At 67.8% G+C, this 56,283-nt stretch carries 50 protein-coding genes; 34 read left to right on the top strand and 16 right to left on the bottom strand.

Annotation, left to right across the window (positions count from 1 at the left end):
- Positions 1-526: 526 nt before the first annotated feature.
- The 5 genes from AC1RMD_RS20225 to AC1RMD_RS20245 all read right to left on the bottom strand — a co-directional run bounded on the left by AC1RMD_RS20225 (position 527) and on the right by AC1RMD_RS20245 (position 6,069).
- Positions 527-1,111, bottom strand: coding sequence for an SCO family protein (locus tag AC1RMD_RS20225; protein ID WP_492928734.1), 585 nt, complete (start codon positions 1,109-1,111; stop codon positions 527-529).
- The gene (locus AC1RMD_RS20230) at positions 1,108-1,932 is read right to left on the bottom strand and encodes a formylglycine-generating enzyme family protein (RefSeq protein ID WP_492928736.1); all 825 of its coding nucleotides are present in this window, start codon (positions 1,930-1,932) and stop codon (positions 1,108-1,110) included. Before AC1RMD_RS20230 ends, AC1RMD_RS20225 begins: the two co-directional genes overlap by 4 nt.
- On the bottom strand, positions 1,929-3,302 hold the full coding sequence (gene nirK, locus AC1RMD_RS20235) for a copper-containing nitrite reductase (protein ID WP_492928908.1): 1,374 nt from the start codon (positions 3,300-3,302) through the stop codon (positions 1,929-1,931). The genes AC1RMD_RS20230 and nirK overlap by 4 nt, the downstream gene beginning before the upstream one ends.
- Positions 3,303-3,475: 173 nt before the next feature.
- Positions 3,476-3,742, bottom strand: coding sequence for a DUF2249 domain-containing protein (locus AC1RMD_RS20240; RefSeq protein WP_492928738.1), 267 nt, complete (start codon positions 3,740-3,742; stop codon positions 3,476-3,478).
- A gap of 56 nt (positions 3,743-3,798) precedes the next feature.
- Positions 3,799-6,069 (bottom strand): nitric-oxide reductase large subunit, encoded by a 2,271-nt coding sequence (locus tag AC1RMD_RS20245; RefSeq protein ID WP_492928740.1) that lies wholly within the window; start codon positions 6,067-6,069, stop codon positions 3,799-3,801.
- 179 nt (positions 6,070-6,248) lie between these two features.
- On the opposite strand from AC1RMD_RS20245, the gene AC1RMD_RS20250 reads away from it, so the two are divergent.
- From AC1RMD_RS20250 to AC1RMD_RS20275, 6 genes are all read left to right on the top strand, one after another.
- A complete protein-coding gene (locus AC1RMD_RS20250; RefSeq protein ID WP_492928742.1) occupies positions 6,249-6,686 on the top strand; it encodes an Rrf2 family transcriptional regulator in 438 nt (145 codons plus the stop codon).
- A gap of 97 nt (positions 6,687-6,783) precedes the next feature.
- Positions 6,784-8,052, top strand: coding sequence for an MFS transporter (locus tag AC1RMD_RS20255; RefSeq protein WP_492928744.1), 1,269 nt, complete (start codon positions 6,784-6,786; stop codon positions 8,050-8,052).
- Between the two features lie 25 nt (positions 8,053-8,077).
- Positions 8,078-9,463 (top strand): NarK family nitrate/nitrite MFS transporter, encoded by a 1,386-nt coding sequence (locus tag AC1RMD_RS20260; RefSeq protein WP_492928909.1) that lies wholly within the window; start codon positions 8,078-8,080, stop codon positions 9,461-9,463.
- A 14-nt stretch (positions 9,464-9,477) separates the two neighbouring features.
- Complete coding sequence (hemN, locus tag AC1RMD_RS20265) at positions 9,478-10,896, top strand: oxygen-independent coproporphyrinogen III oxidase (RefSeq protein ID WP_492928746.1); 1,419 nt, start codon at positions 9,478-9,480, stop codon at positions 10,894-10,896.
- Positions 10,897-10,905: 9 nt separating this feature from the next.
- Complete coding sequence (locus AC1RMD_RS20270; protein WP_492928748.1) at positions 10,906-11,586, top strand: Crp/Fnr family transcriptional regulator; 681 nt, start codon at positions 10,906-10,908, stop codon at positions 11,584-11,586.
- A gap of 9 nt (positions 11,587-11,595) precedes the next feature.
- Complete coding sequence (locus tag AC1RMD_RS20275; protein ID WP_492928750.1) at positions 11,596-12,258, top strand: carbonic anhydrase; 663 nt, start codon at positions 11,596-11,598, stop codon at positions 12,256-12,258.
- Between the two features lie 47 nt (positions 12,259-12,305).
- On the opposite strand, the gene AC1RMD_RS20280 is transcribed toward AC1RMD_RS20275, so the two are convergent.
- On the bottom strand, positions 12,306-12,566 hold the full coding sequence (locus AC1RMD_RS20280; RefSeq protein WP_492928753.1) for a DUF3079 domain-containing protein: 261 nt from the start codon (positions 12,564-12,566) through the stop codon (positions 12,306-12,308).
- A gap of 1 nt (position 12,567) precedes the next feature.
- A complete protein-coding gene (locus AC1RMD_RS20285; protein WP_492928755.1) occupies positions 12,568-12,942 on the bottom strand; it encodes a hypothetical protein in 375 nt (124 codons plus the stop codon).
- A gap of 204 nt (positions 12,943-13,146) precedes the next feature.
- Here AC1RMD_RS20285 and AC1RMD_RS20290 point away from each other — a divergent pair, with 204 nt between their 5' ends.
- The 9 genes from AC1RMD_RS20290 to AC1RMD_RS20330 all read left to right on the top strand — a co-directional run bounded on the left by AC1RMD_RS20290 (position 13,147) and on the right by AC1RMD_RS20330 (position 24,989).
- Complete coding sequence (locus AC1RMD_RS20290; RefSeq protein WP_492928758.1) at positions 13,147-13,635, top strand: hypothetical protein; 489 nt, start codon at positions 13,147-13,149, stop codon at positions 13,633-13,635.
- A gap of 167 nt (positions 13,636-13,802) precedes the next feature.
- Positions 13,803-17,510, top strand: coding sequence for a nitrate reductase subunit alpha (locus tag AC1RMD_RS20295; RefSeq protein ID WP_492928760.1), 3,708 nt, complete (start codon positions 13,803-13,805; stop codon positions 17,508-17,510).
- Positions 17,507-19,063, top strand: a complete 1,557-nt coding sequence (gene narH / locus AC1RMD_RS20300) for a nitrate reductase subunit beta (protein WP_492928762.1) — start codon at positions 17,507-17,509, stop codon at positions 19,061-19,063. Before AC1RMD_RS20295 ends, narH begins: the two co-directional genes overlap by 4 nt.
- Entirely contained in the window at positions 19,056-19,730 is a 675-nt protein-coding gene (narJ, locus tag AC1RMD_RS20305) for a nitrate reductase molybdenum cofactor assembly chaperone (RefSeq protein ID WP_492928764.1), read from the top strand. The genes narH and narJ overlap by 8 nt, the downstream gene beginning before the upstream one ends.
- A gap of 10 nt (positions 19,731-19,740) precedes the next feature.
- A complete protein-coding gene (gene narI / locus AC1RMD_RS20310; RefSeq protein ID WP_492928766.1) occupies positions 19,741-20,424 on the top strand; it encodes a respiratory nitrate reductase subunit gamma in 684 nt (227 codons plus the stop codon).
- A gap of 10 nt (positions 20,425-20,434) precedes the next feature.
- Positions 20,435-21,181, top strand: coding sequence for a peptidylprolyl isomerase (locus tag AC1RMD_RS20315; RefSeq protein WP_492928768.1), 747 nt, complete (start codon positions 20,435-20,437; stop codon positions 21,179-21,181).
- Between the two features lie 157 nt (positions 21,182-21,338).
- Positions 21,339-22,313 carry a GTP 3',8-cyclase MoaA gene (gene moaA / locus AC1RMD_RS20320; protein WP_492928770.1) on the top strand — a complete coding sequence of 325 codons (975 nt, stop codon included), beginning with the start codon at positions 21,339-21,341 and terminating at the stop codon, positions 22,311-22,313.
- A gap of 54 nt (positions 22,314-22,367) precedes the next feature.
- The gene (locus AC1RMD_RS20325; RefSeq protein ID WP_492928772.1) at positions 22,368-24,299 is read left to right on the top strand and encodes a type IV pili methyl-accepting chemotaxis transducer N-terminal domain-containing protein; all 1,932 of its coding nucleotides are present in this window, start codon (positions 22,368-22,370) and stop codon (positions 24,297-24,299) included.
- A gap of 24 nt (positions 24,300-24,323) precedes the next feature.
- Positions 24,324-24,989, top strand: coding sequence for a response regulator (locus AC1RMD_RS20330; RefSeq protein ID WP_492928774.1), 666 nt, complete (start codon positions 24,324-24,326; stop codon positions 24,987-24,989).
- Positions 24,990-25,002: 13 nt separating this feature from the next.
- On the opposite strand, the gene AC1RMD_RS20335 is transcribed toward AC1RMD_RS20330, so the two are convergent.
- Positions 25,003-25,269: a heavy-metal-associated domain-containing protein gene (locus AC1RMD_RS20335; RefSeq protein WP_492928776.1), complete on the bottom strand. Its 267-nt coding sequence runs from the start codon at positions 25,267-25,269 to the stop codon at positions 25,003-25,005.
- A gap of 177 nt (positions 25,270-25,446) precedes the next feature.
- Here AC1RMD_RS20335 and AC1RMD_RS20340 point away from each other — a divergent pair, with 177 nt between their 5' ends.
- The 3 genes from AC1RMD_RS20340 (at position 25,447) to AC1RMD_RS20350 (ending at position 28,014) form a co-directional block, all read left to right on the top strand.
- Positions 25,447-26,652 carry an NnrS family protein gene (locus AC1RMD_RS20340; RefSeq protein WP_492928777.1) on the top strand — a complete coding sequence of 402 codons (1,206 nt, stop codon included), beginning with the start codon at positions 25,447-25,449 and terminating at the stop codon, positions 26,650-26,652.
- A 316-nt stretch (positions 26,653-26,968) separates the two neighbouring features.
- The gene (locus AC1RMD_RS20345) at positions 26,969-27,376 is read left to right on the top strand and encodes a carboxypeptidase regulatory-like domain-containing protein (RefSeq protein WP_492928778.1); all 408 of its coding nucleotides are present in this window, start codon (positions 26,969-26,971) and stop codon (positions 27,374-27,376) included.
- The gene (locus AC1RMD_RS20350) at positions 27,373-28,014 is read left to right on the top strand and encodes a SagB/ThcOx family dehydrogenase (protein ID WP_492928780.1); all 642 of its coding nucleotides are present in this window, start codon (positions 27,373-27,375) and stop codon (positions 28,012-28,014) included. The genes AC1RMD_RS20345 and AC1RMD_RS20350 overlap by 4 nt, the downstream gene beginning before the upstream one ends.
- A gap of 10 nt (positions 28,015-28,024) precedes the next feature.
- Here AC1RMD_RS20350 and AC1RMD_RS20355 read toward each other — a convergent pair whose 3' ends face one another.
- Positions 28,025-29,293, bottom strand: a complete 1,269-nt coding sequence (locus AC1RMD_RS20355; RefSeq protein ID WP_492928782.1) for a putative glycoside hydrolase — start codon at positions 29,291-29,293, stop codon at positions 28,025-28,027.
- 291 nt (positions 29,294-29,584) lie between these two features.
- Between AC1RMD_RS20355 and AC1RMD_RS20360 the strand changes: the two genes are divergently transcribed.
- A complete protein-coding gene (locus tag AC1RMD_RS20360; RefSeq protein WP_492928785.1) occupies positions 29,585-30,034 on the top strand; it encodes an Hsp20/alpha crystallin family protein in 450 nt (149 codons plus the stop codon).
- A 58-nt stretch (positions 30,035-30,092) separates the two neighbouring features.
- On the top strand, positions 30,093-30,530 hold the full coding sequence (locus tag AC1RMD_RS20365) for a universal stress protein (protein WP_492928787.1): 438 nt from the start codon (positions 30,093-30,095) through the stop codon (positions 30,528-30,530).
- Between the two features lie 13 nt (positions 30,531-30,543).
- Here the strand turns inward: AC1RMD_RS20365 and AC1RMD_RS20370 are convergent, their stop codons facing one another.
- The 3 genes from AC1RMD_RS20370 to AC1RMD_RS20380 are packed head-to-tail and all read right to left on the bottom strand — an operon-like array spanning position 30,544 to position 34,754.
- Positions 30,544-31,779 (bottom strand): MgtC/SapB family protein, encoded by a 1,236-nt coding sequence (locus AC1RMD_RS20370; RefSeq protein ID WP_492928789.1) that lies wholly within the window; start codon positions 31,777-31,779, stop codon positions 30,544-30,546.
- 12 nt (positions 31,780-31,791) lie between these two features.
- On the bottom strand, positions 31,792-34,362 hold the full coding sequence (mgtA, locus tag AC1RMD_RS20375; protein WP_492928791.1) for a magnesium-translocating P-type ATPase: 2,571 nt from the start codon (positions 34,360-34,362) through the stop codon (positions 31,792-31,794).
- Entirely contained in the window at positions 34,359-34,754 is a 396-nt protein-coding gene (locus AC1RMD_RS20380; protein WP_492928793.1) for a TraR/DksA family transcriptional regulator, read from the bottom strand. The genes mgtA and AC1RMD_RS20380 overlap by 4 nt, the downstream gene beginning before the upstream one ends.
- Positions 34,755-34,925: 171 nt before the next feature.
- Between AC1RMD_RS20380 and AC1RMD_RS20385 the strand changes: the two genes are divergently transcribed.
- The 5 genes from AC1RMD_RS20385 (at position 34,926) to fnr (ending at position 39,923) form a co-directional block, all read left to right on the top strand.
- A complete protein-coding gene (locus AC1RMD_RS20385; RefSeq protein WP_492928795.1) occupies positions 34,926-36,461 on the top strand; it encodes a sensor histidine kinase in 1,536 nt (511 codons plus the stop codon).
- The gene (locus AC1RMD_RS20390) at positions 36,458-36,871 is read left to right on the top strand and encodes a response regulator (RefSeq protein ID WP_217944036.1); all 414 of its coding nucleotides are present in this window, start codon (positions 36,458-36,460) and stop codon (positions 36,869-36,871) included. The genes AC1RMD_RS20385 and AC1RMD_RS20390 overlap by 4 nt, the downstream gene beginning before the upstream one ends.
- Positions 36,868-38,340 carry a hybrid sensor histidine kinase/response regulator gene (locus AC1RMD_RS20395; RefSeq protein ID WP_492928797.1) on the top strand — a complete coding sequence of 491 codons (1,473 nt, stop codon included), beginning with the start codon at positions 36,868-36,870 and terminating at the stop codon, positions 38,338-38,340. Before AC1RMD_RS20390 ends, AC1RMD_RS20395 begins: the two co-directional genes overlap by 4 nt.
- Positions 38,330-38,968, top strand: coding sequence for a response regulator (locus AC1RMD_RS20400; protein ID WP_492928799.1), 639 nt, complete (start codon positions 38,330-38,332; stop codon positions 38,966-38,968). The genes AC1RMD_RS20395 and AC1RMD_RS20400 overlap by 11 nt, the downstream gene beginning before the upstream one ends.
- Positions 38,969-39,122: 154 nt before the next feature.
- Positions 39,123-39,923 carry a fumarate/nitrate reduction transcriptional regulator Fnr gene (gene fnr, locus AC1RMD_RS20405; protein WP_492928800.1) on the top strand — a complete coding sequence of 267 codons (801 nt, stop codon included), beginning with the start codon at positions 39,123-39,125 and terminating at the stop codon, positions 39,921-39,923.
- A 5-nt stretch (positions 39,924-39,928) separates the two neighbouring features.
- Here the strand turns inward: fnr and AC1RMD_RS20410 are convergent, their stop codons facing one another.
- Positions 39,929-40,327, bottom strand: a complete 399-nt coding sequence (locus tag AC1RMD_RS20410) for a TraR/DksA family transcriptional regulator (protein WP_492928802.1) — start codon at positions 40,325-40,327, stop codon at positions 39,929-39,931.
- Between the two features lie 31 nt (positions 40,328-40,358).
- Positions 40,359-41,198 (bottom strand): universal stress protein, encoded by an 840-nt coding sequence (locus AC1RMD_RS20415; RefSeq protein WP_492928803.1) that lies wholly within the window; start codon positions 41,196-41,198, stop codon positions 40,359-40,361.
- 266 nt (positions 41,199-41,464) lie between these two features.
- On the opposite strand from AC1RMD_RS20415, the gene AC1RMD_RS20420 reads away from it, so the two are divergent.
- From AC1RMD_RS20420 to AC1RMD_RS20435, 4 genes are read left to right on the top strand one after another with little or no spacing between them, the layout of a single operon-like run.
- A complete protein-coding gene (locus tag AC1RMD_RS20420) occupies positions 41,465-42,940 on the top strand; it encodes an efflux transporter outer membrane subunit (RefSeq protein WP_492928805.1) in 1,476 nt (491 codons plus the stop codon).
- Positions 42,937-44,229 carry an efflux RND transporter periplasmic adaptor subunit gene (locus tag AC1RMD_RS20425; RefSeq protein ID WP_492928807.1) on the top strand — a complete coding sequence of 431 codons (1,293 nt, stop codon included), beginning with the start codon at positions 42,937-42,939 and terminating at the stop codon, positions 44,227-44,229. Before AC1RMD_RS20420 ends, AC1RMD_RS20425 begins: the two co-directional genes overlap by 4 nt.
- Positions 44,226-44,951: an ABC transporter ATP-binding protein gene (locus AC1RMD_RS20430; RefSeq protein WP_492928810.1), complete on the top strand. Its 726-nt coding sequence runs from the start codon at positions 44,226-44,228 to the stop codon at positions 44,949-44,951. The genes AC1RMD_RS20425 and AC1RMD_RS20430 overlap by 4 nt, the downstream gene beginning before the upstream one ends.
- Positions 44,951-46,153 carry an ABC transporter permease gene (locus tag AC1RMD_RS20435; RefSeq protein WP_492928811.1) on the top strand — a complete coding sequence of 401 codons (1,203 nt, stop codon included), beginning with the start codon at positions 44,951-44,953 and terminating at the stop codon, positions 46,151-46,153. Before AC1RMD_RS20430 ends, AC1RMD_RS20435 begins: the two co-directional genes overlap by 1 nt.
- Positions 46,154-46,162: 9 nt before the next feature.
- On the opposite strand, the gene AC1RMD_RS20440 is transcribed toward AC1RMD_RS20435, so the two are convergent.
- Positions 46,163-46,630 carry an Lrp/AsnC family transcriptional regulator gene (locus AC1RMD_RS20440; RefSeq protein WP_116991027.1) on the bottom strand — a complete coding sequence of 156 codons (468 nt, stop codon included), beginning with the start codon at positions 46,628-46,630 and terminating at the stop codon, positions 46,163-46,165.
- 118 nt (positions 46,631-46,748) lie between these two features.
- Between AC1RMD_RS20440 and AC1RMD_RS20445 the strand changes: the two genes are divergently transcribed.
- Positions 46,749-50,279, top strand: coding sequence for an indolepyruvate ferredoxin oxidoreductase family protein (locus AC1RMD_RS20445; RefSeq protein WP_492928813.1), 3,531 nt, complete (start codon positions 46,749-46,751; stop codon positions 50,277-50,279).
- On the opposite strand, the gene torT is transcribed toward AC1RMD_RS20445, so the two are convergent.
- Positions 50,280-51,440 (bottom strand): TMAO reductase system periplasmic protein TorT, encoded by a 1,161-nt coding sequence (torT, locus tag AC1RMD_RS20450; RefSeq protein WP_492928816.1) that lies wholly within the window; start codon positions 51,438-51,440, stop codon positions 50,280-50,282. It abuts the gene before it with no gap.
- Positions 51,441-51,609: 169 nt separating this feature from the next.
- Here torT and AC1RMD_RS20455 point away from each other — a divergent pair, with 169 nt between their 5' ends.
- The 4 genes from AC1RMD_RS20455 to AC1RMD_RS20470 are packed head-to-tail and all read left to right on the top strand — an operon-like array spanning position 51,610 to position 56,180.
- Positions 51,610-53,421 (top strand): CIA30 family protein, encoded by a 1,812-nt coding sequence (locus tag AC1RMD_RS20455; RefSeq protein WP_492928818.1) that lies wholly within the window; start codon positions 51,610-51,612, stop codon positions 53,419-53,421.
- Between the two features lie 24 nt (positions 53,422-53,445).
- On the top strand, positions 53,446-54,552 hold the full coding sequence (locus AC1RMD_RS20460) for a sensor histidine kinase (RefSeq protein WP_492928820.1): 1,107 nt from the start codon (positions 53,446-53,448) through the stop codon (positions 54,550-54,552).
- A complete protein-coding gene (locus AC1RMD_RS20465; protein WP_492928822.1) occupies positions 54,549-55,160 on the top strand; it encodes a response regulator in 612 nt (203 codons plus the stop codon). Before AC1RMD_RS20460 ends, AC1RMD_RS20465 begins: the two co-directional genes overlap by 4 nt.
- A 36-nt stretch (positions 55,161-55,196) precedes the next feature.
- Positions 55,197-56,180: a ribonuclease T2 family protein gene (locus AC1RMD_RS20470; RefSeq protein ID WP_492928824.1), complete on the top strand. Its 984-nt coding sequence runs from the start codon at positions 55,197-55,199 to the stop codon at positions 56,178-56,180.
- Positions 56,181-56,283: the final 103 nt, after the last annotated feature.

The raw sequence follows: 56,283 nt of genomic DNA on the forward strand, positions 1-56,283 counted from the left end.
GGAGACCAATGATGGCTGACAGAGTGCGTGAATGAAGCCTTTTGCGAGTAAAAATTGGCTCATCATTGCAGGGCTCTTCTTAATTTTGGTAGCAGGCTATAGCACCCTTGGAATACTTCAGGCGTTAAGCCTGTATCAGGGGGCGCGAGTGTTGGTCAATCTGCGATTTTGGGGAGCGATACTGGTGCCGAGTCTTGTTGCCGCCGGTATGTGCTTTTACGTCGCGCTACGTAGCAAGCCCACCGTCTAAACAGGGCAACGGGAATGGCACGATGCCGGAACTGACCCCGATACCCGATACTCGCTTGAAGCCCCGGTTGGGACACGCCTGCGCGGTCCTTGTGGCGAAGCTCCTATTTTCTCCCCTATTTTCTTTGGCTTTCCCCAATTTAGGCCGGCAAATCCGGAAATAGCCCAATGCTTGAAAAAATCGGGGAAAATCGAAGAGAAAATCGGACGTTTGCCACAAGGAGCGGCGCGGCGCACCCCATGTGCATACTCCTTGGGGGATGTGCGCGCGGTTTCCCTACTTGATCAGCGCAGCCACCCGCTTGACGAACACCGGATCCGGTTCGGCGTCGAGGCGGGTACTGTCGACCTGCACTGTGCCTTTGTCGTCGAGCAGCGCGATGCGGGTGGTGTGGTTGATCTCGCCGTTTTCCAGCCTGCGGTACTTGATGTTCAACGTGGCCGCCAGCGCGCGCGTCTGGCTGTCGCCGTCGGCCGTCACCAGCCGGAACTGCGCCGGGTCGAGCTGGTGCATCTTCAGCAGGCCGGACAGCGAGGCCGGCGTGTCGTGGCGCGGATCGAGGCTGATCATCAGCACCCGCAGCCGCTTGCCATCCGGCCCCAGCGCGGCCACCGTGCGCTTGAGCGTTTCGATGATCACCGGGCAGGCCGCGTGGCAATCGCCGTAGAACATGGTGATCAGCACCGGCGTGCCCGCCATGTCGTGCAGGGCGAAGCGTTGGCCGGTGGCGTCGGTCAGCGTGGCGTCGAGGCGGTAGATCGAGTTGCCGGGCAGCGCGGCGGCCAGGGCCGTCCAGGCGCACAGCGGGACCAGCAGCGCGGCGGCCAGGACGGCGCGGCGCAGGGAGAAGAGATAGTTCATGGCTTGCTTCCTTGAATCGGAGTGACGGGATCGCGCGCGCAGCGGAATCCCAGGTTGGCGCCGTCCTGCCGCGCTTCCATCGCGGACAGCAGGGCCAGGCGCATCAGCACGGCGTAGTTGCGGCGGTCGGCCAGCGACACCGCGGCGCCGCCGCAATAATCGAGCAGTTTTTGATCGCCGCTGGCGCGGCTGTCGGCATTGACGAACAGGCCGCTGTAATCCTCCACCCATTCCCACACCAGTCCATGCAGGTCATGGATGCCGTAATAGTTGGCCGCTCCGGTCGCCACGCTGCGCGGCGGCTGCTTGCCGGCGTCGGCGTACCAGCCCAGGATGTGGGCCAGCCATGCCGGGTCGTCGCGGGCGTCGGGCCGGTGGTCGTCGGCGGCGGCCGCGAATTCCCATTCGTACCAGCGCGGCAGGCGGCCGCCCTCGGAGGCGCAATACGCCTGCGCGGCGAACCAGCCCACCCGCACCACCGGCGCGTCGGCGGCCAGCGGCGCGTAGTCGGTGGCGCCGCTCCAGCCGGACAGATAGGTCGGCGCCGCCAGCAGCGCCGGCGCCAGTCCGCGCTGCCAGGCCGGCGTGCGTTGCACGAAGTCCGCGTACTCGGCGTTGGTCACCAGCCGGCTGCGCAGCAGGTAGGGCGCCACCAGCGCCGGCGCATCGACGCCGTCGGCCGGCAGCACGCTGCGCAGCGTGCCGCCGGCGATGGCGATGTAGCCCGCGTCGGCGGCGTTGCTGGCGCCGCCGCCGCCAGCCAGCGCCGCCAGCATCAGCAGTTCCGGCAGCAAGCCGCCGGACGCGGCGCCGGGCTTCATGGCTGGCGCGACTTGCGCATGTCGCGCACCTGGGCCGGCGTCACCGCTGCCGTGCCCTTGTTCATCTCCACGCCGACATAGTTGATGACGGCGGCGATGTCGTCGTCGCTCAAGTCCTGCGGCGGCATGATGCCGTTGTAGTGCTCGCCATTGACGACGATCTCGCCGCTGCGTCCGTTGAGCACGATGTGCGCCATCTCATACGGCCGTTGCTGGAAGAAGTCGGAATTGGCCAGCGGCGGGAACACGCCGGCGACCCCCTTGCCGTCCGCCTGATGGCAGGCCGAGCAGTTGCTGTCGTAGACCGCCTTGCCGCGCAGTTGCTGGGCGCGGTCGACGCCGGCCACGGCGGGCTTGGCGGCCGGCGGCGCGGCCTTGGCTGCGGCTGACGCGGCGGTGCCGGCCAGCGGCTTCTTGATGCCCTTGCCGTAGATGTCAGGCCGTTCCGGACCGCTGACCGCCATCAGGCCGATGGCGCCCTTGTTGAAGGCGCGCGTCAGCGAATGGTCGACCAGGGTCAGGTTGCCCGGCACGCGCGGCACGAATTCGAGGATGGTCGAGCCGCCGGCCGGCACCATGGTGGTCTGCACGTTTTCCTGGTACTTGCTGCCGCCCTCCATGTACACGCGGTCGAAGATGGTGCCGATGATGTGGAAGCTGGACGTGATGTTGGGGCCGCCCACGCCGAAGTACATCCGCACCTTCTCGTTGGCCTTGGCGGTCAGCGCGTTGTTGCCGGTCAGCGCGCCGTCGGCGCCGTTGAACAGCACATAGGTCGGCTTCTCGTCGATCGCCTTCTGCATGTCGAAGCCCTGCACGCCGGGCGCGCGGTAGGCGCCGCTGGTGTAGAAGTCGCCCTGCATCACATAGTATTCGCGGTCGACCGGCGTCATGCCTTCCTTGGGTTCGACCAGGATCATGCCGTACATGCCGTTGGCCACGTGCATGCCGACCGGCGCGGTGGCGCAGTGGTACACGTACAGCCCGGGCGCCAGCGCCTTGAAGGTGAAGCTGGCTTCGTTGCCGGGCGCGATCAGGGTCTGCGCGGCGCCGCCGCCGGGGCCGGTCACGGCGTGCAGGTCGATATTGTGGGGCAGCTTGTTGTCCGGCAGGTTCAGCAGGTGCAGCTCGACGGTGTCGCCTTCGCGCACCCGTATCATCTTGCCCGGCACGGTGCCGCCGAAGGTCCAGAAGGTGTAGCGGGTGCCGGGCGCGATCTCGCGCTCGACTTCTTCCACCGTCAGGTTGACGATCACCTTGGCCGGGGTCTTGCGGGTGATCGGCGGCGGCAGCAGCGGCGGCGCCAGCAGTTCCTGGGTGATGGTGGGCAGGGCCGTCTCGGCCGCGGTGGCCGCCGTGGCGGGGAGCATGGCGAGGACGGCACTGGTAATGCCGGCTGCGACCAGTTTGAATTGCGTTTTCATTTTTTTATTCGCCTTTGTAGTTTGGATGCGCACCCATGGATGAGTGCGAACCCATGCTATGGGAAGGAATCGGCAAAGTCCTTGATCCAGGTTCTAGATTTCCAAAAAGCCACAACGACTCAGTGCGGCGTGATCAGGAAGTCGATGACGATCTGGCCGGGCACGCGCGACACGTAGGCCGCCTCGACGCGCGGCCCGTAGCGGTGCTGGATCTGCGCCAGCAGCGGCAGCGGATCGTGGTCGTTACAGAAGCGCATGATCTCGCCGGGGTTGAGCGCGTCGAGCGCGCCGAAGATGGCCGCGTGGCGCATGCGGCGGGCCACGCCGCGGGCGTCGAAGGGATAGATGCCGTCGGGGATGGCGGGCTGGGAACAATCGTGGGACATGGTGGACTCCTTGCAATGAGAAAGCGGGGCGGCGCACCGCCCCGCGGAAAGAACAATCAGGCGCGGTCGGCGGCGACGGCCGCCAGCCGGGCCTTGCCGCGCGCCGTCAGCAGGCGCCAGGCGAACAGCGCCAGGAACAGCGTGCCGGCGGCGAACACCACGTCGCCCGGCACCCGCATCCAGACCAGGGTTTCCATCAGCTTCGAATGGATCACCTCCGGCGAACGGGCGAACCACATGCCGGTGCTGATGCTGGCCCAGGCCTGGTAGATGCCGGCCGGCACCAGCGAGATGAACACCATCATCGCCAGGCCGAGGTTCAGGCACCAGAACATCACCTTGAGCAGCCCATCGGACCAGGCCAGGCGGTCGCACAGGCCGCGCAGGCAGAACAGCAGCAAGCCGATGCCCAGCATGCCGTACACGCCGAACAGCGCGGCATGGCCGTGGGCCGCCGTCATGTTCAGGCCCTGCATGTAGTACAGCGCGATCGGGGTGTTGATCGAAAAGCCCAGCAGGCCGGCGCCGATGGTGTTCCAGAAGCCGACCGCGATGAAGCACAGGATCGACCACTTGTAGGTCTGCACCCAAGGGGCGGCCTTGGAGCGTTGGTAGTTGCGCCAGGCTTCGACGCCGATCATCGACAGCGGCACCACTTCCAGCGCCGAGAACATGGCGCCGATGGCGATCACGAAGGTTGGCGTGCCGGTGAAGTACAGGTGGTGCAAGGTGCCCAGGATGCCGCCGAACAGGAACACGATGGTTTCCAGCACGATGGCGCTGTTGGCGGTGGCGGCGCGGATCAGGCCCAGGCGGGTGAACAGCAGCGCGATCACGGCGGTGGCGAACACTTCAAAGAAGCCCTCGACCCACAGGTGCACCAGCCACCAGCGCCAGTACTCGATCATCGAATAGTGGGTATGGCGGCCCCAGGTCAGCGAGGTGGCGTAGAAGCCGCCGATGCACAGCGCGGCCAGGAACACCATCATGATCAGGCCGCGGCTTTCCGATTTCTTGACCAGCGCCGGCCACAAGGCGCGGCCCAGCAACAGCACCCAGAACAGCAGGCCGACGAACAGCAGGATCTGCCAGATACGGCCCATGCTGGTGAACTCCAGGCCCTGGTTGCCGATCCAGAAGGCGAACGCGGTGCCCTTGTGTTGCAGCGAACCGATCCAGCCCATCGCGGTCGAGCCGACCACGATGAACAGCAGCGCGTAGAACAGCAGGTTCACGCCCAGCTTCTGGAACCTCGGCTCGTGGCCGGAGATGGCCGGCGCGATGTACAGGCCGGTGGCCAGCCAGGCGGTGGCGATCCACAGCACGGCGAACTGGGTGTGGATGGTGCGGCTGACCACGAACGGCAGGATCTGCGCCAGCGGATAGCCGAAGAAGCTCTGGCCCTCGACCGCGTAGTGGGCGGTGATCACGCCCATGCCCACCTGCGCCAGGATCAGGCCGATGACGACGAAGAAGTATTTCTTGGTCGCCAGCATCGACGGCGTCGGCTTCAGGTCGGACAGCGGATCGGTCTTGGGCGGCACCGGATCGGCTTCCTCCTTGGCGCGCGCATGCACCATCACCATGGCGGCGATGGCGCCTATCATCAGGATGATGCTGGCGATCGACCAGATGCCGGCGCCGGCGCTGGGACGGTTGTCGATCAGCGGCTCGTGCGGCCAGTTGCTGGTGTAGCTCAGGTCGACGGAACCGGGACGGTCGGTGGCGGCCGCCCAGGCCGACCAGAACACGAAGGCCGGCAAGGCCTTCAGGTCGTCGGCGTCGGTCAGCGAATTGGCGTTCATCGCATATTGTTCGCGCAGATGGTCGAGCGCGCGGTCGTCGCCGAACAGGCCGGTGTAGTGGCGCGCCACTTCGCGCACGGCGGCGGCGCGGTCGGCCGACAGCGTGATGCTGCCCTTGGCCGCGTCATAGCTGTTGTGGCGCATTTCTTCCTTCAGGCGGGCGTTGAGGGCCGCCTGGTTGGCCTTGCTCAAGTCGTCGAAGCGGGCGCCGAACTCGCGCTGGGCCCAGATCTGGCGCAGCGCCAGCGCTTCGCGGTGCAGCCAGTCGGCCGACCAGTCGGGCGCGACATAGCTGCCGTGGCCCCAGACGGTGCCGAGTTGCTGGCCGCCGGCCGACAGCCAGGCTTGCTGGCCGCGGTCGACCTGGCCTTCGTCGAACAGCACGGCGCCGTCGGCGCTGAGGATTTGCTTGGGGATGGGCGGCGCGGTCAGGTAGATCTCCGCACCCACCCAGCCGAGGACGGCGAAGGAGAGGGCGCAGATGACGGCGAGCCAGGTCCAGAGCTTGCGTGTGGCTTGCATGGCATGGTTCCTTAAGTGAGTGGAATGAAGCGCGAGGCGGCCAAGACCGGATCGACGGAGCCGATTCTAGGCCTGGGGTTTAAACATGTATATTCGATTCCAGTTTTTCTTGATGCAGGTTATGAACAAATATTTTGGATGCATGAATAATGGCGCTGCCGACCTCACTGGAGCCCTCCATGCGCCTGACCGCCTTCACCGATTACACGCTGCGCACCCTGATCTACCTGGCGGGCCAGCAGGACCGGCTGGCGACCATCGCCGAAATCGCCGCGCTGCACCGCATGTCCAGGCACCACCTGACCAAGGTGGTGTACCAGCTCGGCCTGACGGGCGTGATCCGCACCGTGCGCGGCCGCCACGGCGGCATCGCGCTGGCGCGGGCGCCGGCGGCGATCCGCATCGGCGCGGTGGTGCGCGCCAGCGAGCCGGACTTTTATATGGCCGATTGTTTCGACGCCCGCCAGGCCGCCTGCGTGCACGCCGGCCGCTGCTGCGTGCAGGGCATGCTGGGGCAGGCGGTGCACGCCTACCTGGCGGCGCTGGACGCGGTCACGCTGGCCGACCTGAGCTGCCCGGCCGGCGCGCCGGCTGCCGTGCCGACGGCGGCGGCCTAGTTCTTTCGGCCTAGGCCGCTAGCCAGATTGCCTCGCGGGGATAGCCGTCCTGCCGATAGCCGGGCCGGGCCGCAGCGCTTAAGCTGATGCCATCCCCATGTCCGTCAGGAGATTGAAAGTGTCTAACAATAACAAGGCCGTCCAGGTGCTCGTCAGCAGCACCCTGTCGTTCACGATCTGCTTCGCGATCTGGATGATGTTCGCCGTGCTGGGCATCCCCATCAAGAAGATGCTCGGCCTGAACGAAACCGAATTCGGCCTGCTGGCCGCCATGCCCGTGCTGAGCGGCTCGCTGGTGCGGGTGCCGCTCGGCATCTGGTGCGACAAGTACGGCGGGCGCATCGTGTTCTTCCTGCTGATGCTGTCGACCGTGCCGGCCATCTACCTGATCGGCCTGGCCACCGCCTACTGGCAGTTCCTGGTGCTGGGCCTGTTCATCGGCCTGGCCGGCGGCTCGTTCTCGGTCGGCACGCCGTACGTGGCGCGCTGGTTCTCGCGCGAGCGGCGCGGCCTGGCGATGGGCATCTTCGGCGCCGGCAATTCCGGCTCGGCGCTGACCAAGTTCGTGGCGCCGGCCATCATCGCGGGCTGGGGCTGGCAAATGCTGCCCACCGTGTACGCCATCGCCATGCTGGTCACGGCGCTGCTGTTCTGGATGTTCTCGGCCACCGACCCGTCGCACCAGAGCGGCGCCAGCGTGCCGTTCTCCGAGCAGCTCAAGGTGCTCAAGGACCGCCGCGTGTGGCGCTACTGCCAGTACTACTCGGTGGTGTTCGGCGGCTACGTCGGCCTGGCGCTGTGGATGACCAAATACTACGTCGGCGAATACGGCTTCGACCTGCGCCTGGCGGCCTTGCTGGCGGCCTGCTTCTCGCTGCCGGGCGGCGTGCTGCGCGCGCTGGGCGGCTGGATCTCCGACCGCTACGGCGCCTACAAGGTCACCTGGTGGGTGATGTGGGTGTGCTGGGTCTGCTTCTTCCTGCTGTCCTATCCGCCCACCGCGATGATCGTCAAGACCACCCACGGCGACCTGCAACTGCAACTGGCGCTGTCGCCGTGGATGTTCACCGCGCTGCTGTTCGTGGTCGGCACCGCGATGGCGATCGGCAAGGCCTCGGTCTTCAAATTCATCGGCGACGACTTCAGCGACAACATCGGCGCCGTGTCCGGCGTGGTCGGCCTGGCAGGCGGCCTGGGCGGCTTCGTGCTGCCGATCATGTTCGGCGCGCTGCTGGACCTGACCGGCGTGCGCTCCAGCGCCTTCATGCTGCTGTACGGCACGGTCTGCGTGTCGCTGGTCTGGATGCATTACTCGTTCCGCCCCACGGCGCAGCCGCAGCCGGTCGCCGCCGCGGTCGCCGCCTGAGCCACCACCCTACTAGGAGAAAATGATGAGCAAGTACATGATTAACACGTGGGAGCCGGAGAGCCCCGCGTTCTGGGGCAGCGGCGGCAGCAACACCGCCAACCGCAACCTGTGGATCTCGATCCCCGCGCTGGCGCTGGCGTTCGCCGTGTGGATGGTGTGGAGCGTGGTGGTGGTCAACCTGCCGGCGATCGGCTTCCAGTACAGCACCAACCAGCTGTTCTGGCTGACCGCCTTGCCCGGCCTGTCCGGCGCCACCCTGCGGATCTTCTATTCCTTCATGGTGCCGATCTTCGGCGGCCGCAAGTGGACCACCATCTCCACCGCCTCGCTGCTGATCCCGGCCATCGGCATCGGCTTCGCGGTGCAGGACGTGAGCACCGGCTACCCGACCATGCTGGTGCTGGCGCTGCTGTGCGGCTTCGGCGGCGGCAACTTCGCCTCGTCGATGGCCAATATCAGCTTCTTCTTCCCGAAGGCGCAGAAGGGCTACGCGCTGGGCATGAACGCCGGCCTGGGCAACCTGGGCGTGTCGGCGGTGCAGTTCGTGGTGCCGCTGGTGATCACCGCCGGCGTGTTCGGCAGCCTGGGCGGCGACCCGCAAAGCGCCACCAAGGCCGGCCACACCACCACGCTGTGGCTGCAGAACGCCGGCTTCATCTGGGTGCCGTTCATCGTCGTCAGCAGCGTGCTGGCGTGGTTCGGCATGAACGACCTGGCCTCGGCCAAGGCTTCGTTCGCCGACCAGGCGGTGATCTTCAAGCGCAAGCATAACTGGCTGATGTGCTGGCTCTACACCGGCACCTTCGGTTCCTTCATCGGCTATTCGGCCGGTTTCCCGCTGCTGATCAAGACCCAGTTCCCGGACGTCAATCCGCTGCAATACGCCTTCCTCGGCCCGCTGGTCGGCGCGCTGGCGCGCGTGGTCGGCGGCATCATCTCCGACAAGCTGGGCGGCGCCCGCGTCACCGTCTGGACCTTCGCCGCCATGATCGCCGCGGTGTTCGGCGTGATCACCTTCCTGCCGCATGGCGGCGCCGGCGGCAACTTCAACGGCTTCTTCTGGATGTTCATGCTGCTGTTCGCCGGCACCGGCGTCGGCAACGCCTCGACCTTCCGCATGATCCCGGTGATCTTCCTGACCGAGCGCCAGCGCGCCGCCGCCGGCAAGCCGGCCGCCGTGCAGCAGCAAGCCATCGTCGAAGCCAACAAGGAGGGCGCGGCGGTGCTGGGCTTCACCTCGGCGGTCGCGGCCTACGGCGCCTTCTTCATCCCCAAGAGCTACGGCACCTCGATCGCCATGACCGGCGGCCCGGACGCCGCGCTGTGGTGCTTCATCGGCTTCTACGTCAGCTGCATCGCCATCACCTGGTGGTGCTACGCCCGCAAGCACGCGGCCATGCCTTGCTGAACGGAGCCGCCGCCATGCCATCCGCCCGAGTGATCGCCTTGACCCCGTCGGTGGAGTTCGACGCCGCGCTGGTGCGCAAGCTGAACCAGATGGGTCCGCGCTACACCTCCTATCCGACCGCCGACCGCTTCGACGGCGGCTTCGGCGCCGCCCAGTACCGCGCCGCCGTGGCCGGCGTCGATCCGGCGGCGCCGCTGTCGCTGTATGTGCACATCCCGTTCTGCGCGTCGCTGTGCTACTACTGCGGCTGCAACAAGATCATCACCCAGGACCGCGACAAGGCGGTCGAGTACCTGGACTATCTGTACCGCGAGATCGCCTTGCAGGGCGGCCTGCTGGGCAGCCGCCGCCGGGTCGACCAGCTGCACTTCGGCGGCGGCACGCCGACCTACCTGAGCGACGGCCAGATGGACGAGTTGCTGGCCAGGCTGCGCGGCCAGTTCGTCTTCGCGCCGGACGAGCAGGGCGAGTTCTCGATCGAGGTCGATCCGCGCACCGTCACGCCGGCGCGCATCGCCACCTTGCGCCAGCAGGGCTTCAACCGCATCAGCCTGGGCATCCAGGACTTCGATCCGGCGGTGCAGCAGGCGGTCAACCGCATCCAGTCCTACCAGGAGACGATGGAGGTGCTGCAGGCCGCGCGCGACTGCGGTTTCCGCTCCATCAGCGTCGACCTGATCTACGGCCTGCCGCTGCAAAGCGTGGCCAGCTTCGGCCCGACCCTGGACAAGATCGTCGCCGCCCGGCCGGACCGCGTCGCCATCTACAACTACGCCCACATGCCGCAGCTGTTCAAGTCGCAGCGCCTGATCGACAGCGCCGAGCTGCCGGACGCGGAGACCAAGCTGGCCATGCTGGGCCTGTGCATCGAGCGCCTGACGGCGGCCGGCTATGTCTACATCGGCATGGACCACTTCGCGCTGCCGGAGGACGACCTGGCGCGCAGCCAGCGCGAGGGCAAGTTGCAGCGCAACTTCCAGGGCTATTCCACCCACGCCGACGCGCCGATGGTGGCGCTGGGGGTGTCGGCCATCAGCGCGGTCGGCGCCAGCTACAGCCAGAACGAGAAGGTCCTGTCGGCCTACTACCAACGGCTGGACCGCGGCGAGCTGCCGATCGCGCGCGGCATCGTGCTCAGCGCGGACGACCTGCTGCGGCGCGCCGTGATCGGCCAGCTGATGTGCGACTTCGAGCTGGACTACGCCAGCCTGCCGCTGCCGGACGGCGTCGCCGCCGCCGACTATTTCGCCGACGCGCTGGAACGCCTGAAGCCACTGGAGGAGCAAGGCTTGCTGTGCATCGGCGCCAAGGGCTTGCGGGTCAAGATGCGCGGACGCCTGCTGATACGCAATATCTGCATGGCCTTCGACAGCTACCTGCATGCGCCGCCGGTCGAAGGCCCGCAGCGGACGCACTATTCGCGCACCATCTGAGGACTGGCCATGGAAAAAAACAAAATCAAGGTGCAGACTTTTCTGTCCCGGGTGCCGCTGTTCAATTCCATGGGAGCGGAAGAACTGTCGCGCATCGCGCTCGGCACCACCGAGGTGCGGGTCGAGCGGGGCGGCATGATCTTCCAGCGCGGCGACCCGTGCGTGGGCTTCCACCAGGTGCTGTACGGCCAGGTCAAGCTGGCGTTCACCTCGCTGGCGGGCGGCGAGAAGGTCATCGAGCTGATCGGGCCGGGCCAGAGTTTCGGCGAGGCGTTGATGTTCATGGGCAGCCCCTACATCGTCTCGGCCCAGGCCACCGAGGACACGCTGCTGTTGCACGTGGCCAAGCCGGCGATCTACCGCGAGATCCACAACGATCCCGAGTTCGCCTGCAAGATGCTGGCCGGCCTGAGCCAGCGCATGCACGGCCTGATGTGCGACATGGAGTCGTACTCGCTGCGCTCCGGCACCCAGCGCGTGGCCGGCTACCTGCTCAAGGAATTGCACGAGGACGAAGGCGGGCTGCTGACGCTGCCGGTCACCAAGGCGGTGCTGGCCTCGCGGCTGAACCTGACGCCCGAGCATTTCTCGCGCATCCTGGCCGAGTTGACCACGCAGCAACTGATCACTTTCAAGGGCCGCAAGGTCACCGTACTCGACGTGCCGGCGCTGCGGCGCTGCGCCGCCTGAGAGGCCACTATGCACGACATCGAAAAATTCGTCAGCGGTTTCAGCCGCTTTCAACAACAGTACTTCACCAACGACGAGAGTCCCTATGGCAGCCTGCGCGCCGGCCAGCGCCCGCGCACCTTGCTGATCGGTTGTTGCGATTCGCGGGTCGATCCGGTGCTGCTGACCGGCAGCGATCCGGGCGACATCTTCGTGGTGCGCAATATCGCCAACCTGGTGCCGCCGTGCACGCCGACCGCGTCGGCCGGCGTCAGCTCGGCGATCGAGTTCGCCGTCTGCGAGCTGGAGGTGGAGCGGGTGATCGTGCTGGGCCACGCCGGCTGCGGCGGCATCCGCGCCTTGCTGGCGCCGCGTCCGGCGCAGCGCGAGACCGATTTCGTCGGCCAGTGGATGCGCATCGCCGAGCCGGTGGCGCAGCGGGTGCGGCGCGACCTGGCGCACCGCGACAGCGCCGAGCAGCACCACGCCTGCGAGCTGGCCAGCATCCTGCTGTCGCTGGACAATCTGTTGACCTACCCGTGGCTCAAGCGCCGCGTCGACGAGGGCAAGCTCAAGCTGCACGGCTGGTACTTCGATTTGCAGAGCGGGGCGCTGATGGCGTACTCGCCGCGCCGCCAGCAATTCCTGCCGCTGGTGTGCCCGCTGACCGCGCGCGAGGTCATGACGGCCTAGCTGGGGTCAAGTCTGACATTCGGACACGACCTCTACCGTATTGGCCGCTACGGAAGAGGTCGTGTCCGAATGTCAGACTTGACCCCATCCTGAGCGTCCGCGTCGGCTGCGGCCGGCGCGGGGCCGGCCGGCGGCTGGTCTTGTGCGTTGAGCCCGAAACTCTCCCAGCCCTCGCCGAACAGCTCGTAGGGGTGCTGGCTGCGGTCCGAACCGTTCCCGCAGATCATCGAATTGGCGGGGCAATAGCGGTCGCAGCCCCAGCAGATCAGCTCGGGCTTGGCCGGGCGCAGCGGAAAGATCTTGGCCATGTCAGGCGTAACTCAGCAGCTCGCCCTGGCGGTCGAAGGCCAGGAAGCGCTCCATCTGCCCCTGCTGGATCGCGCCCAGCATCTTGTTCAGCGCGGCGTCGGTCTGCTGCGGGTCGGGCAGGCGGCCCGCGCTGCCGGACAGCGTGGTGATCAGCAGCACATCCCAGGCCTGGCCCATGCCTTGCGCCTCCTCGGCCAGGTTCTTGAACGTGTCCAGTTCGCCAACCTGCTTGTCCACGCACATGACCGGCACCAGCGTGCTGCGCGCCGGCGCGTCCGGGTCCGGTTCGGCCACGGCAAAGGCCAGCAGCAGGCGTTGCGGCTGCGGCTGCAGGGCGGCGGCGATCAGTAATTCTTCAAACGTGGCGATATTCATACGATTCCTTGGTAGTCGGTGATCCAGATTGTATGTATAACGCGTCCCGCCACGGCTGCCCATTGCCATGAATGACTAGTCCGGCTAGTCCCTTTGCCGTAGGCGGGCCCCGGAAAGCCATGACCCAGGTCATGGACCGGCGCGCCGGCCGCGGCGAATAATGGTCGCGCGACCCAAGCCGGGGCCGCGTTGAAAGGAAGCCTTATGCGTATCCATCTGAACTACCGTCCTGCCTGCCGCGTGGCGCTGGCGCTGCTCACCGCCGTCGCCACCGGCGCCCTGTGGCACAACTACGGCCCGGCGGATGCGCTCTCGTGGGCGCCGCCGCCCGATGCGCGCTGCGCTGCGCCGGCGCCGCTGGCCGGCCACCCCGGCCGCGAGATCGCCGGGCAAATCCGCTACGACAGCGGGCTGGTGCTGCGTTTCTGCAGCCTGGACGCCATGTTTGCCCAGCTGGGCGCGATGGAGCATCCCGGCCTGGTGCGCAATGTGTACGTGCGCGACGGCGACGGCCGCTGGCTGGCGGCCAGCGAAGCCCGCTACGTCCGCCACGCGGGCGCCGACCGCCGCGCGGCGCCGGCGCTGCAAGCCTACGCCGGCGGCACGGCCGCGCCGGCGCCCGGCGCCCGGGTGCTCGACTACCAGCAATTGCTGGCCGTTTGCGCCAGCCGCGACTGCTACCGCGCGCAGTGAACTAGTCACTTCGGCATAGTCCGCCTAGTCCTTCTCGCGCCGTCCGGCCACCATCTTGCCGATTCCCACCAGGCTCTGCGCTGCTTAGACTGCAATCATCGTCGAGTCCATGCATGTTGCATGCGACCGCATGCCCGGCAAGCGCCGGGTGCAAGTTAGGAGGCAGCATGAGTCACTTTCTGGATCGCCTGAAGTTCTTCAATAAAACGGTATCGACCTTTTCCGACGGCCATGGCGCCGTCGTGCACGAGGACCGCACCTGGGAAAACGCCTATCGCCAACGCTGGCAGCACGACAAGATCGTGCGCTCCACGCACGGCGTCAACTGCACCGGCTCCTGCAGCTGGAAGGTGTATGTGAAGAACGGGCTGATTACCTGGGAAACCCAGCAGACCGATTATCCGCGCACCCGTCCCGACCTGCCCAACCACGAGCCGCGCGGCTGTCCGCGCGGCGCCAGCTATTCCTGGTACGTGTATTCGGCGCAGCGCGTCAAGTACCCGATGGTGCGCGGCCGCCTGATGGAAATGTGGCGCGAGGCGCGCAAGACCATGGACCCGGTCACGGCCTGGGACTACATCAGCCAGAATCCGGAACGCGCCGCGCGGTACAAGTCGGTGCGCGGCCTGGGCGGCTTCGTGCGCGCCACCTGGGACGAGAGCAACGAGATGATCGCCGCCGCCAACGCGCTGACGATCAAGAAATACGGCCCGGACCGCATCGTCGGCTTTTCGCCGATCCCCGCCATGTCGATGGTCAGCTACGCCGCCGGCACGCGCTACCTGTCGCTGATCGGCGGCGTGGCGCTGAGCTTCTACGACTGGTACTGCGACTTGCCGCCGGCCAGCCCGCAGGTGTGGGGCGAGCAGACCGACGTGCCGGAATCGGCCGACTGGTACAACTCGACCTACCTGATGGTGTGGGGCTCGAACGTGCCGATGACGCGCACCCCGGACGCCCACTTCTACACCGAGGTGCGCTACAAGGGCACCAAGACGGTGGCGGTGTCGTCCGACTTCGGCGAGATGGCCAAATTCGGCGACATCTGGCTGGCGCCCAAGCAGGGCACCGACGCCGCGCTGGCGATGGCCATGGGCCACGTGATCCTCAAGGAATACCACGCCCAGCACCAGTCCAAGTACTTCAAGGAATACGCCAAGCAGTACACCGACTTCCCGATGCTGGTGCTGCTGAAAGAGCAGAACGGCACGCTGGCGCCGGAATACTTCCTGCGCGCCTCGCAGCTGGACAACAGCCTCGACGAAACCAACAATCCCGACTGGAAAACCCTGGTCATCGACGAAACCAGCGGCCGCATCGTCGCGCCGGCCGGTTCGATCGGCTTCCGCTGGGGCGAGGCCGGCAAGTGGAACCTGGAAATGAAGGAGGGCGGCAACAACGCCCCGGTCGATCCGCAACTGTCGCTGATCGGTTCGAGCGACGAGGTGGCGGCGGTCGGCTTCCCTTACTTCGGCGGCAAGGACGCCAGCGACATGTTGATGCGCAACGTGCCGGTCAAGCGCATCCAGCTGGCCGACGGCAGCAGCGCGCTGGTCGCCACCGTGTTCGACCTGACCATGGCCAACTACGGCATCGACCGTGGCCTGGGCGGCGGCAACGTCGCCACCAGCTACGAGGACGACGTGCCCTACACCCCGGCCTGGCAAGTCAAGCACACCGGCGTCAAGGCCGCCGACGTGGTCACCGTGGCGCGCCAGTTCGCCGAGAACGCCGACCAGACCCGTGGCAAGAGCATGGTCATCGTCGGCGCCGCGCTCAACCACTGGTACCACATGGACATGACCTATCGCGGCATCATCAACATGTTGATGATGTGCGGCTGCGTCGGCCAATCGGGCGGCGGCTGGGCGCACTACGTGGGCCAGGAAAAGCTGCGTCCGCAAACCGGCTGGACCCCGCTGGCGTTCGCCCAGGACTGGAACCGGCCGATGCGCCAGATGAACGGCACCTCGTTCTTCTACGCCCACACCAGCCAGTGGCGCCACGAAAAACTGCACACCGAGGAAATCGCCTCGCCGACCGCCGGCCCCGACGTCGCGCCGATGACGCTGCTGGACTACAACGCCAAGGCCGAGCGCATGGGCTGGCTGCCGTCGGCGCCGCAGCTGCAAACCAATCCGCTCGACGTGACGCGCGCCGCCGCCGCGGCCGGCATGAGCGCGGTCGACTACGCGCTCGGCCAGATCAAGGACAAAAAGCTGGAATTCTCCTGCGACGATCCGGATAATCCGGCCAACTTCCCGCGCAATATGTTCGTCTGGCGCTCCAACATCCTGGGCAGCTCGGGCAAGGGCCATGAGTACTTCCTGAAGTATTTGCTGGGCACGCAGAACGCGCTGATGAGCAACGAGGACGATTGCATCAAGCCGCGCGACGTCAAGGTGCGTCCGGCCGCCGAAGGCAAGCTGGACCTGCTGGTGGTGCTGGACTTCCGCATGTCGACCACCTGCCTGTACGGCGACATCGTGCTGCCGACCGCCACCTGGTACGAGAAGGACGACCTGAACACGTCCGACATGCACCCCTTCATCCATCCCCTGTCGGAAGCGGTGCAGCCGCTGTGGCAATCGCGTTCGGACTGGGAGATCTACAAGGGCATCGCCAAGAAATTCGAGGAAATCGGCGGCGCCTACCTGGGCACCCAGCAGGATCTGGTGCTGACCCCGCTGATGCACGACACCCCCGGCGAACTGGGCCAGCCGTTCGACCCGAAAGACTGGCGCGCCGGCGAGTGCGAGCCGATCCCGGGCAAGACCATGCCGAACTTCACCGTGGTCGAGCGCGACTACACCCAGATCTACCAGAAGTTCAGCTCGATCGGCCCGTTGCTGGAAAAACTGGGCAACGGCGGCAAGGGCATAGGCTGGAAGACCGGCCACGAGGTCGAGGTACTGCGCGGCATCAACCGCACGGTGACCGCGCCCGGCATCGCCCACGGCCAGCCGCGGCTGGACACCGCCATCGACGCGGCCGAGATGATCCTGTCGCTGGCGCCGGAAACCAACGGCCACGTGGCGGTCAAGGCTTGGGAGGCGCTGTCGGTGATCACCGGCCGCGACCATACCCACCTGGCGCTGCCGCGCGAGCACGACAGCATCCGCTTCCGCGACGTGCAGGCGCAGCCGCGCAAGATCATTTCCTCGCCGACCTGGTCGGGCCTGGAATCGGAAGAGGTCAGCTACAACGCCTGCTACACCAATGTGCACGAACTGATCCCTTGGCGCACGCTGACCGGCCGCCAGCAGTTCTACCAGGATCACCGCTGGATGCGCGATTTCGGCGAGGGCCTGTGCGTGTACAAGCCGGCCATCAACACCAAGACCACGGCGGCGATGCTGGGCGCCCAGCCGAACGGCAACAAGGAAATCGCGCTGAACTTCATCACGCCGCACCAGAAGTGGGGGATCCACTCGACCTATTCGGACAACCTGCGCATGCTGACCTTGTCGCGTGGCGGTCCGCACGTGTGGCTGTCGGAGACCGACGCCAAGGCGGCCGGCATCGTCGACAACGACTGGATCGAGGTGTTCAACGTCAACGGCACGCTGACCGCGCGCGCCATCGTCAGCCAGCGGGTGCCGGAAGGGATGACCCTGATGTACCACGCCCAGGAAAAGATCATCAACGTGCCCGGCGCCGAGATGTCCGGCAAGCGTGGCGGCATCCACAACTCGGTGACGCGCGCCGTCACCAAGCCGACCCACATGATAGGCGGCTACGCGCAGCTGTCGTGGGGCTTCAACTACTACGGCACGGTCGGCTCCAACCGCGATGAATTCGTATTGGTGCGCAAGATGAACAAGGTCGACTGGCTGGAAGGCCCGTTGAAGGAAACAACTGGGAGCATGGCATGAAAATTCGCGCACAAATCGGCATGGTGCTGAACCTGGACAAATGCATCGGCTGCCACACCTGCTCGGTCACCTGCAAGAACGTGTGGACCAGCCGCGACGGTGTCGAGTACGCCTGGTTCAACAACGTCGAGACCAAGCCCGGCATCGGCTATCCCAAGCACTGGGAAAACCAGGACAAGTGGAACGGCGGCTGGCGCCGCACCGACGCCGGCAAGATCGAGCCGCGCCAGGGCAGCCGGCTGAAGATCCTGGCGCAGATTTTCGCCAATCCCAACCTGCCGCAGATCGACGAGTACTACGAGCCGTTCACCTTCGACTACGAGCGGCTGCAGAACGCGCCGCTGTCGGAGACGCCGCCGACCGCGCGCCCGATCTCTGTGCTGACCGGCAAGAAGATGGAGAAGATCGAGTGGGGTCCGAACTGGGAGGACGACCTGGGCGGCGAATTCGCCCAGCGCAGCCAGGACACGCTGTTCAACAACATGCAGAAGGAAATGTACGGCACCTTCGAGAACACCTTCATGATGTATTTGCCGCGCCTGTGCGAGCATTGCCTGAATCCGACCTGCGTCGCCTCCTGCCCGTCGGGCTCGGTGTACAAGCGCGAGGACGACGGCATCGTGCTGATCGACCAGGACAAGTGCCGCGGCTGGCGCATGTGCATCTCCGGCTGCCCGTACAAGAAGATCTACTACAACTGGTCGTCCGGCAAGGCCGAGAAGTGCACCTTCTGCTACCCGCGCATCGAGGCGGGCCAGCCCACCGTGTGCTCGGAAACCTGCGTCGGCCGCATCCGCTACCTCGGCGTGCTGCTGTACGACGCCGACAAGATCGAGCAGGCGGCCTCGGTGGCCGATCCGCGCGACCTGTATCCGTCGCAGCTGGGGCTGTTCCTCGATCCGCACGACCCGGCCATCATCGAGGAAGCGCGGCGCCAGGGCATCCCGGATTCGTGGCTGGAATCGGCCAAGCGTTCGCCGGTGTACAAGATGGCGGTCGACTGGAAGGTGGCGTTCCCGCTGCATCCCGAGTACCGCACCTTGCCGATGGTGTGGTACATCCCGCCGCTGTCGCCGATCCAGGCCGCCGCCGAATCTGGCCGCATGGGCAAGAACGGCATCCTGCCGGACACCGCCAGCCTGCGCATTCCGGTGCAATACCTGGCCAACCTGCTGACGGCGGGCGACCAGCAGCCGGTGATACGCGCGCTGGACCGCATGCTGGCCATGCGCGCCTACATGCGCAGCAAGCACGTGGCCGGCACGCCGGACTACGACGTGCTGAAACAGGTCGGGCTGGAGCCGGAGATGGTGGAGGACATGTATCACATCATGGCCATCGCCAACTACGAGGACCGCTTCGTGATCCCGAGCAGCCACAAGGAAATGGCCGAGGACAGCTTCAACGAGAAGGGTAGTTGCGGCTTCAGCTTCGGCAACGGTTGCTCGGACGGCGTCAGCGACACCAGCCTGTTCGGCAAACGCAAGCACGGCTCGGAGATCTTCATGTCGATGCCGAAATCGCGCAAGAAAAAGGAGAACCTCGATGTCTGAGCTCGATACCACCGGCCACGGCTACTGCATGCTGTCGGCCCTGTTGCAATACCCCGAGCCCGAGCTGCTGGCCGAACTGCCGCAGCTGGAGCGCACCCTGCAGAACACGCTGCCGCGCTGGCATGGCGCGCTGGCCGAGCTGCTGGGACATCTGCGCCGCGGCGCGCTGATCGACCTGCAGCAGCAGTATGTGATGACGTTCGACCGCAACCCCTCGCATTCGCTGCACTTGTTCGAGCACATCCACGGCGAATCGCGCGACCGCGGCCAGGCCATGGTCGACCTGCTGGCCGAGTACAGCAAGCACGGCCTGCAAATGGTCGGCAACGACCTGCCGGACTACGTGCCGCTGTTCCTGGAGTTCCTGTCGCAGCTGGAAGCGGACGAGGCCGAGCGCATGCTGGGCGACGCCATCCACGTGCTGGCCTTCGTCGGCCGCAAGCTGCGCGCCAACGGCAGCCCGTATGCCTGCGTGTTCGACCTGCTGCAGACGCTGACGCCGGTGCCGGCCGAGGAACTGAGCGAACCGCCGGTGCGCGACATGGACGAGGCGCTGGAAACCTTCGGCCCCGGCGCCGACGGCATCGAACCGCTGCTGGCGCCGGCCATGGGCGGCGTCCATCCGGTGAATTTCTATCCCAAGGCGGCGGCGCCGCAGCGTCATTGAGGAGTATCACATGAACTATCTACATCAATTTTTGTTCGGCATCTATCCCTACATCGCGCTGGCGATTTTCCTGGTGGGCAGCCTGATCCGCTTCGACCGCGAGCAATACAGCTGGAAGTCGGAATCGAGCCAGACGCTGCACAACGGCATGCTGCGTCTCGGCAGCCCGCTGTTCCACATCGGCGTGCTGGGCCTGTTCTTCGGCCACATGGCCGGCCTGCTGACCCCGGTGTGGGTGTGGGACACGCTGGGCGTGAGCCACGGCGCCAAGCAACTGGTGGCGATGGTGGCCGGCGGCGTGATGGGCTCGCTGTGCCTGGTCGGCCTGCTGATGCTGCTGGCGCGCCGCCTGGGCAACGAGCGGGTGCGCGCCCGCAGCACCTTCCGCGACAAGCTGGTGCTGGTGTGGCTGCTGGCCACCTTGCTGCTGGGCCTGACCTCGATCTTCGCCTCGGCCTCGCACATGGACGGCCACATGATGGTGCTCTTGATGAACTGGGCGCAGCACGTGGTCACCCTGCGCGGCGACGCCGCCGGCTTCATCGTCGACGCGCCGCTGGTGTTCAAGCTGCACCTGTTCATGGGCATGTCGCTGTTCGCGATCTTCCCGTTCACCCGCCTGGTGCATGTATGGAGCGGCTTCGGCGCCGTCACCTACCTGTGCCGCGCTTATCAACTGGTGCGTTCGCGCTAAGGAGAGCATCATGGGTATCGCAGTCAACGGCGTCGACATCGACGACAGCGCCATCGCGGCGGAATTGCCGCACCAGGCGCAGGCGGCCAACCCGCTGCGCCAGGCGGTGCACGAGGTGGTGCTGCGCACGGTGCTGCTGCAGGAAGCGGAGCGCTTGGGCATTGCCGGCGCCGACGACGACCAGCGCATCGAAGCGCTGTTCGCGCAGGAAGTCACGGTGCCGGACACGGACGAGGCCAGCTGCCGGCGCTATTACCAGAGCCAGCAGCAACGCTTCCGCAGCGGCGACCTGGTCGAGGCGCGCCACATCCTGTTCCAGGTGACGCCGGCGGCGCCGCTGGAGCTGCTGCGCCAGACGGCCGAGCTGATCCTGGCCGAGCTGCAGGCGCGGCCGGAGCGTTTCGAGGAGCTGGCGCGCCAGTATTCGAACTGCCCGTCGGGCGCGGTCGGCGGCAGCCTGGGGCAGGTGGCGCGCGGCCAATGCGTGCCGGAGTTCGACGAGCTGCTGTTCCGCCTGCAAGCGGGCGAGCTGGCGGGGCGGCTGCTGGAAACCCGCTTCGGCCTGCACATCGTGCAAGCCCGGCGGCGCGTCAACGGCGCCGTGGTGCCGTTCGCGGCGGTGCAGGCGCAGATCGCCGACGAGCTGCGCCGCCAGTCCTGGCAGCGCGCCTTGCACCAGTACCTGCACATCCTGGTCGGCCGCGCCGACATCGCCGGGGTGGAGCTGGACGGCGCGCAGTCGCCGCTGGTGCAATAGCGCCGACCCCGTCATTCCCGCGTGCGCGGCGGTCCGCCGATGCGGAATGACGGGGGCTAGTCATTTCGACCTATATCGCTTAGGCCGTCATGCGCAGTGGCAGGACGCTGCCCGGCCGCTACAATGAAGCCACAACCATCATGACAGGAGAGCGGCGATGTTAAGCGACCGTTTTGGTCGATCGATCGACTATCTGCGGGTGTCGGTCACGGATCGCTGCGATCTGCGCTGTACCTACTGCATGCCCAAGGATTTCAAGGGCTATGAAGACCCGCCCGACTGGCTCACTTTTGACGAGATCGAACGGGTGGTGGCGGCCTTCGCCCGCCTGGGCACCACCCGCGTGCGCCTGACCGGCGGCGAGCCGCTGACCCGCCGCAACCTGCCGCAGCTGGCGACCCGCCTGTCCAGCCTGGAAGGCGTGCGCGACCTGTCGCTGTCGACCAACGGCACCCGGCTGGCGCGCCACGCCGAGGCGCTGGCCGCCTCCGGCATCACCCGCGTCAACGTCAGCCTCGATACGCTGGACCGCGACTGCATGGCCGGCATCACCGGCCGCGACTGCCTGCCGGCGGTGCTGGACGGCCTGCAGGCGGCCAAGGCGGCCGGCCTGGCGCCGATCAAGATCAATATGGTGGCCATGCGCGGCGTCAACGACGCCGAGATCGAAACCATGGCGGCCTTCTGTATCGAACAACATTTCGTGCTGCGCCTGATCGAAGTCATGCCCATGGGCGAGACCGGCCGCAACACCGCGTATCTGAACCTGGCGCCGGTGCAACAGCGGCTGGCCGAGAAATTCCAGCTGGTGCCGCAGGCGCTGGAGCTGGGCGGCGGGCCGGCGCGCTACTGGTCCACCGCCGACGGCAGCGCCAGCATCGGCTATATCACGCCGCTGTCGCAGCATTTCTGCGCCACCTGCAACCGGGTGCGGCTGGCGGTGGACGGCACCCTGTACCTGTGCCTGGGCCAGGAGCAGCAGTATCCGCTGGCGCCGCTGCTGCGCGGCGGCGCCAGCGACGCCGAACTGGAGCAGGCGATCCGGGAAGCCATCGAACTCAAGCCCCAGCAGCATGACTTCGGGCGCGAACCGACCAAGATCGTGCGCTTCATGTCGCAAACGGGCGGCTAGGTGGACACGCCAGGCGTGTATACTCAACCGTTGCCACCAATACCAGGAGTCGCCATGTTGAAGCCCGGACTATTCGCCGGCTGGCAAAAGTTGTCGACCCGCATAGTCGGTTTGCTATTGAGTTTTCTCGCCGTCGCGCTGATCGTGATCGGCTCGACGCTGCTGCTGTCCTGGCAGCTGGAGGGCAGCGCCGCCGCCATCAACGTCGCCGGCAGCCTGCGCATGGACAGCTATCGGCTGGCGCTGCTGGCCACGAAAATCGATGGCGGCGCCGACGGCGCCCAGCTGGTCGGCGAGCAACTGCGCCGCATGGAGCGCACGCTGGAGCTGTTGCGGCGCGGCGATCCGCAGCGGCCGCTGTTCCTGCCGCCGACCACGGCCATCCACGGCGCCTACGCCGAGGTGATGCAGCAATGGCAGGCTGAACTGGCCCCGCCGGTGCGCGGCCTGCTGGTGGCCGGCGCGCGCGATGGCGCGCAAATCAAACTGATCCAGCAACGCAGCGAGCAGTTCGTGCAGCGCGTCGACCAGCTGGTGCACCGCATCGAGCGCGACAGCGAAAGCCGCACCTTCTGGCTGCGCGCCTCGCAACTGACCCTGCTGGCGCTGGCCCTGTTGGGCACGGTCAGCATCATCTACCTGCTGTTCGACATGATCGTGGCGCCGGTGACGCGGCTGCAGGGCGGCATCGAGCGCATGCGCGAGCAGGATTTCAGCGTGCGGCTGGAGGTCGACAGCAATGACGAATTCGGCCGGCTGGCGAACGGCTTCAACCAGATGGCCGACAAGCTGCAGGATTCCTACAGCAACCTGGAACAGCGGGTGCAACTCAAGACCGGCGAGCTGGAGTCGCAGAACCGCGAACTGGCGCTGCTGTACGACATCGCCTCCTTCCTGCAGCAGCCGCAGACCGCCGAGCCCTTGTGCCAGGGTTTCCTGCAGCGCATCAGCGAGTATTTCCACGCCGACGGCGGCTCGGTGCGCATCCTGGATCCGCTGCGCGGCAACCTGCACATGCTGGTGCACCAGGGGATATCGGCAGCACTGGTCGAGACCGAACGTTGCCTGAAAGTGGGCGAGTGCCTGTGCGGCGAGGCAGTGGTCAGCAAACTGGCGGTGATCCACGACCTGCGGCGCCGCGACGGCGGCCATACGCTGCAATGCCACCGCGAAGGCTTCGCGACGATCTCGATCTTCCACATTTTCGCGCAGCGCCAGCACATGGGCTTTTTCAACCTGCACTTCCGCGCGGCCACCACCTTCACCGCGGCCCAGACGGCGCTGCTGGAAACCTTGGGCCAATTGCTCGGCACGGCGATCGAGAACCAGCGCCTGCAGGGCCGCGACCGCGAGCTGGCCATTTCGGAAGAGCGCAACCTGGTGGCGCAGGGCCTGCACGACAGCATCGCCCAGGGCCTGAACTTCCTGAACCTGCAGGTGCAGATGCTGGAGCAGTCGCTGCAGCGGCAGCGCATGGACGAGGTCGAGAGCATCGTGCCGGCCCTGCGCGCCGGCGTCGAGGAAAGCTACCAGGATGTGCGCGAATTGCTGCACAACTTCCGCACCCGGCTGCAGGAGGGCAACCTGGTGACGTCGCTGGAAACGGTGGTCGACAAGTTCCGCCGCCAGAGCGGCATCGCGGTCGATTTCAGCGCCGATTCCGACGGCGCGCCATTCCCGCGCGAGCACCAGCTGCAATTGCTGTTCATCGTGCAGGAGGCGCTGTCGAACGTGCGCAAGCACGCGTCGGCCAGCCAAGTCTGGGTGCGGCTGACGGACGACCAGGACTTCACGCTCAGCGTCAAGGACGACGGCCACGGCTTCGATCCGGCCGCGCTGGAGACCCAGGGCGAGGCCCATGTCGGCGTCAACATCATGCGCGAGCGCGCCCAGCGCATCGCCGCGCAGCTGCAACTGCGGTCGGCGCCGGGCGCCGGCACCGAAGTGCTGCTGCGCCTGCCGCGCGAGCAGCGCCGCGCGGCTTAACCCTATCAAGAAAGGCTGGAGTAGATGGACAAGCAAGCAAATACGATCAGCGTGCTGCTGGTGGACGACCACACGCTGTTTCGCAGCGGCATACGCTCGCTGCTGCAGCGCCACCCGGAATTCGTCGTGGTGGGCGAGGCGGCCGATGGTTTCGAGGGCGTCAAGCGGGCGCAGCAGCTTAGGCCGCAGGTGGTCTTGCTGGACCTGAACATGCCGGGCATGTCGGGCCTGGAGACGTTGGAACTGCTGCGCCAGGATTGCCCGGACAGCGCGGTGGTGATGCTGACCGTGTCGGAAGACGCGGAAGACTTGAGCGTGGCGCTGAAGGCGGGCGCCAGCGGCTATCTGCTGAAGAATATCGACACCGAATTCCTGGTGCGGGCGATCCGCCGCGCGGCGGCCGGCGAGACCGTGCTGGCCGAGTCGATGACGGCCAAGCTGGTGGCGCAGTTGCAGTCCGGCGCGGTGCCGGCGGTGGCCTCGGAACTGGACAAGCTGACCCCGCGCGAACGGGAGATCCTCGATTGCCTGGCCCGCGGCGAAAGCAACAAGGGCATCGCGCGCACGCTGGATCTGGCCGAGAGCACGGTCAAGATCCATGTGCAGAACGTGTTGAAAAAGCTCAAGCTGAGCAGCCGGGTGCAGGCGGCCGTGTACGCGGTCGAACACCGCATGCACAACGGCGCCTGACGCGCCGCCCAGGTCAGCCGCCGCAGCAACCGCCGCAGCAGCCGCCGGCCTTGGCGGCCGGCGCCTCGACCGGCTGCGCGCTGGCGGGATAGCCGGCCAGCGACAGCGTGCGCATCAGCCGGTGCGGCGAGACGCGCGTTTCGTCGATGCGCGCGCGCGCCACGCGGTCGCGCAACGAGACGCGCACATCGCTGACGCCGTCGATCTCGGCCAGCAGCTTGGCGATGGTGTCGGCACAGGCTTCGCCGTCCATGCCGTCGATGAGAAGTTCTGTTTGCATAGCATTCCTTTTGATGTTGAACCCGAATGAAGACCACAGCGACAGCCTAAGCCAAAGCGCCGCGATGGGCCAAGGCGATTTGGATTTTCTTGATCCAGGTTATGCGAAACGGGCGCCAGGCTTCACGCCGCGCCATGCCGCGCCGACAATGGTGCGTACTCTTACAGGATGTAGATCATGAGCTTGCTTCACATTGAAGAACCCGCCGGCACGAAGTCCGCGTGGGACAGCGGCCACCCCTTGTGGGCCTTGGGCTTCCGGCCTTTCTATCTGGTGGCGGCGGTGTTTGCCGCGCTGGCGATACCGCTGTGGATGGCGCGTTACCTGGGCTGGTGGAGCGCGGATGTCGCCTCCTGGCTGCACGTGGGCTTCAACTGGCATATGCACGAGATGGTGTTCGGCATGGCGGCGGCGGTGGTGGTCGGCTTCCTCTACACCGCCGCGTTCGCCTGGACCGGTACCTGGACGCCGGTGCGCGGCAAGCTGGCGGCGCTGGTGGCCCTGTGGCTGATGGGCCGGCTGGCGATGCTGGCGGCGCCGCCGCTGGCGGGCGCCGCGATCGACTGGCTGTTCCTGCCGGCCGCGGCCTGGCCGTTGTGGCAGGTGCTGAGCAAGTCCGGCAACCGGCGCAACTACTTCCTGGTGGGCCTGCTGGCGCTGATGGCGGTGGCCAACGGCGTGTTCCACGCCATCGCGCTGGGCTGGTTGACGGCCACGCCGATCGCGCCGGCGCAGGCGGCGATCCTGGTGATCGTGCTGATGGAATCGGCCATCGGCACCCGCATCATTCCGATGTTCACCCGCAACGGCGCGCCGGGCAGCACGCCGCTGGTCCAGCCCAGGCTCGACCGCTGGTCGCTGGGCCTGATCGCCGGCTTCGCGCTGGCCTGGGTGGCGCTGGTGCCGGCCTGGCTGATCACGCCGCTGGGCGTGGCGGCGGCGGCGCTGGTGCTGCTGCGCCTGTGGCGCTGGCAGGCGCTGCGCACCGGCAGCTATCCGCTGCTGTGGATCATGCACCTGTCGTATGCGTGGATCGCCGCCGGCCTGCTGTTGCTGGTGCTGTCGCGCTGGCAACTGGTCAGCGCCAGCGCCGGCTTCCACGCGCTGACGGTGGGCTCGATGGCGGGCCTGATCCTGGGCATGATGACGCGCACCACGCTGGGCCACACCGGTCGGCCGTTGCGCGCGGGCAAGATGGAGACGGCGATGTTCGGCCTGATCCAGTTGAGCGCCCTGAGCCGCGTGCTGTCGGCGCTGGGCTGGGACTACGGCCCGGGCTTGCTGGCGGTCAGCGCGCTGTGCTGGACCGGCGCGTTCTGCCTGTACGTCCGCGTGTATGCGCCTTACCTGGCCAACCGCCGCGTGGACGGCAAGCCGGGCTGATCGTCAGTCCGGCACGCAGCGGGCGACGGCGTTCGCCCCCGCCGGAAGAAATCCGCCGCCAGCTGGGCTGGTAGTTGCTGCCGCCGGGGCGGCCGGGTCGGCGGAACGCCAGTACCGGCATGGTCGCATGAGCCGGCACCCGCCGGGTCCGACTGCCGGGCAGCAGCACTATGGCCAGCGGCACGGCAAAAATCCTTGATTCAGATTAAATACCTGGCCCCGAACAATTGTTGGTTTTTTTGATTTGGGTCAGAAGCCGCTAGTGCTTTTATGGGCCGGGAGCACTATTGTTGTTGCATGATAAGGAGGAATTACCATGAACAACGCGAGAAGTTGGCTACTGATATTGGCCCTGGGCTGCCAGGCCGGCGCGATGGCGGGCGACCTGGCCCAGCGCACGCCGCAAGGCCTGGACTACCTGAGCGGCGGCGTCGGCGAGGACGAGCGGCAGGCCATGCTGGCGGCCCGCGCCGACTACAATCTGCGCATGACGTTTGCCACCAGGATCAGCGGCGAGTATCTGGCCGACGTCGCGCTGACCGTCTTCGACCGGACCGGCACAGCGGTGGCGACCGCGACCTCGGACGGCCCCTGGTGCTATCTGAAACTGGACCCGGGCAGCTATCGGGTCGTGGCGACGATGCATGGCACGGAACTGCAGCAGACGGTGGTGATCAAGCCGAACGGCGCGCGCGAGCTGTATTTTTATTGGGACCCGCAATGAGCGCCGCCGGGCACGGCGGCCTGCCGGTGCTGCAATTGATCGCCCCCGAGGCGCTGGCGCTGGACGCCGAATTTTCACCGTTGAGCATGGCCCTGTTCAAGGTGCTGCTGCGGCGCCAGTCCAGCCGCGCGTTCGGCGCCGACGAACTGCCGCTGTACGCGCTGTCGCGCCTGTTGTGGGCGGCGTTCGGCATCAACCGGCCGGACCTGGGCTTGCGCACCGCGCCGTCGGCCAACAACGGCCAGGAGATCGACATCTACGTGGCCATGCGCGCCGGCTTGTACCGCTTCGATGCGCTGCAGCTGGCCTTGCTGCCGGTCCTGGCCGAGGACGTCCGCGCCGCCACCGGCGGCCAGGACTTCGTCGCCGGCGCGCCCATCAACCTGATTTATGTGGCCAGCCTCAAGGACGACAGCACGCGCCCGGAAGAAGAGCAGAAATTCTACGCCGCGCTGGATACCGGCTTCATCAGCCAGAACGTCTACCTGTTCTGCGCCGCCGAGGGCCTGGCCACCGTGGTGCGCGGCTGGGTCGACCGCGCGGCGCTGGCGTCCGTGATGGGCCTGGCGCCGCACCAGCATGTGGTGGCGGCGCAGACGGTGGGCTATCCGCCGCAGCGGGAACCGGCCCGGCAATGACGCCGGCGTCTCATTCGGTGCGCCGCGCCGGCGTGGCGCAATCGTTGCCCTCGCATTGCAGGCCGCCGCTGGAATAGCGGTTGCGCGGATTCCACAGCATCCAGCCGCTGGCCTGGGCCGCCGCCGCGCCGTCGATCTGCGCCTGCACCTCGGCGGCGCCGAACGGCCGCCGGTCGAAGGCGTAGTCGCTGAAGCCCTGCAGCCATGGCCGGAAGCGGGCGCCGTCCAGGCCGGTGCGCTGCCTGGCGCGCTGCAGGGAACGGTACACGATGTCGTAGGGATGCTCGAGCGGATTGCGGTAGTTCGGGATGCCCCACTTGAAGCCGGACGGATACAGCATGGGGCAAATATAGTCGAGCGACTCGGTCAGGCGCTCGAGCTGCTGGCCGATCGCGGTGTCGTCGGTATTCCACAGCACGTAGCCGAAGATGTCGGCGGCGACGAACACATTGTAGGGCGCCAGGCGCGCCCGCGCCGCGCCGAGAAAGCCGCTGATCGCGTCGACCCGGCTGGCCTGGGTGCTGGGCTGGGCGTACTGCGCGCCGGGCGCGTCCGGGAAGCGCACATAGTCGAACTGGATTTCGTCAAAGCCGAGCCGGGCCGCCTCTTCGGCGATGTCGAGGTTGTACTGCCACACTTCCTGGCGCATGGGATCGACCCAGGCTAGCTGCTCGCCGTCGCGCCACAACTGTCCCTGGCGGTCCGTCAGCGCCAGGTCGGGCCGGGCGTTGGCCAGCGGATCGTCCTTGAACACCACGATCCTGGCGATCAGATAGATGTGCTGCCGGTGCAGCTGCGCGATCAGCGCCGGCATGTCCTTGACGGTGCGTACTTTCTGGGCGCCGATGCGCTCGGCCAGCGCGATGGTGCTGGCATAGGGAATCATGCCGCGGTCGCTCTTGACGTCGATCACCAGCGCGTTCAACTCGGTCTGCTCGACCAGCTCCAGCGCGGCCTCGCGCAGCGCGTCGCTGCCGATGCCGTAGGCCGACAGGTACAGGGCCTTGGCCTGGAACGGCGCCAGTTCCAGTCGCAGCGCCGCGCCGTCGCCGGCGTAGGCCAGCTGCCGGCGCGCATAGCCGGGCGCCCGTACCGCCACGCTCGGTCCCGCCGCCGGCAGGTGGAAGTGGCCGGCCGTGTCGGTCTGCGTGCTGGCGCCGCCGGAGGTGACCGTGGCGCCGGCGATCGCGCCATGGTCGGTCTGGCTGTAGACGACGCCGTCGATGGCCGGCGCCGGCGGCGCGAGGGCGAGGGTGGCGGCAAGCAGGAGCTGGCGCATCGGGTGGTTTCCGGAGGTAATGGGGGGCGGTGTCGCGTGCCTCGAATGTAGCGGCAGAGCTTGTGGCCGCACAGGCGCCCGCTTGATCCAGGTCAAAATCGCAGTCAATTTCGGCGCCGATGCGACCGCCGTGCGGCGGGCGGCGACTATTTGTCGAGCCGCTTTGACTTGTATCAAAAAACCGTACAGACGCCGCCCCGCTTCGTTGCTACAGTGATTCGAGAACCAAGGGCGCGATCGCCGGCGCGCCATCCTTCTATGCACCGGCCTGTTCAACTGGAGAACGTTAAAATGGCTAATCATCTGATGCAGTTCGATCCCTTTGGCGACCTGGCGCGGCTGGAACCGCTGCGCGGGGTCGAGGATTTCTTCCGCGATTTCCGCTTCAAGCACATGCTGCGCGAATTGGACACCAAGCCGCCGATCAAGCTGGACGTCACCGAAACCGAGCTCGCCTACAACATCAAGGCCGAGCTGCCCGGCATGAAGAAGGAAGACATCAAGGTCGACGTCGACGGCAACCGCGTCACGATCTCGGGCGAATGCAAGCGCGAAAGCGAGCAAAAGGAAGGCAACACGGTGGTGCGCAGCGAGCGTTATGTCGGCCAGCTGTACCGCAGCTTCACGCTGGAGCAGGACGTCGACGACGCCAAGGCCGAAGCCAAATACGTGGACGGCGTGCTGGAGCTGTCGCTGCCCAAGAAACCCAACAACGGCGCCAAAAAACTGGTGGTCAACTAGCCGTCGCGCGGCGCCGCGCACCGGCGCGGCCCGCGGCCGGCAGCACAAGGAAAATATCATGTTCAAACATTTTTTAATGCCGACCGATGGTTCGGCCATTTCCAGCGCCATCCTGCGCCCCTGCATCCAGTTCGCCAAGGAATGCGGGGCGAGCATCACCGCGGTGCACGTGATCCCGGAATTCCATGTGCTGACCTACCAGGTCGAGATGCTGGAGGCCACGCGCGAACAGTTCCGGCAAGACAGCGCCGCCCATGCCCAGCGCTATCTGGCGGACATCGAACAGTGCGCGCGCGAGCTCGGGGTGCCGTGCAAGACCTTGGCGCTGCATCACGAGCAGCCGTACGAGGCCATCATCCAGTCGGCGCGCGAGCAGGGCTGCGACCTGATCTGCATGGCCTCGCACGGCCGCCGTGGCGTCAAGGGCATGTTGCTTGGCAGTGAAACGCAGAAGGTGCTGACCCACAGCCAGATCCCGGTGCTGGTGTTCCGCTGACCGGGCGTCCGCTTCAGAGGTAGGCCAGCAGCGACGGCAGGCTGGCCGCCAGCAGTATCAGCAGCAGGCCGCCGCCGACCCGGAACAGGAAGGGCCGGCCGCCGGCCGCCGCCGCCGCCAGTTTGCTGGCGCTGTTGGCCGCCAGCGCGAACAGCAGGATATGCCGCGTCGCCTGCGGCGTCAGCACGCCGCTGTCGGCCAGCGACAGGATGGAGCTGGCTGCGGCGTGCACATCCACCAATCCCACCAGCAAAGCGCCCAGCGTGGCCGCCGCCGTGCCCAGGTAGGCGTTGGCATAGGCCATCAGCGCGGTCGCGCCGCTCAGGATGACGGCGAACAGCAGCGCCTGCCGGAGGCTGAACACGCGGCCGCCGCGCACGGCGGGGGCGGCCGGCGCGACCACGGCGCGCATCAGCGCGGCCGACACCAGCACCGTGGCCAGCAGCGCGCAGCCGAGGGTGGGCGCGAGCGATAGCAGCTGGCCCGGCGCGATGGTCAGCGTGACCACCACCAGCAGCGTATAGGTGGCCACGTTCGACAGCAGCGCACCGACCGCGCACGGGCCCAGCAGCGCCGGTTCGCGCCGGCAGCGCTGCCCCATGGCGGCGGTGGCGGCCACGCTGGAGACGAAGCCCGAGGCCAGTCCCATCAGGGCCAGCCCCATGCGCGGGCCGGCCAGGCGCAGGGCGATATGGGCGCCGGCCTGCAAGGCCATCAGCACCACCGCCAGGCCCCACAGGCGGCGCGGGTTGACGCCCAGCAGCCAGCTGTTGGCGGCGTCCGGCAGCAGCGGCCAGATCACCAGCGCGGCGCCGGCCAGCACCAGGCCGTCGCGCAGCTCGCCGCTCTTGAGCGTGACGCGGATGAAGTGGTGCAGCGGCGCGCGCAGGTTCAGCATGGTGGCCACCAGCACCGCCAGGCCGGCCGACAGGGCCGGGTGGGCGACCGCGTTCACGCCCAGCAAAAAACTGAGGAACAGCGCCAGTTCGGTGACCATGCCGGCCTCGTCGGCGCTGGCGCGGTAGTAGCTGATGACGCAGAACGCCCCCACCAGCAGCGCCGCCGTCAGGCTCAGCCGGAGGTCGACCTGCTGCGCCAGCGCCCCGCACAGCGCCACCAGCGCGAAGCTGCGCACCCCGGCCAGCGCGTGGCCGCTGCTGCCGCCTTTGCGGCGTTCGCGTTCGATACCGATCAGCATGCCGCTGCCGAGGGCGGCGGCCAGTCCGATCACGTGGGCGCTGAGACTCATGGCCGCTCCCCGCTACAGCTGGCCATAGCGGCGCGCCAGCCAGTGCTTGAGCAGCTGGGCCGACGCCAGGTAGGCGGCGACGATGGCGGGCAGCGCCAGCCAGTAGCCGCCGGGCGGCGCCACCAGGCCCAGCGCGCCGCCGGCGCCCGACAGCGGCAGCCACACGCCGAGCGCGCAGACCGCCAGCGTGGTGGCCAGCAGCGGCGTGCTGGGCTTGCTCTGCACGAAGGGGATCTTGCCGGTGCGCAGCACGTGCACCACCAGCGTCTGCGTCAGCAGCGATTCCAGGAACCAGCCGGACTGGAACAGCGCCGGCTGGCGGGCGGCGTCGAACAGATACCACAGCGCGCCGAAGGTCAGGTAGTCGAACAGGGAACTGAGCGGGCCGAGGTACAACATGCTGTGCCAGATATTGTCGAGGTCCCAGCGGCGCGGCTGGCGCAGGTAGGCGGCGTCCACATGGTCGCTGGCGAGCGCCGTCTGCGAGACGTCGTACAGCAGGTTGTTGAGCAGGATCTGCACCGGCGCCATCGGCAGGAAGGGCAGCAGCACGCTGGCGCCGAGCACGCTGAGCATGTTGCCGAAATTGGAGCTGGCGCTCATGCGCAGGTATTTGCTGATGTTGCCGAACACCTTGCGGCCTTCGATCACGCCGTCCTTGAGCGCCATCAGGCTTTTTTGCAGCAGGATGATGTCGGCCGATTCCTTGGCGATGTCGACCGCGCTGTCGACCGAGACGCCGACGTCGGCCGCCTTCAGCGCGGCGCCGTCGTTGATGCCGTCGCCCAGGTAGCCGACCACGTGGCCGCGGCTTTGCAGCGCGCGGATCACGCGCGCCTTCTGCTGCGGCGCCATCTTGGCGAACACCGACACGCTTTCCGCGCGCAGCGCCAGCGCGGCGTCGCCGAGCGCGTCGATCTCGCTGCCCAGCATCACCTGCCGCACCGGCAGGCCGACGTGGCGGCAGACGCTGCGGGTGACCGACTCGTTGTCGCCGGTCAGCACCTTGACCGCGACGCCGTAGTGGTTCAGCGCGCGGATGGCCTCGGCCGCGCTGTCCTTGGGCGGGTCGAGGAAGGCGATGTAGCCGAGCAGCAGCAGGTCGGCCTCGGCCGTGTTGTCGAGCGCCTGTGCGCCGGCCGCCAGTTCGCGGCAGGCCACGGCGATCACCCGGAAGCCGTCCTGGTTCAGGTCCTCCACCACCCGGCCCAGCGCGGCGCCGTGGTGGTCCTGCAGCGCGATCACGCCGGCGCCGGTCTCGGCGCGGTTGCACACGGCGAGCACTTCCTCCACCGCGCCCTTGCAGATCAGCACGCGGCTGCCGTCGCGCCGTTCGACCACCACCGACATGCGGCGCCGCTGGAAGTCGAACGGCAGCTCGTCGATCTTGCGGAAGGCGTGGTCGGCGTCCAGATGCTGGTGCACGTCGACATAATTGAGCACGGCCACGTCCAGCAGGTTCTTCAGGCCGGTCTGGTAGTAGCTGTTCAGGTAGGCGTATTCGGTGACCTTGGCCGAGTCGCGGCCTTCGATGTCGACATGGCGCTCCAGGATCACGCGGTCCTGGGTCAGCGTGCCGGTCTTGTCGGTGCACAGCACGTCCATCGCGCCGAAGTTCTGGATCGCGTTCAGGCGCTTGACGATCACCTGCTTGCCGGACATGGCCAGCGCGCCCTTGGCCAGGTTGATGGTGACGATCATCGGCAGCATTTCCGGCGCCAGGCCGACCGCCACCGCCACCCCGAACAGCAGCGCCTCCAGCCAGTCCCCCTTGCTGACGCCGTTGAGCACGAACACCAGCGGCATCATCACCAGCATCACCCGCACCATCAGCCAGACGAACTGGTTGACGCCGCGGTCGAAGCTGGTCGGCTCGCGCGCGCCGGCCAGGTCGGCGGCGATCTGGCCGAAGCAGGTGTGGCGGCCGGTGGCCACCACCAGCGCGCTGGCGGTGCCGCTGACGACGGTGCAGCCCATGTAGGCCAGATTGCCCAGCTCCAGCGCGGGCTGGCCGGACGCCGCCAGCGCCTGGCCGTGTTTTTCGACCGGCAGCGCCTCGCCGGTCAGCGCCGACTGGCTGAGGAACAGGTCGCGGCTGGACAGGATGCGCAGGTCGGCCGGCACCAGCGCGCCGGCCGACAGCTGGACGATGTCGCCCGGCACCAGCGCCGCCAGCGCCACCTCGCCCGGCGCGCCGTCGCGCAGCACGCTGGCGGTGGTGGCGACCATGCTGCGCAGGCGCTCGGCCGCCAGGTCGGAGCGGTGCTCCTGGACGAAGGCCAGCAGCGAGGACAGCACCACCATGACGGCGATCACCACCGCGCCCCAGTCCTGGCCGGTGAAGAAATTGACCAGCGCCAGGGCCAGCAACAGCAGCGACAGCGGACTGGCCAGCAGCTTCAGGAAGCGCAGCGCGGCGTTGCCGCGGGCCTGGTGGGCCACCGCGTTGGGGCCGTGCTGCAGCTGGCGGACGCCGGCTTCCTGCGTCGTCAGGCCGCCGCTGCGGCTGCCGAGCATGGACAGGACGGCGTCGGCGTCGGCCGCGGCGTAGGCCTGGAGGGCGGCCTGCCCGGTGGCGCTCACGGCGTCGGGCGCTTGCCGCGGTGGGGGCGCTGCTCGTGCGCTTCCTGGCAGGGCAGGCAGTTCTGGGCGGTGGGCTGGACCCGCAGGCGTTCCGGCGCGATCGGCGCGCCGCAGCTCAGGCAGCGGCCGAAGCTGCCGTCGGCCAGGCGCGCGCAAGCGGCGTCGAGGCCGCGCAGGGCGGCCAGCTCCTCTGCCAGCCGCGCCAGGTCGCAGCCGGGCAGCTGCCGCAGCACGGCCGGGTCGCCCAGCGTAGCCTTGCCGTCAAGAATGTTCGACGCCAGCGGCGGCGGCGCCGGCGCCAGGCGCCGTTGCAACTGCGCTGCCAGTTCGGTGCGCTGGCGCTGCAGGCGCGCGGCCAGCCATTCCAGTTCGGGGGGGAGAGACGGATTCATGGCATCACTGTACGGCCACGCCCCGGCGCCGTCTGTAGCGGCCGTTGATCCAGATCAAAATGCCCAAGAATACTACCGGGTAGCGCCGGCCACGGCGGCACCGATTGCCGAACTGGCATTTTTTTTTGTGTTCCGGGGCATTCAATCGTATGATTTGGGTCTGGATGCCGGATGGGCATCGTTTTACAGGACGCGCTGTTGAAAAATCTCGGGATTGAGGGCTTGAGCCTGGAGTGGTTGCTGGCGTCGGCCACCGACGCCATGCTGATCGTCGACCAGGGCGGCCACATCGTGCTGGCCAATCCGGCGCTGGAGCGTCTGTTCGGCTACGGCGCCGGCGAGATGCTGGGGCTGGCGCTGGAGGCGCTGGTGCCGGCCCGCTTCCACGGCGCCCACGTCGGCCAGCGGGACGACTTTTTCAACCAGCCGCGCGCGCGGGCGATGGGCGCGGGCGCCGAGCTGTTCGGACGCCACCGCGACGGCCGCGAATTCGGCGTCGAGGTCAGCCTGTCGCCGCTGCGCACCTCGCAGGGCCTGTCGCTGGTGCTGGCCACGGTGCGCGACGTCACCGAGCGCAAGCTGGCCGAGCAGGCGCTGCAGGAAAGCGAGGCGCGCATGCGCGCCATCTTCGAGACCGCCGTCGACGCCATCATCACCATCGACGAGCAGGGCGTGCTGGAGCGGCTGAACCCGGCCGCCGAACGGCTGTTCGGCTACGCCGAGGCGGAGGTGGCCGGCCGCAACGTCTCGATGCTGATGCCGCAGCCGCACCGCAAGCTGCACGACGGCTACCTGACGCACTACCGCGACACCGGCGAGAAGCGCATCATCGGCAAGGGCCGCGAGGTGGAGGGCTTGCGCCAGGACGGCAGCGTGTTCCCGATGGAACTGTCGGTGGTGGAGATGCAGCTGGGCGCGCGCCGCATGTTCACCGGCATGGTGCGCGACATTTCCGAGCGCAAGCGGGCCGAGCAGCACAACCGCCGCCTGATGCAGGAAATCTCCAGCGCCAACGAGGAGCTGACCAACTTCGCCTACGTCGTGTCGCACGACCTGAAGGCGCCGCTGCGCGGCATCGGCTCGCTGGCCGACTGGCTGGCCACCGACTACGCCGAGCAGTTCAACGACGAGGGCAAGGAGCACATGCGGCTGCTGATCAACCGGGTGCACCGGATGAGCAGCCTGATCGATGGTATCCTGCAGTACTCGCGCGTGGGCCGGGTGCGCGAGGCGCAGTCGGCGGTCGACCTGAACCAGCTGCTGGTGGACGTGGTGGACCTGCTGGCGCCGCCGCCGCAGTTCCGCATCACGGTGGCGCCGGCGCTGCCGACGGTGCAGATCGAACCGACCCGCATCCAGCAAGTGTTCCACAACCTGATCTCCAACGCCATCAAGTACATGGACAAGCCGGACGGCGTGATCGAGATCGGCTGCGAGGACGACGGCAGCCACTGGCGCTTCAGCGTGCGCGACAACGGCCCCGGCATCGAGACCCGCCATTTCGAGCGCATCTTCCAGCTGTTCCAGACGCTGGCCTCGCGCGACCGGGTCGAGAGCACCGGCGTCGGCCTGGCGCTGGCCAAGAAAATCGTTGAAATGTATCAGGGACGCATCTGGCTTGAATCGCAGATGGGGCAGGGCTGCACCTTCTGGTTCACGCTGCCCAAGTCCGGCACCCACTTACCCAGAACAGGAAACCCTGCATGAAAGTCATTAACAAACCGATCCTGCTGGTCGAGGACGACCACGTCGACATCATGACCATCAAGCGCGCGCTGAAGGAAATCCATGTCGGCAATGCGGTGGTCAGCATGGAGCATGGCGAGGCGGGGCTGGAGTACCTGCGCGATCCGACGCAGGAGCGGCCCTGCATCATCCTGCTGGACCTGAACATGCCGATCATGAACGGCATCGAGTTCTTGCAGCAGATCAAGCACGACGCGTCGCTGCGCCGCATTCCGGTGGTGGTGCTGACCACCTCCGAGGAACAGCAGGACAAGGTGCGCAGTTTCGACCTGGGCGTGGCCGGCTATATGGCCAAGCCGGTCGATTACCGCCGCTTCGTCGAGATGATGCGCTCGATCGACCTGTACTGGACCATCAGCGAGATGCCGTGAACACTCCCCTGCGCGTGCTGATCGTGGAGGACGACGCGGTCGACCGCATGGCCTGCCGGCGCGCGTTCGCCGCCGCCGACGCCGGCTTCGACCTGCTGGAAGCCGATAGCGGCGAGCTGGGCCTGGAACTGGCGCGCAGCCAGCGTCCCGACTGCATCCTGCTCGACTACCATCTGCCCGACCTGACCGGGCTGGAGTTCCTGGCCCACCTGAACCAGGACGCCGCGCCGGGCACGCCGGTGATGATGCTGACCGGCGCCGACAGCGCCGCCGTGGCGGCCGAGGCGATGCGGCTGGGCGCGCGCGACTACCTGGTCAAGGACGTCGACGGCTACTACCTGGAATTGCTGCCGGGCGCGATCCACCGCATGCTGCGCGAGCAGCAGCTGCTCGACGACAAGCGCCAGGTCGAGGCGCAGTTCCGCACCCTGGTCGAGCAGATGCAGGCGATCAGCTACATCGCCGAGCTGGGCGGCAGCGGCGCGCTGCGCTATATCAGTCCGCAGATCGGCCTGCTGGGCTACAGTCCGGCCGAATGGCTGGCCGACCCGGCGCTGCACGGCCGCCTGATGGACCCGGCGCTGCGCGAGCCGACGCTGGCGGCGCTGCAACAGAGCCGCCGCGACGGCAGCCCGCTGCACCTGGACTACCGGCTGCACGCGCGCGACGGCCGGGCGGTGTGGCTGCGCGACCAGGCCGAGCTGGTGCGCGACGAACAGGGCCAGCCGCTGTTCATGCAGGGCATCATGATCGACATCACCCAGATCAAGCTGGGCGAGCAGGCCTTGCTGGCCTCGCAGCGGGCGCTGCGCAGCCTGTCGGCGCACCAGGAGCAGATCAAGGAAAACGAGCGCAAGCGCATCGCCCAGGAAATCCATGACGAACTGGGCGGCCTGCTGACCGGCATCAAGGCGTATATCGCGGTCAGCATCGAGCGCGCCGCGGCCGCCGCCGCGCCGGCCGAACCCTTGCTGGCCGAGGCGGCCGGGCTGGCCCAGGACGCGATCGACACGGTGCGGCGCGTGATCACCGACCTGCGGCCCAGCGTGCTCGACCAGCTGGGCGTGTGGGCCGCGCTGGAGTGGTACGCCGAACAGGTCGAGCGCCGCTCGGGCCTGCATTGCCAGTGCACGGTGGCCGCCGCCGCCGCCGAGCTGGAGCTCGACGCCGGACGCAGCACGATGCTGTTCCGCATCGCCCAGGAAGCGCTGACCAATGTGGTGCGGCATGCCGGCGCCAGCAACGCCGCGCTGCAGGTCGACTACGCCGACGGCGTGCTGGAACTGCGCATCAGCGACGACGGCCAGGGCATCGAAGCCGAGCGCCTGCTCAACCGCGAGAGCTGGGGCATCCTCGGCATGCATGAACGCTGCCGTCACTTCGACGGCGAACTGAAGATAACCGGCCGGCCCGGCCAGGGCACGACCCTGCTGCTGCGCCTGCCATTGGACGAACAACATGAGTACTAATCCCATCCGCGTCTTGCTGGTCGACGACCATGCGATCGCGCGCAACGGCGTGCGTTTGATGCTGAGCTCGGCCGACGACATCCGCGTCGACGGCGAGGCCTGCAACGCGCAGGAAGCGCTGCAACTGGCGCTGGCCCAGGAGTTCGACGTGGCGCTGCTCGACATCACCATGCCCGGCAAGAACGGCCTGGAGCTGCTCAAGCAGCTGCGCAGCGAGCGGCCCAAGCTGGCCGTGTTGATGCTGAGCACCTATTCGGAAGACATCTACGCGGTGCGCGCGCTCAAGCTGGGCGCGGCCGGCTACCTGATCAAGGACGCCCCGACCAGCACCCTGGTGGCGGCGGTGCGCAAGGCCGCCTCGGGCGGCAAGCATGTCAGCCCGGCACTGCTGGAGAAGCTGGCCAGCCTGATCGGCGGCGGCGGCAACGCCGGCCACGACGCCCTGTCCAACCGCGAACTGGAGGTGCTGAAGCTGATCGCGGCCGGCGAATCGCTGGTGCGCATCGGCGAAACCCTGCACCTGAGCCCCAACACGGTGACCACCTACCGTTCCCGCATCCTGGAGAAAATGGGACTCGATAGCAATGCGGAACTGACCCGCTACGCCCTGGAACACGGGCTGATCTAGGTTTTGTAGGGCTTCCCCTACAGGTTTTTGTCGGCCGCGCCCTACACGACAGGGCCGGGTAGCCCGATGCCCAAGCCACCCGCCGTCGTCGATACTGATCCCATACCAAAGCCGTCGCCACCCTGCGACGGACAGCACAACCGGGAGCATCGACATGAGCACGAATATACGACTAGCCGCATCCAACGATACAGCCGGTGCGGGCCAAGGCAAATGCGGGACGTGCGGCTTCAAGAACCTGTGCCTGCCGCAGGGTCTGAACGACAGCGAGATCGGCCGGCTCGACAAGATCATCGGCCGCCGCCGCCGCGTCGAGCGCGACGAAAACCTGTGCCGCATGGAGCAGCCTTTCCACAGCCTGTACGCGGTGCGCTTCGGCCACTTCAAGACCTCGCGCGTCAACCACGGCGGCCAGCAGCAGATCACCGGCTTCCAGATGGCGGGCGAACTGCTGGGCATGGACGCCATCGGCACCGGCCAGCACGCTTGCGGCGTGGTGGCGCTGGAAGACAGCGAAGTGTGCGAGATTCCCTTCGCCCGTCTGCAGGAGTTGTTTGCCGAAGTGCCGCAGCTGCTGCGCCACTTCCACCGCATCATGAGCCAGGAAATCATGCGCGAGCAAAACGCCATGCTGTTCCTCGGCAATATGCGCGCCGAACAGCGTTTCGCCACCTTCCTGTTGAACCTGTCGACCCGCTATGCCGCGCGTGGCTACTCGCCTTCCAGCTTCCAGCTGCGCATGTCGCGCGAGGACATCGGCGACTACCTGGGCCTGACCATCGAAAGCATCAGCCGCCTGCTGTCGCGCTTCCGCGCCAGCGGCTGGATCGCGGTCGACAAGCGCGAACTGCGCATCCTCGACCACGCCAAGATGGAGGAACTGGCCACCGGCATCGCGCCGGCAGCCGCCGCGCCGGCCCGCGCTCCGATCTTCATGCAGGCCGCCCACGCCTAGTCCGATCAGCCGGCCGCGACCTGCGGCCGGGCGCCGCCGTGCTGTTCGGCCTCGGCCTGGCAGTCGCGGCACATCACGGCGTCGGGCTGCGCTTGCAGCCGTGCTTCTCCTATCGCTTCCCCGCACTGCGCGCACAGGCCGTAGCTGCCTTCGCGCAAGCGGGCCAGCGCGCCGTCGACGGTGCGCAACTCGGCCAGTTCGTGGTTGAGCAGCGCGATGTCGGTGTCGCTCAGCTGGCACGCTTCGGCCTCGTCGGCGCCGATGGCGTAGTTGTTGAACAGCGCCAGTTCCTGTTGCTCGTAGTTCTGGTGCAGGCGGTGCCGCAGCTGGAGCGCCAGTTCTTCGCGCCGCTGTTGCAGGCGATCGCCCAGTAACAGCAGGATGGTGGGGGTAAGGTGACTCATGGTGTGCTCCAGTTTAAGTGGGGGATCGGATTTAGTGCGCCATCAGGACCGGCAGCGTCATGTCGTGCAGGACGCTGCGGGTGGCGCCGCCCAGCATCCATTCGCGCAGCCGCCAGTGGCCGTAGCCGCCCATGACCAGCAGGTCGGCGTCGATCGCGGCCGCCATGGACAGCAAGGCCATGCCTGCCCGCCGTCCGCCGTCCAGCTGGGCCACGGTGACGCCGACGCCATGGCGCGCCAGATAGCGGGCCAGCTCGGCGCCAGGCAAGTCGACCTGCCGTCGGTGCGGGTCCTCGGGTGCGCTGGCCGCCAGCGTGACGCGGGTGGCGCGCCGCAGCATCGGCATGGCGCCCATCAAGGCGTGGATCGCCGCCACGCTGGCGTCCCAGCCCACCAGCACATGTGCTCCGATCCGATCGAACTGGCCGGCGTGCGGCACGATGAGCAGCGGGCGCGCGCATTGGAACATCACGTCTTGCGGCAGGCGGTACAGCAATTCGTCCGGCTGGCCCTGCGGGTCGCCCTGGCTCAGCACCAGCAGGTCGGCGTACGGGCTTTGCAGGATCAGGCCGTCGTCCACCGCGTCGTCGACCAGGCGGGCCTCGAAGGAAGGCAGGCCCAGGCGGCTGGCGCAGTCGGAAAACTGGGTCAGCGCGCTGTCGGCGCGGGTCCGCAGCAGACGCAGGTCGAAGGGGAAGGGCGTGCCGATGGGCACGATCGAGCCATCCGGCAAGGCATGGCGCGACAAGCCGGTCATGGCGGCGCCGATCAGATGGGCTTCATGCGCCAGGGCCAGCTGGGTCGCCAGCCGGATGCGCTGGGCCGCCTGCGGCGAACCGTCGGCGTGCACCAATATGGTCTTGTAGGACATGCGGTCTCCTTGGCGGGCTACAGGATCGGGCCGCCCCGGTCTTGAGGCGCTTCAATGACGTTCATCGTAGAGAGATGCTTCAGTAATTTGATTGATCCACATCAAGCGCGCGACAAACTGGCGTACGCCGTGTTGAATCTGGTAAATTTTTGAGTTGGATCAAGCCGGCGGGATGACGCCGCCCCGGCCCGCGCTTACAGTCAGGTCATGGGCGCCCGGCCGCGTGGGCTTGCGGCGCCGTCAATCACCGACAGGAGCAACTCCAGATGAAGCCGTTCACGCGTTTGCCGTTTGCGATGTCCGCCATCCAGCGTGCGCAGCGGGTTCTCCCGGCGTTGCTGGGACTGGCCATGCTGGCGGCTTGCGCTCAGTTACGTCCGGTCAGTCTGCCGCCGGCCGGCGTGCCTTTCGAGGCGCCGCCGGCCTGGTCGACGGCCAAGGCCGGCGAGCCGCCGCCGCCCGCCGACGGCGCCGCCGCGCTGGCCAGCTGGTGGCGACGCTTCAACGATCCGCTGCTGGAACAGCTGGTGGCGCGCGCGCTGCAGGCCAACACCGGCATCGCCCAGGCGCGCGGCGCGCTGCGCCAGGCGCGCGCGGCGCGCGACGCCTCGGCGGCGGGGCTGGCGGCCACCGTCAGCGGCAGCGGCCAGGCCCGGCGCAGCAAGCTCGATGGAACGGCCGCCACCAACTCCTACAACCTCGGCTTCGATGCGCGCTGGGAGCCGGACGTGTTCGGCGCCAACGGCCACGCGCTGGCGGCCAGCGCCGCCACGCTGCAGGCCAGCGCCGCCAGCCTGGCCGCCGCCCAGGTGTCGGTGGCGGCCGAGGTGGCGCGCAGCTACATCGAGCTGCGCGGCGTGCAGCGGCGGCTGGCGATCGCGCGCGACAACCTGGCCAGCCAGCAAAGCACGCTGGAGATCACCAACTGGCGCGTTCAGGCCGGCATGCTGACGTCGCTGGAACAGCAGCAAGCCATCACCGCGGCCGCGCAGGCGGCCGCCCAATTGCCACCGCTGGAGAGCGCCGCGGCCCAGCTGAGGCACGCGCTGGCCGTGTTGTGCGGACAAGCTCCGGCCGCACTCGACGCCCTGCTGGCGCCGGCGCTGGCCATTCCCGAGGCGGGCCCGCAGCTGGCCCTGAGCCTGCCGGCCGCCACGCTGCGCCAGCGCGCCGACGTGCGGGCGGCCGAGTTCGAGCTGGAGGCGGCGCGCGCGCGCGTGGGCCAGGCCGACGCCGCGCGCTATCCGGTGTTCCGGCTGGACGGTTCGCTGGGATTGAGCGGCCTGGGTTTCGGCGCCAGCGGCGGCACCTTGCTGCGCACCTTGCTTGGCGCGGTGACCGGCAATGTGCTCGACGGCGGCGCCGGCAAGGCCCAGCTGGAAGTGCAGCGCGGCGCCCTGGCGCAGGCGCAGGCCGTGTATCTGGCCACCTTGCTGGGCGCCTTGCAGGAAGTGGAGGACGCGCTGTCCGCGCTGGCCGGCGACCGCGCGCGCCTGGACCATCTGCGGCTGGCCGCCGGCGCCGCCGACAGCGCGGCCCTGCTGGCCCGCCAGCGCTATGCCAGCGGGCTGGTCGATTTTCAGACGGTGCTGGAAACCCAGCGCGCGCTGTACAGCTCGCAGGACGGCGTGGCCGCCACCAGCGCCGCGCTGGGAGGCGACCTGGTGCGGCTGTACAAGGCGCTGGGCGGTGGCTGGCAGCCCGATGGCGACCCCGCCGGCTATGCTGGACGGACGCCGTGAACCGGCCTTCGGTGGCGGCGCCGGCGCCCGGACCATTGGACGAGATCGCCGAGCCGCCGCCGCGCCGCTGGTGGCGCCGCGCTGCGATCTGGGCGGTGGTGCTGGCCTTGCCTGCGGTCGCCGGCGCACTGTACTTGTGGCAGCAGCAGCGCCAGGCGGCGCGCGCGCCCAGCTTTGTGACGACGCCGATCCGGCGCGGCAGCGTCACACTCAGCGTCACCGCCAACGGCAGCTTGCAGCCGACCCGCGCGGTCAACATCGGCAGCGAGCTGTCGGGCACCGTGGCGCGCGTGCTGGTCGACGTCAACGACCAGGTTCGCGCCGGCCAGGTGCTGGTGCAACTGGACACGGCCAAGCTGCGGGACCAGATCGTCCGTTCGCGCGCCGCGCTGGCCGCCGCGCGGGCCGACCTGGCGCAAAGCCAGGCCAGCGGCGCCGAGGCGCGCAGCGCGCTGGGCCGGCTGGACGAAGTGGCGCGCCTGTCCGGCGGCAAGGTGCCGTCGCGTGCGGAACTGGACGCCGGCCGGGCAGCCCTGGCCAGGGCCGAGGCGGCCGTGCTGGGCGCCGCCGCCAGCGTGCAGAGCGCACAGGCCGCGCTGTCGACCGACAGCACCAACCTGGCGCACGCCTCGATCCGCTCGCCGATCGACGGCGTGGTGCTGACCCGCAGCGTCGAACCCGGCAACGCGGTGGCCGCCTCGCTGCAGGCGGTGACGCTGTTCGCGCTGGCCCAGGACTTGCGCCGTTTGCGCCTGCTGGTCAATGTCGACGAGGCCGACGTCGGCGCGGTGCGGGTGGGCCAGCCGGCCACCTTTACCGTCAGCGCCTATGCCGAGCGCAGCTATCCCGCCGTGGTCACCCGCGTCTCGTACGGCTCGACCATCACCGAGAACGTGGTCACCTATGTGGCCTACCTGGAGGTCGACAACGCCGACCTGAGCCTGCGTCCCGGCATGACGGCCACCGCCGTGATCCGCGCGGCCCAGCGCGACGACGTGCTGCTGGTGCCGAACAGCGCCTTGCGCTTCACGCCCAGCGAGGGCGGCGCGGCGGCCTCGGCCGGGCTGGTGTCGCGCCTGATGCCGCGCCTGCCGGGACGGGCGCCGCGCCAGGCCGGCATGGCGCTCGCCGCACGGCGCACGCTGTGGGTGCTGCGCGATGGCCGGGCGCAGGAACAGGGCGTCACGCTGGGCATCAGCGACGGCCGCTACACGGAGGTCAGCGGCGCCGGCCTGGAGGCCGGCACGCCGGTCATCACCGACCAGCGCGCAGCCGCATCAGCGCCATGAGCGGGGACGCGCCCCTGATACGGCTGCGCGATGTGTGCAAGCGCTACGGCGACGGCGCGGCAGCCCTGATGGCGCTGGACCGGGTCAGCCTGGATATCGCGCAGGGCGAGTTCGTCGCCATCATGGGGCCCAGCGGCTCCGGCAAGTCGACCGCGATGAACATCCTCGGCTGCCTCGACACGCCCAGCGCCGGCCACTACCTGTTCCACCAGGTCGACGTCGGCGCCGCCAGCCGCGACCAGCGCGCGCGCCTGCGCCGGCGCTACCTTGGCTTTGTGTTCCAGGGCTTCAATCTGCTGGCGCGCACCTCGGCCCAGGAGAACGTCGAATTGCCGCTGCTGTATCGCGGCGAGGGCGCGGCGCGCCGCCACGCGCTGGCCGCACAGGCGCTGGCCGCCGTCGGCCTGGGCGGCTGGGACGGGCACACGCCGTCCGAGCTGTCGGGCGGGCAGCAACAGCGGGTGGCGATCGCGCGCGCCATCGTCAGCGCGCCGTCGCTGCTGCTGGCCGACGAGCCGACCGGCAACCTGGACAGCCAGCGCAGCCGCGAGATCATGGAGCTGCTGGCGCGCCTGAACCGCGAGCAGGGCATCACCGTGGTGATGGTGACGCACGAGCCGGACATGGCGCTGTACGCGCAGCGCATCGTGCGCTTTCGCGACGGCCGCATCGAGAGCGATGAGCACAATCCGCAGCCGCTGGCTGAGACGGCGGTGCGCTGATGCTGCTCAACACCATCCTGCTGGCGCTGCGCTCGATCCGGCGCAACCTGCTGCGCTCCTTCCTGACCATGCTGGGCATCGTGATCGGGGTCGGCGCGGTGATCGCCATGGTCACGCTGGGCAACGGCGCCACCCAGGCGGTGCACGACCAGATCGCCAGCCTGGGCAGCAATCTGCTGATGGTGCGCACCGGCCAGCGCATGGGGCAGGGCGGCTCCGGCGCGCCGGCCTTCAAGGAAGCCGACGCCGACGCCATCGCCGGCCAGCTGGGCGGCATCCGCGCCGTGGCGGCCGAGGCGCGCAGCGGCGCCACCGTGGTGGCCAACGGCCGCAACTGGACCACCACCGTCACCGGCGGCAGCGGCGACTGGATCAGCGCCGCCAACTGGACGCTCAGCGCCGGCCGTCCCTTCGACGACGGCGAGCAGCGCGCCGGCGGCGCCGTGTGCATGCTGGGCGCCACGGTGGCGCGCGCGCTGTTCGGCAGCCGCGAGGCGCTGGGCGAACGGCTGCGCATCAAGCAGTTTTCCTGCGTGATCGTGGCGCTGCTGGCGGCCAAGGGCCAGGGCGCGATGGGCAACGACCAGGACGACATCGTGCTGCTGCCGCTGCATACCCTGCAGCGCCGCGTGACCGGCAACCTGCGCGTCAACACGTTGCTGATCTCGATGCAGGAGGGCAGCGACGCCAAGGCGCTGCAGGCGCGCCTGACGCAGCTGCTGCGCGAGCGGCGCAAGCTGGGCGCGGCCGAAGAGGACAACTTCAATGTGCTCGACACGCGCCAGCTGGCCGACACCATGTCCGGCGCCACGCGGGTGATGACGACCTTGCTGGCGGCGGTGGCGGCGGTGAGCCTGCTGGTGGGCGGCATCGGCATCATGAACATCATGCTGGTCAGCGTCACCGAGCGCACCCGCGAGATCGGCCTGCGGCTGGCGATCGGCGCGCAGGAGCGCGACGTGCTGCTGCAATTCCTGATCGAGGCGATGGTGCTGGCCGCGCTGGGCGGGCTGGCCGGCGTGCTGCTGGCGGCGCTGGCCACGGCCTTGCTGGCCCACGCCCTGCAGCTGCCGTATCTGTTCAATCCGGGCGTGAACCTGTTGTCCTTCGTATTCTCGGCCGGGATCGGCGTGGTGTTCGGCTACGTGCCGGCGCGGCGCGCCGCGCGCATGGACCCGATCGAGGCGCTGCGCCACGAATAGGGCCGACGGCTACAGGGGCAGCGCCGTCTCGTACTTCACTTCGCGCAGCGCCACGCTGGTGTTGACCTGCGATACGCCATTCAGCTTGACCAGCACATTGTGCAGAAAGTCGTGGTAGGCGTCCATGTCGGCCACGATCACCTTGACCATGTAGTCCGAACTGCCGGTGGTCTCGTAGCATTCCACCACCTCCGGCCGCAGGCGCATCGCCGCCTCGAACTGTTCGACCACGCCTTCCGCATGGCGCAGCAGCGAAATGTGCAGCAGGCACACCACCGACAACCCCAGCTTGCGCCGGTCCACCAGCGCGGTGTAGCGGACGATGTAGCCGTTGTCCTCCAGCTCCTTTTGCCGGCGCCAGCACGGGCTGGCCGACATGCCGATCTTCTCCGCCAGCTCGTTGGACGAGATCCTGCCGTTTTTCTGCAACTCGGCGAGGATTTTCAGCGAGGCCGGGTCTATAGACACGTTTTTCATTATTTTGCTCGTTTTGGGAAAGATTTTTGCCATTTTAGCGCTCTGGAGCGACGAGATAGAAATAATTTTTCGCCGATGGGGACATATCCTTTCTCATCAAAAAAATATAAACGAGACTATGAACACCATGACCCTGCCCGTGCCATTCCTGGCCGATCCGCACTATGCGCTGGACGACAACCTGACCCGCGCCGAAGGCCGCGTGTTCCTGACCGGCACCCAGGCGCTGGTGCGCCTGCTGTGCATGCAAAAACTCAGCGACGAGGCGCGCCAGCTCAAGACCGCCGGTTTCGTCAGCGGCTATCGCGGCTCGCCGCTGGGCGCCGTGGACCAGGAACTGTGGCGCGCCAAGGACCTGCTGCAAAGCCACCAGATCGAATTCCTGCCGGCGATTAACGAAGAACTGGGCGCGACCGCCGTCATGGGCTCGCAGCAGGTCGAGGCCGACCCGACGCGCAAGGTCGACGGCGTGTTCGCCATGTGGTACGGCAAGGGGCCGGGCGTGGACCGCGCCGGCGACGCGCTCAAGCACGGCCACGTCTACGGCTCGTCGCCGACCGGCGGCGTGCTGGTGATCCTGGGCGACGACCACGGCTGCGTGTCGTCGTCGATGCCGCACCAGAGCGAGCAGGCGCTGATCGCCTGGAGCATGCCGGTGATTAATCCGGCCAATATCCAGGAATACATGGAATTCGGCCTGTACGGCTGGGCCATGTCGCGCTATTCCGGCGCGTGGAGCGGCTTCAAGGCCATCTCCGAAACGGTGGAGGGCGGCGCGGTGGTCGAGCTGCCGCCGCTGCCGCGGTACGTCATGCCGACCGACTACGTGGCGCCGCCGGACGGCCTGCACAACCGCTGGCCGGACCTGCCGGGCCTGGCGCTGGAGCAGCGCGCCGCCGCCAAGCTGGAGGCGGTGCAAGCCTTCGCCCGCGCCAATTCCATCGACCGTCTGGTGGTGCCGGCGCCGCGCGCCACCATCGGCATCATCAGCGCCGGCAAGGCCTACCTCGATCTGCTGGAGGCGCTGGAGCGCATGGAACTGCCTTTGGCCCGGCTGGAACAACTGGGCGTGCGCCTGTACAAGCCGGGCCTGACCTATCCGCTCGAGCGCAGCCGCTTGTCGGCCTTCGCCGCCGGTTTGAGCGAGATCCTGGTGGTCGAAGAGAAGGGCGCCGTGATCGAACAGCAGGTCAAGAACCTGTTCTACAACCTGCCGCAGGAACAGCGCCCCATCGTCATCGGCAAGACCGACCGCCATGGCGATCCGCTGCTGTCGGCGCTGGGCGAGCTGCGGCCGTCGCGCATCGCGCCGGCGCTGGTGCAGTGGCTGGCGCCGAAGTTCGCACAGCTGGACCTGGCGCGTTTGCTGCCGGAATTCTGCGCCGCCGAGCTGTTGTCGAACGGCGCCGACGGCGTCAAGCGCACGCCGTACTTCTGCTCCGGCTGCCCGCACAACACCTCCACCCGCGTGCCGGAAGGCAGCCGCGCGCTGGCCGGCATCGGCTGCCACTTCATGGCGACGTGGATGAAGCGCGACACCAACTACCTGGCGCAGATGGGCGGCGAGGGCGTGGCCTGGGTCGGCTCCTCGCGCTTCGTCGGCGAGCCGCACGTGTTCCAGAACCTGGGCGACGGCACCTACTACCATTCGGGCTCGCTGGCGATACGCCAGGCGATCGCGGCCCGCACCAACATCACCTACAAAATCCTGTACAACGACGCGGTGGCGATGACCGGCGGCCAGCCGGTGGACGGCAGCCTGTCGGTGCCGCAGATCGTCCAGCAGGTCTGCAGCGAAGGCGCGAAGAAGGTGGTGGTGGTGACCGACGCGCCGGAAAACTACCAGGGCGTGGCCCTGCCGGAAGGCGTGACCGTGCACCACCGCAGCGAGCTCGATGCGATGCAGCGCATGCTGCGCGAGATCGCCGGCGTGACGGTGCTGGTGTACGACCAGACCTGCGCCGCCGAGAAGCGCCGCCGCCGCAAGAAGAACAAGCCTGGCAAGGTGGTCTTCCCCGACCCGGCGCGCCGCATGGTGGTGAACCCGGCCGTGTGCGAAGGCTGCGGCGATTGCGGCGTGCAGTCGAACTGCCTGTCCATCCTGCCGCTGGAGACGGAACTGGGCCGCAAGCGCCAGATCGAGCAATCGTCCTGCAACAAGGACTACTCCTGCGTCGAAGGCTTCTGCCCGAGCTTCGTCTCGGTGCTGGGCGGGGCGTTGCGCAAGCCGGAAAGCGTGAAGCTGTCGCTGGCCGACCTGGAGCTGGCGCTGGCCGCCTATCCAACGCCGCCGCGCCACGCGCTGGACAAGCCGTTCGAGATCCTGGTGGCCGGCGTCGGCGGCACCGGCATCGTCACGGTCGGCGCCTTGATCTCGATGGCGGCGCACCTGGAAGGCAAGGGCGCATCGACGCTGGACTTCATGGGCTTTGCGCAGAAGGGCGGCGCGGTGCTGTCGCATGTACGGGTGGCGTCGTCGCCGGCGCGCCTGAACCAGGTGCGCATCGATCTGCGCCAGGCCGACGCGGTGTTCGCCTGCGACCTGGTGGTGGCCGCCATGCCGGACAGCCTGTCCGTGATGCGCGACGGGCACACCAAGGTGGTGGCCAACGAGCGCGAGATCCCGACCGCCGATTTCACCCGCGAGCGCGACGCCTCGATCAACAAGGCCGGCCTGCTGGAAAAGCTGGCGGCGTCGGCCGGCGCGGCCAACCTGCTGCAACTGGACGCGCAGGAAACCGCGCAGCGCTTCCTCGGCGATCCGATCGGCGGCAACATCCTGTTGATGGGCTTTGCCTGGCAACTGGGCTTGGTGCCGGTGGGCCTGGAGGCGCTGATGCGGGCGATAGAGCTGAACGCCGTCGCCATCGACATGAACAAGCGCGCCTTCACGCTGGGGCGCCTGGCCGCCGCCGACCGCGCCGCGATGGACCGGCTGGCGCAGCCGTCGCAGCAAGTGATCCAGTTCGCCGCGCCGAAGTCGCTGGCCGATATGGTGGCCTTCCGCGTCGACTGGCTGACCAGCTACCAGAACGCCGCCTACGCGCGCCAGTACGCGGACGCGGTGGCCGCCGTCGAACAGCGCGAGATCGCGCTGGAAGGCAGCGGCTCGCGCAAGCAGCTGAGCCGCGCGGTGGCGCGCAATCTGTTCAAGGTGATGGCCTACAAGGACGAATATGAAGTAGCGCGGCTGCACGCCGATCCGGCCTTCCGCGCGCAGATCGCCGCGCAGTTCGACGGCGACTACAAGCTGGCCTTCCATCTGGCGCCGCCGCTGCTGGCGCGCCGCAAGCCGGGTTCCGAGGTGCCGGTCAAGATGCGCTTCGGCGGCTGGATGATGCCGGCCTTCGGCGTGCTGGCCAGGTTCAAGTCGCTGCGCGGCACGCCGCTCGACGTCTTCGGCTACACGCAGGAACGCAGGCGTGAACGCGCGCTGCGCGGGCGCTACCTGGCGTTCGCCGCCGAACTGGCGTCCAGCCTGAGGGCCGACAACAAGGAGGCCGCGCTGAAGCTGGCGCAGTTGCCGGACCAGGTGCGCGGCTACGGCCACGTGAAGCTGGCGGCGCTGGACCGGGCGGACGCGCAGTGGACCGAACTGGCGGCCCGCTTCCGCGCCGCCCGCGTGGTGGAACTGAAGCGGCAGGCCTGATCAGTTTTTGGCGGGGTCGTAGGACAGCACGACCTTGTAGCCTTCCGGCGCGATCGAGGTGTCGAAGGGATAGCTGGCGAAGTTCTGCTGGTCGACCAGTCCGAGGTTGATCAGGATGGTGTGCGGCAGGTCCTTGCCGCGCCCCTCCAGCAGATTGACGGCGGCATTGATCGCCACCCGCGCCTGGCTTACGCCCTTGGTGTCGGCTGCGGCGTAGATGTCGCCGCTGCGTATCATGCCGGCGATTTCGTCGGTCAGGTCGTAGGCCACCACGCGCAGCTTGCCGTTCAAGCCGGCCGCCTTGATCGGCGCGACCGCGGCCGGCGCGCAGCCGGTGCAGCCGAGCAGGTAGTCGAGCTTGGCGCCGTGCTTGGCCAGCATCTGCGTGGCCAACTGCGTCTGCACTTTGCGGTCGCTGTCGCCGTAGCGGATGTCGAGGATGTTGACCGCGATCCTGGCGTCCGCCGCGGCGATCCGCGTGCCGTCCACCTCTCCTTTGACCCAGCCCGCGCCCATCGGTCCCGGCAGCAGGCCGATGTTGACCGACTTCAGGCCGCGTTGCTGGGCGTCGCGCACCATCCAGCGGGTCGCTTCCATGCCCATGGCGCGCAGCGAGGTGGTGACCTTGATTACCAGGTCGTCGCTGCGGCTGTCGTTGGCCAGTTCGAACACCGGTATGCCGGCGGCGCGCGCCTTGGCGATCGAGTTGTTATTGGCCGTCATGCCGATCGGCGAGATGACGATGGCGTCGTATTTGGCCGCGATGGCGACGTCCATCTGCTGCAACTGGCCTTTCAGGTCGTCGTAGCCGGTGGCCGGCAGGATGTCGACCGCGACGCCCAGCCGGCGCGCCTCGCTGATGACGCCATAGCTGCAGCCGGCCCAATACGGGTCTTTCAGGTGCGGGAACAGGAAGGCGATGCGCCAGTGTTTGCCGGCCTTGGGCGCCATCGCATAGGTGCCCGGCACCACGCGGCCGCTGGCCAGCGCGTCGTCGGCCGAGCCATTGGCCTGTAGCGGACGGAAAATCGATACCACCGGCACCGGCGAAAATTTGACCGTCGGCGTCGGCGGCGCGGCGACGGCGGCCGGCGCCATGCACATGCCCAGCGCACCCAGACAGGCCAAGGTTCGTAAGCGATGATTGAAGAGACTGAGCATGCTGAGTTTTTCTTCCGTATCGGCGAATGGGACTTGTTTAGTACAATTCTAACCGCATCGGCAGTGCGGTGGGGGATCTGACATTTGTCATGTCAAAGTTGTGTCATTTGCTTCTGGCGCGGCGAGCGGCATCGCGGCACACTGTCGTCATACCAACCCGGAGACTCCAATGAATCCTGTACTTTCGAAGGTGCTGTTCGCCTGTGGCCTCGGCCTGTCCATCCCGGCGCTGGCCGATACCTGGCTGATACGCGACGCCCGCGTGTTCGACGGCGAAACGATGCACGCCAAGCGCTCGGTGCTGGTCAAGGACGACAAGATCGTCGACGCCGACTTCCGCGGCAGCGCGCCGGCCGGCGCGCACATCGTCGACGGCGCCGGCCGCACGCTGCTGCCAGGACTGATCGACGCCCACGTCCACGCCTACCGCCACCTGGAACTGCCGCTGATGTTCGGCGTGACCACGCAGATCGACATGTTCACCGGCGTGACGACGATGCAGCAGATCAGCGCCAAGATGCGCAGCAACGACAACCGCGGCCAGGCCGACATGTATTCGGCCGGCACCCTGGTCACCGTGCCGGGCGGCCACGGCACCGAGTACGGCATGGCGATCCCGACCCTGACCCGGCCCGATGAAGCCCAGGCCTTTGTCGACGCCCGCATCGCCGAGGGCTCGTATTTCATCAAGATCGTGATGGAGCCGGGCCGTCCTGGCCATGCGACGCCGACGCTGGACCTGCCGACCGTCAAGGCGGTGATCGACGCGGCCCACCTGCGCGGCAAGCTGGCGGTGGTCCACGTCAGCAACCTGGCCGACTCCCGCGCCGCGCTGGAAGCGGGCGCCGACGGCCTGGTCCACCTGTTCAACGGCGAGCGCCTGGGCGACGCCGAACTGGCCGCCTTCGTCAAGCTGGCGCAGCAGAAGCGCGCCTTCGTCATCCCGACCATGAGCGTGTTGGAGAGCATCGCCGGCATGCGCGAGGACGACGTGCTGGGCGATCCCGGCCTGGCCGCCTTGCTCACCAAGGAGCAGACCGCGCCGCTGAAGGTCACCTACGGCAAGCAAGTCAATACCGCGCTGATGGCGGCGCCCAGCCAGGTGGTGGCGGCGTTGAACCAGGCGGGCGTGCCGCTGCTGGCCGGCACCGACGCCGGCAACTCCGGCACCCAGTACGGCATCAGCGTGCTGCACGAAATGCGCTCGTTGGTGCTGGCCGGCCTGACGCCGAAGCAGGCGCTGGCCGCCGCCACGTCGGCGCCGGCGCGCGCCTTCAAGCTGGCCGACCGCGGCCGCATCGCCAAGGGCTACAAGGCCAACCTGCTGCTGGTGCAGGGCGACGCCGGCAGCGATATCGGCGCGCTGCACCACATCGTCGAAGTGTGGAAGGACGGCGAGGCCGTCAGCCCGCTGCGCAAGGCCCAGCTGGACAAGGTGGCGCAGGAGCTGGCGCCGCGCACGCAACCGCCGCTGGCGCTGCCGGCCGGTGGCCGCATCAGCCAGTTCTCGGCCGACAAGCTGGCCAGCCCGATCGGCGTCGGCTGGATGCCGTCCACCGACCAATTCGCCGGCGGCAAGTCCAGCGTCGAGCTGAAGGTGCAGGACGCCGGCGCGGACGGGGTGCGTCCGCTGGCGGTGAGCGCCAAAGTGCAGCCCGGCTTTGCCTATCCGTGGGCCGGACTGGCCTTCATGCCCGGCACGCAGATCATGCAGCCGGCCGACCTGCGCGGCGCCAAGGTGCTGCGCTTCCGCGTCAAGGGCGACGGCCAGCGCTACAGCGTCGGCATCCTGTCGAGCGGCGTGCAGATCCCGGTCAACCAGGCGTTCGAGACGTCGAATGAGTGGAAAGAGGTGGCGCTGCCGTTCGACGGCTTCAAGGGCATCGATTTCGGCGCGGTGACCATGATCGCGTTCAACGCCGGGCCCAAGCTGGGCGAGTACCAGTTCCAGATCGCCGACGTGCGGCTGGTGAACGAGTAACTTGAGCGAAGGACGGACGTGGGGATGCTACACAGCTTGAAGAGCGCGCTGGGCGGGCCGTGGGTGCCGCCGGCGATGGGCAAGGGCCCTTATTTGTGGGTGTGGTCGCTGCTGTTCCTGGTGTGGAAGTATGCCTACGTCGGTCCCAGCGCGGCGGAGCTGGTGTGGCTGGTACTGACGGTGCTGGTGTTCTTTCCGGTGTATTTCGCCAGCTTCTGGCGCAGCAATCTGCGGGTGGTGCCGCTGCTGCTGGTCATGGTGCTGCTGGGCGTGCTGTGGGCGCCGTACAACGCCGGCGCCAGCACTTTTTTCATTTTCGCCAGCGCCATGTGCGCGCGCTTCGAGCGCCGCCGCCACGCCTATCTGGGGATAGCACTGGTGCTGCTGTGCGCTTGCCTGATGACCCCCTCCGTCACGCTGAAGATCAATTTCCTGGTGCCGGTGCTGGTGGTCGGCGGCCCGATCGGCTTTGCCAGCATCATGGAAGAGAACGTGCGCCGTTCGCGCGACCAGCTGCTGCGCAAGCAGGAGGAGGTGGCCCACATGGCGCGCATCGCCGAGCGCGAACGCATCTCACGCGACCTGCACGACCTGCTGGGCCATACGCTGTCGATGATCACCTTGAAGGCCGAGCTGGCGGGCAAGCTGCTGGAACGCGATCCGCAAGCCTGCCGCAGCGAGATCCGCGACATCGAGCAGACCGCGCGCAAGGCCTTGAGCGAGGTGCGCTCGGCGGTGACCGGCATCCGCCAGACCGGCTTCGCGCATGAACTGGCGACGGCGCGCGCCAGCCTGGCGGCGGCCAATGTCGGCTTCACCGAGCAGGTGCAGCCGTTCGTGTTGCCGCCGGCGCTGGAGAATGTGCTGTCGCTGGCGCTGCGCGAGGCGGTGACCAACATCCTGCGCCACGCCGGCGCCTCCCATTGCGAGGTGCGGATGGCGCTGGAGTCGGGCATGGTGCTGCTGCGGGTGCGCGACAACGGCCGCGCGCAGGAGGGTGGCGCCATCGTGCACGGCTCGGGCCTGCGCGGCATGAAGGAAAGGGTGGCCGCGCTGGGCGGGCGGCTGGCGCTGCGGGCCGATCGCGGCCTGGCGCTGGAATTGAGTTTGCCGATGGGAGCAGCCGCATGACGATGATACGAGTGGTGATCGCCGAAGACCAGGCGCTGGTGCTGGGCGCGCTGGCGGCGCTGCTGGGGCTGGAGGGCGACCTGGATGTGGTGGGCCGGGCCGCCAACGGCCAGGAGGCGCTGGCGCAGTGCCTGGCGCTGCGGCCGGACATCCTGTTGACCGATATCGAGATGCCGCTGATGACCGGGCTGGAGCTGGCCGCCGCGCTGTCCGGGCACAGCCTGCCGACGCGGGTGATGATCGTCACCACCTTCGCCCGCAGCGGCTATCTGCGGCGCGCGCTGGGCGCCGGCGTGCGCGGTTACCTGCTCAAGGATGCGCCGGCCGAGACGCTGGCGGCGGCGATCCGCACCGTGCATGGAGGCGGGCGCGCCATCGCGCCGGAGCTGGCGCTGGAGAGCTGGAGCGGCCAGCAGGATCCGCTCAACGAGCGCGAGCGGCAGGTGCTGCGGCTGGCGGGCGAGGGCCGCAGCAGCGGCGACATCGCGCGCCAGATCCATCTGTCCGAAGGCACGGTGCGCAACTACCTGTCGGACGCGATCAACAAGCTCGACGCCGGCAACCGGGTCGAAGCGTTCCGCCTGGCGCGCGATGCCGGCTGGCTGTAATAGAATAGCGCGACTATCCCCACCTTCGGAGTTCCCATGCATCGTCATCTCGCAGCCCTGTTGCTGCTGGCCGTAGCCGCGCTCGACGCCGGCGCCAGCGAATCGGCCAGCGGTAAATTCACCGCGACCCAGTCCTGCGAGGCGTTCGCGTCCTTCGCCAAGCGCAGCAATCCGGGCGAGGCCAAGCTCGTGGCCGGCACCGCCTACACGGTGCGCGAGATTAACAAGGTCGATTACGACTGGCTGCGGGTGGACGTGCCCGGTGCCCAGCCGCAGCTGCGCTGGGTGCAGCGCAGCTGCGGCACGCCGGCGCTGGCCGAACAGGCGTCCAAGCCGCCGGCCGGCAGCCAGGCCGGCGGCGAGTCGTGCAGCATCGCCAACAAGCAGGACAGCTATGTGCTGGCGATCACCTGGCAGCCCGGCTTCTGCGAACACGTGGCCTACAACGGCAAGAAGCCGGAGTGCGACGCCATGAACAGCGGCGCGCTGGAAGCGAAAACCCTGAGCCTGCACGGCCTGTGGCCGAACAAGAAGGAATGCGGCACCCACTACGGCAGCTGCGACGGCGCGCCGTTCGCGTTGACTAAGGAAACCATCGCCAAGGTGGCGCCGTGGATGCCCAATTTCTACTACGAGCGCACCTTCGGCGCCTATGAATGGAACAAGCACGGCAAATGCCAGGCGCTGCCGCCGGACGAGTATTTCATCAAGGCGGTGTCGGCGGTGCGGGTGGTGAACGATTCGGAAGTGGGCCAGATCGTGCTCGGCAACGCCGGCAAGAGCTTCCGCGTCGGCGAGTTCTTCGACCGGGTCAGGGCGCGCTACGGCGACCGGGTGGCGGCCAGCATCACGCTGGTGTGCACCCAGCGCAAATACCTGCAGGAGATACGGGTGGCGCTGCCGCTCGACTTCAGCACCGGCGGCGAGCTGCCGCAATTGATCGGCAACGCCGCCGCCGCGGCGCCGCGCGAGATCGGCTGCGGCGACGAGGTCTACGTCGAGGCGGCCGGCAGGAACTAGCGGCCTGCAACGCACAAATCGCCAGCCCCCGCCACACTTGCGTCAAATATTTTCGTTGGCGCAGGGTAATACCCCTATAATCATTTGAAAATAACCGCGCTGA

The organism is Duganella sp. GW822-FHT06D06 (assembly GCF_058799615.1).

Bases quoted from the DNA above. Each gene is read 5' to 3' on its own strand.
- fnr (WP_492928800.1), top strand. From the start codon at position 39,123: ATGAGCACGAATATACGACTAGCCGCATCCAACGATACAGCCGGTGCG.
- narH (WP_492928762.1), top strand. From the start codon at position 17,507: ATGAAAATTCGCGCACAAATCGGCATGGTGCTGAACCTGGACAAATGC.
- AC1RMD_RS20420 (WP_492928805.1), top strand. From the start codon at position 41,465: ATGAAGCCGTTCACGCGTTTGCCGTTTGCGATGTCCGCCATCCAGCGT.
- AC1RMD_RS20440 (WP_116991027.1), bottom strand. From the start codon at position 46,630: ATGAAAAACGTGTCTATAGACCCGGCCTCGCTGAAAATCCTCGCCGAG.
- AC1RMD_RS20390 (WP_217944036.1), top strand. From the start codon at position 36,458: ATGAAAGTCATTAACAAACCGATCCTGCTGGTCGAGGACGACCACGTC.
- AC1RMD_RS20325 (WP_492928772.1), top strand. From the start codon at position 22,368: ATGTTGAAGCCCGGACTATTCGCCGGCTGGCAAAAGTTGTCGACCCGC.
- moaA (WP_492928770.1), top strand. From the start codon at position 21,339: ATGTTAAGCGACCGTTTTGGTCGATCGATCGACTATCTGCGGGTGTCG.
- AC1RMD_RS20415 (WP_492928803.1), bottom strand. From the start codon at position 41,198: ATGTCCTACAAGACCATATTGGTGCACGCCGACGGTTCGCCGCAGGCG.
- narJ (WP_492928764.1), top strand. From the start codon at position 19,056: ATGTCTGAGCTCGATACCACCGGCCACGGCTACTGCATGCTGTCGGCC.
- AC1RMD_RS20260 (WP_492928909.1), top strand. From the start codon at position 8,078: ATGAGCAAGTACATGATTAACACGTGGGAGCCGGAGAGCCCCGCGTTC.
- narI (WP_492928766.1), top strand. From the start codon at position 19,741: ATGAACTATCTACATCAATTTTTGTTCGGCATCTATCCCTACATCGCG.
- AC1RMD_RS20230 (WP_492928736.1), bottom strand. From the start codon at position 1,932: ATGAAGCCCGGCGCCGCGTCCGGCGGCTTGCTGCCGGAACTGCTGATG.
- AC1RMD_RS20245 (WP_492928740.1), bottom strand. From the start codon at position 6,069: ATGCAAGCCACACGCAAGCTCTGGACCTGGCTCGCCGTCATCTGCGCC.
- AC1RMD_RS20225 (WP_492928734.1), bottom strand. From the start codon at position 1,111: ATGAACTATCTCTTCTCCCTGCGCCGCGCCGTCCTGGCCGCCGCGCTG.
- AC1RMD_RS20350 (WP_492928780.1), top strand. From the start codon at position 27,373: ATGAGCGCCGCCGGGCACGGCGGCCTGCCGGTGCTGCAATTGATCGCC.
- AC1RMD_RS20345 (WP_492928778.1), top strand. From the start codon at position 26,969: ATGAACAACGCGAGAAGTTGGCTACTGATATTGGCCCTGGGCTGCCAG.
- AC1RMD_RS20275 (WP_492928750.1), top strand. From the start codon at position 11,596: ATGCACGACATCGAAAAATTCGTCAGCGGTTTCAGCCGCTTTCAACAA.
- AC1RMD_RS20470 (WP_492928824.1), top strand. From the start codon at position 55,197: ATGCATCGTCATCTCGCAGCCCTGTTGCTGCTGGCCGTAGCCGCGCTC.
- AC1RMD_RS20400 (WP_492928799.1), top strand. From the start codon at position 38,330: ATGAGTACTAATCCCATCCGCGTCTTGCTGGTCGACGACCATGCGATC.
- AC1RMD_RS20410 (WP_492928802.1), bottom strand. From the start codon at position 40,327: ATGAGTCACCTTACCCCCACCATCCTGCTGTTACTGGGCGATCGCCTG.
- AC1RMD_RS20380 (WP_492928793.1), bottom strand. From the start codon at position 34,754: ATGAATCCGTCTCTCCCCCCCGAACTGGAATGGCTGGCCGCGCGCCTG.
- AC1RMD_RS20330 (WP_492928774.1), top strand. From the start codon at position 24,324: ATGGACAAGCAAGCAAATACGATCAGCGTGCTGCTGGTGGACGACCAC.
- AC1RMD_RS20430 (WP_492928810.1), top strand. From the start codon at position 44,226: ATGAGCGGGGACGCGCCCCTGATACGGCTGCGCGATGTGTGCAAGCGC.
- AC1RMD_RS20285 (WP_492928755.1), bottom strand. From the start codon at position 12,942: ATGAATATCGCCACGTTTGAAGAATTACTGATCGCCGCCGCCCTGCAG.
- AC1RMD_RS20290 (WP_492928758.1), top strand. From the start codon at position 13,147: ATGCGTATCCATCTGAACTACCGTCCTGCCTGCCGCGTGGCGCTGGCG.
- AC1RMD_RS20355 (WP_492928782.1), bottom strand. From the start codon at position 29,293: ATGCGCCAGCTCCTGCTTGCCGCCACCCTCGCCCTCGCGCCGCCGGCG.
- AC1RMD_RS20445 (WP_492928813.1), top strand. From the start codon at position 46,749: ATGAACACCATGACCCTGCCCGTGCCATTCCTGGCCGATCCGCACTAT.
- AC1RMD_RS20460 (WP_492928820.1), top strand. From the start codon at position 53,446: ATGCTACACAGCTTGAAGAGCGCGCTGGGCGGGCCGTGGGTGCCGCCG.
- AC1RMD_RS20280 (WP_492928753.1), bottom strand. From the start codon at position 12,566: ATGGCCAAGATCTTTCCGCTGCGCCCGGCCAAGCCCGAGCTGATCTGC.
- AC1RMD_RS20270 (WP_492928748.1), top strand. From the start codon at position 10,906: ATGGAAAAAAACAAAATCAAGGTGCAGACTTTTCTGTCCCGGGTGCCG.
- AC1RMD_RS20255 (WP_492928744.1), top strand. From the start codon at position 6,784: ATGTCCGTCAGGAGATTGAAAGTGTCTAACAATAACAAGGCCGTCCAG.
- AC1RMD_RS20250 (WP_492928742.1), top strand. From the start codon at position 6,249: ATGCGCCTGACCGCCTTCACCGATTACACGCTGCGCACCCTGATCTAC.
- torT (WP_492928816.1), bottom strand. From the start codon at position 51,440: ATGCTCAGTCTCTTCAATCATCGCTTACGAACCTTGGCCTGTCTGGGT.
- AC1RMD_RS20385 (WP_492928795.1), top strand. From the start codon at position 34,926: ATGGGCATCGTTTTACAGGACGCGCTGTTGAAAAATCTCGGGATTGAG.
- AC1RMD_RS20455 (WP_492928818.1), top strand. From the start codon at position 51,610: ATGAATCCTGTACTTTCGAAGGTGCTGTTCGCCTGTGGCCTCGGCCTG.
- AC1RMD_RS20240 (WP_492928738.1), bottom strand. From the start codon at position 3,742: ATGTCCCACGATTGTTCCCAGCCCGCCATCCCCGACGGCATCTATCCC.
- hemN (WP_492928746.1), top strand. From the start codon at position 9,478: ATGCCATCCGCCCGAGTGATCGCCTTGACCCCGTCGGTGGAGTTCGAC.
- nirK (WP_492928908.1), bottom strand. From the start codon at position 3,302: ATGCTCCCCGCCACGGCGGCCACCGCGGCCGAGACGGCCCTGCCCACC.
- AC1RMD_RS20335 (WP_492928776.1), bottom strand. From the start codon at position 25,269: ATGCAAACAGAACTTCTCATCGACGGCATGGACGGCGAAGCCTGTGCC.
- AC1RMD_RS20295 (WP_492928760.1), top strand. From the start codon at position 13,803: ATGAGTCACTTTCTGGATCGCCTGAAGTTCTTCAATAAAACGGTATCG.
- AC1RMD_RS20370 (WP_492928789.1), bottom strand. From the start codon at position 31,779: ATGAGTCTCAGCGCCCACGTGATCGGACTGGCCGCCGCCCTCGGCAGC.
- AC1RMD_RS20465 (WP_492928822.1), top strand. From the start codon at position 54,549: ATGACGATGATACGAGTGGTGATCGCCGAAGACCAGGCGCTGGTGCTG.
- AC1RMD_RS20360 (WP_492928785.1), top strand. From the start codon at position 29,585: ATGGCTAATCATCTGATGCAGTTCGATCCCTTTGGCGACCTGGCGCGG.
- AC1RMD_RS20435 (WP_492928811.1), top strand. From the start codon at position 44,951: ATGCTGCTCAACACCATCCTGCTGGCGCTGCGCTCGATCCGGCGCAAC.
- AC1RMD_RS20365 (WP_492928787.1), top strand. From the start codon at position 30,093: ATGTTCAAACATTTTTTAATGCCGACCGATGGTTCGGCCATTTCCAGC.
- AC1RMD_RS20340 (WP_492928777.1), top strand. From the start codon at position 25,447: ATGAGCTTGCTTCACATTGAAGAACCCGCCGGCACGAAGTCCGCGTGG.
- AC1RMD_RS20315 (WP_492928768.1), top strand. From the start codon at position 20,435: ATGGGTATCGCAGTCAACGGCGTCGACATCGACGACAGCGCCATCGCG.